This window comes from Saccharopolyspora sp. NPDC050389 (assembly GCF_040655595.1).
In the GTDB taxonomy this organism is placed as follows: domain Bacteria; phylum Actinomycetota; class Actinomycetes; order Mycobacteriales; family Pseudonocardiaceae; genus Saccharopolyspora.
The window spans coordinates 5,957-55,948 of record NZ_JBFAKG010000070.1 but is presented as its reverse complement, the minus strand read 5'-3'; the positions used below and the strand labels follow the sequence as shown (position 1 = coordinate 55,948).

Annotated in this window: 44 protein-coding genes and 2 tRNA genes; 19 read left to right on the top strand and 27 right to left on the bottom strand. The window is 70.3% G+C overall.

Annotated elements, in window-relative coordinates; translation table 11 throughout:
• Positions 1–89: 89 nt before the first annotated feature.
• The 9 genes from AB0I53_RS34900 to AB0I53_RS34860 all read right to left on the bottom strand — a co-directional run bounded on the left by AB0I53_RS34900 (position 90) and on the right by AB0I53_RS34860 (position 10,694).
• Positions 90–998 carry a hypothetical protein gene (locus AB0I53_RS34900; protein ID WP_358612746.1) on the bottom strand — a complete coding sequence of 303 codons (909 nt, stop codon included), beginning with the start codon at positions 996–998 and terminating at the stop codon, positions 90–92.
• 65 nt (positions 999–1,063) lie between these two features.
• Positions 1,064–4,078: a translation initiation factor IF-2 N-terminal domain-containing protein gene (locus AB0I53_RS34895; protein ID WP_358612744.1), complete on the bottom strand. Its 3,015-nt coding sequence runs from the start codon at positions 4,076–4,078 to the stop codon at positions 1,064–1,066.
• A gap of 166 nt (positions 4,079–4,244) precedes the next feature.
• On the bottom strand, positions 4,245–5,039 hold the full coding sequence (locus AB0I53_RS34890; RefSeq protein ID WP_358612742.1) for a TIGR03936 family radical SAM-associated protein: 795 nt from the start codon (positions 5,037–5,039) through the stop codon (positions 4,245–4,247).
• A 276-nt stretch (positions 5,040–5,315) separates the two neighbouring features.
• Positions 5,316–7,280, bottom strand: a complete 1,965-nt coding sequence (locus tag AB0I53_RS34885) for a TIGR03960 family B12-binding radical SAM protein (protein WP_358612740.1) — start codon at positions 7,278–7,280, stop codon at positions 5,316–5,318.
• Positions 7,281–7,378: 98 nt separating this feature from the next.
• Positions 7,379–7,924, bottom strand: a complete 546-nt coding sequence (locus AB0I53_RS34880; RefSeq protein ID WP_358612738.1) for a GNAT family N-acetyltransferase — start codon at positions 7,922–7,924, stop codon at positions 7,379–7,381.
• Positions 7,925–7,929: 5 nt separating this feature from the next.
• On the bottom strand, positions 7,930–8,340 hold the full coding sequence (gene ndk, locus AB0I53_RS34875) for a nucleoside-diphosphate kinase (protein ID WP_101376463.1): 411 nt from the start codon (positions 8,338–8,340) through the stop codon (positions 7,930–7,932).
• 106 nt (positions 8,341–8,446) lie between these two features.
• Entirely contained in the window at positions 8,447–8,875 is a 429-nt protein-coding gene (locus tag AB0I53_RS34870) for a type II toxin-antitoxin system VapC family toxin (protein WP_358612736.1), read from the bottom strand.
• Entirely contained in the window at positions 8,865–9,095 is a 231-nt protein-coding gene (locus tag AB0I53_RS34865) for an AbrB/MazE/SpoVT family DNA-binding domain-containing protein (protein WP_358612734.1), read from the bottom strand. Before AB0I53_RS34865 ends, AB0I53_RS34870 begins: the two co-directional genes overlap by 11 nt.
• Before the next feature lie 60 nt (positions 9,096–9,155).
• Entirely contained in the window at positions 9,156–10,694 is a 1,539-nt protein-coding gene (locus AB0I53_RS34860; protein WP_358612732.1) for an alkaline phosphatase D family protein, read from the bottom strand.
• Between the two features lie 209 nt (positions 10,695–10,903).
• Between AB0I53_RS34860 and AB0I53_RS34855 the strand changes: the two genes are divergently transcribed.
• On the top strand, positions 10,904–12,004 hold the full coding sequence (locus tag AB0I53_RS34855) for a zinc-binding dehydrogenase (RefSeq protein ID WP_358612730.1): 1,101 nt from the start codon (positions 10,904–10,906) through the stop codon (positions 12,002–12,004).
• Positions 12,005–12,078: 74 nt separating this feature from the next.
• Here AB0I53_RS34855 and AB0I53_RS34850 read toward each other — a convergent pair whose 3' ends face one another.
• The 3 genes from AB0I53_RS34850 to AB0I53_RS34840 are packed head-to-tail and all read right to left on the bottom strand — an operon-like array spanning position 12,079 to position 14,376.
• A complete protein-coding gene (locus AB0I53_RS34850) occupies positions 12,079–12,561 on the bottom strand; it encodes a DUF4233 domain-containing protein (RefSeq protein ID WP_358612728.1) in 483 nt (160 codons plus the stop codon).
• Entirely contained in the window at positions 12,558–13,925 is a 1,368-nt protein-coding gene (locus AB0I53_RS34845) for a folylpolyglutamate synthase/dihydrofolate synthase family protein (RefSeq protein ID WP_358612726.1), read from the bottom strand. The genes AB0I53_RS34850 and AB0I53_RS34845 overlap by 4 nt, the downstream gene beginning before the upstream one ends.
• Positions 13,926–13,965: 40 nt before the next feature.
• Entirely contained in the window at positions 13,966–14,376 is a 411-nt protein-coding gene (locus AB0I53_RS34840; RefSeq protein ID WP_358612724.1) for a MerR family transcriptional regulator, read from the bottom strand.
• Positions 14,377–14,404: 28 nt separating this feature from the next.
• On the opposite strand from AB0I53_RS34840, the gene AB0I53_RS34835 reads away from it, so the two are divergent.
• Positions 14,405–15,139, top strand: a complete 735-nt coding sequence (locus tag AB0I53_RS34835; protein ID WP_358612722.1) for a methyltransferase domain-containing protein — start codon at positions 14,405–14,407, stop codon at positions 15,137–15,139.
• 81 nt (positions 15,140–15,220) lie between these two features.
• Positions 15,221–16,045, top strand: coding sequence for a siderophore-interacting protein (locus AB0I53_RS34830; protein ID WP_358612720.1), 825 nt, complete (start codon positions 15,221–15,223; stop codon positions 16,043–16,045).
• Positions 16,046–16,089: 44 nt separating this feature from the next.
• On the opposite strand, the gene AB0I53_RS34825 is transcribed toward AB0I53_RS34830, so the two are convergent.
• Positions 16,090–18,717: a valine--tRNA ligase gene (locus tag AB0I53_RS34825; RefSeq protein ID WP_358612718.1), complete on the bottom strand. Its 2,628-nt coding sequence runs from the start codon at positions 18,715–18,717 to the stop codon at positions 16,090–16,092.
• A 124-nt stretch (positions 18,718–18,841) separates the two neighbouring features.
• Here AB0I53_RS34825 and AB0I53_RS34820 point away from each other — a divergent pair, with 124 nt between their 5' ends.
• Complete coding sequence (locus tag AB0I53_RS34820) at positions 18,842–21,139, top strand: FdhF/YdeP family oxidoreductase (RefSeq protein ID WP_358612716.1); 2,298 nt, start codon at positions 18,842–18,844, stop codon at positions 21,137–21,139.
• A 52-nt stretch (positions 21,140–21,191) separates the two neighbouring features.
• Here AB0I53_RS34820 and AB0I53_RS34815 read toward each other — a convergent pair whose 3' ends face one another.
• From AB0I53_RS34815 to AB0I53_RS34805, 3 genes are all read right to left on the bottom strand, one after another.
• Positions 21,192–21,797 (bottom strand): hypothetical protein, encoded by a 606-nt coding sequence (locus AB0I53_RS34815; RefSeq protein ID WP_358612714.1) that lies wholly within the window; start codon positions 21,795–21,797, stop codon positions 21,192–21,194.
• Between the two features lie 104 nt (positions 21,798–21,901).
• The gene (locus tag AB0I53_RS34810; protein WP_358612712.1) at positions 21,902–22,687 is read right to left on the bottom strand and encodes an SDR family oxidoreductase; all 786 of its coding nucleotides are present in this window, start codon (positions 22,685–22,687) and stop codon (positions 21,902–21,904) included.
• 9 nt (positions 22,688–22,696) lie between these two features.
• Positions 22,697–23,755 (bottom strand): SDR family oxidoreductase, encoded by a 1,059-nt coding sequence (locus AB0I53_RS34805; protein ID WP_358612710.1) that lies wholly within the window; start codon positions 23,753–23,755, stop codon positions 22,697–22,699.
• Between the two features lie 71 nt (positions 23,756–23,826).
• On the opposite strand from AB0I53_RS34805, the gene AB0I53_RS34800 reads away from it, so the two are divergent.
• On the top strand, positions 23,827–24,753 hold the full coding sequence (locus tag AB0I53_RS34800; protein ID WP_358612708.1) for a LysR family transcriptional regulator: 927 nt from the start codon (positions 23,827–23,829) through the stop codon (positions 24,751–24,753).
• 26 nt (positions 24,754–24,779) lie between these two features.
• On the top strand, positions 24,780–25,631 hold the full coding sequence (locus AB0I53_RS34795) for an LLM class flavin-dependent oxidoreductase (protein ID WP_358612706.1): 852 nt from the start codon (positions 24,780–24,782) through the stop codon (positions 25,629–25,631).
• A gap of 100 nt (positions 25,632–25,731) precedes the next feature.
• Here AB0I53_RS34795 and AB0I53_RS34790 read toward each other — a convergent pair whose 3' ends face one another.
• The gene (locus AB0I53_RS34790) at positions 25,732–27,069 is read right to left on the bottom strand and encodes an OFA family MFS transporter (RefSeq protein WP_358612704.1); all 1,338 of its coding nucleotides are present in this window, start codon (positions 27,067–27,069) and stop codon (positions 25,732–25,734) included.
• A gap of 105 nt (positions 27,070–27,174) precedes the next feature.
• Here AB0I53_RS34790 and fdhD point away from each other — a divergent pair, with 105 nt between their 5' ends.
• Both fdhD and AB0I53_RS34780 read left to right on the top strand, forming a co-directional pair.
• A complete protein-coding gene (gene fdhD, locus AB0I53_RS34785) occupies positions 27,175–28,011 on the top strand; it encodes a formate dehydrogenase accessory sulfurtransferase FdhD (RefSeq protein WP_358612703.1) in 837 nt (278 codons plus the stop codon).
• A 74-nt stretch (positions 28,012–28,085) separates the two neighbouring features.
• A complete protein-coding gene (locus AB0I53_RS34780) occupies positions 28,086–28,961 on the top strand; it encodes an alpha/beta hydrolase-fold protein (RefSeq protein WP_358612701.1) in 876 nt (291 codons plus the stop codon).
• Between the two features lie 7 nt (positions 28,962–28,968).
• Here AB0I53_RS34780 and AB0I53_RS34775 read toward each other — a convergent pair whose 3' ends face one another.
• From AB0I53_RS34775 to tig, 5 genes are all read right to left on the bottom strand, one after another.
• Positions 28,969–29,607 carry an alpha/beta fold hydrolase gene (locus AB0I53_RS34775; RefSeq protein ID WP_358612699.1) on the bottom strand — a complete coding sequence of 213 codons (639 nt, stop codon included), beginning with the start codon at positions 29,605–29,607 and terminating at the stop codon, positions 28,969–28,971.
• 161 nt (positions 29,608–29,768) lie between these two features.
• Positions 29,769–31,049: an ATP-dependent Clp protease ATP-binding subunit ClpX gene (gene clpX, locus AB0I53_RS34770; protein WP_358612697.1), complete on the bottom strand. Its 1,281-nt coding sequence runs from the start codon at positions 31,047–31,049 to the stop codon at positions 29,769–29,771.
• A 339-nt stretch (positions 31,050–31,388) separates the two neighbouring features.
• Positions 31,389–32,021, bottom strand: coding sequence for an ATP-dependent Clp protease proteolytic subunit (locus tag AB0I53_RS34765; RefSeq protein WP_358612695.1), 633 nt, complete (start codon positions 32,019–32,021; stop codon positions 31,389–31,391).
• A gap of 38 nt (positions 32,022–32,059) precedes the next feature.
• Positions 32,060–32,686 carry an ATP-dependent Clp protease proteolytic subunit gene (locus tag AB0I53_RS34760; RefSeq protein WP_358612693.1) on the bottom strand — a complete coding sequence of 209 codons (627 nt, stop codon included), beginning with the start codon at positions 32,684–32,686 and terminating at the stop codon, positions 32,060–32,062.
• Positions 32,687–33,139: 453 nt separating this feature from the next.
• Positions 33,140–34,504, bottom strand: coding sequence for a trigger factor (gene tig / locus AB0I53_RS34755; RefSeq protein ID WP_358612691.1), 1,365 nt, complete (start codon positions 34,502–34,504; stop codon positions 33,140–33,142).
• A 191-nt stretch (positions 34,505–34,695) separates the two neighbouring features.
• On the opposite strand from tig, the gene AB0I53_RS34750 reads away from it, so the two are divergent.
• Positions 34,696–35,652, top strand: a complete 957-nt coding sequence (locus tag AB0I53_RS34750; protein ID WP_358612689.1) for a sucrase ferredoxin — start codon at positions 34,696–34,698, stop codon at positions 35,650–35,652.
• A 287-nt stretch (positions 35,653–35,939) separates the two neighbouring features.
• Here the strand turns inward: AB0I53_RS34750 and AB0I53_RS34745 are convergent.
• A tRNA-Pro gene (locus AB0I53_RS34745) sits at positions 35,940–36,013 on the bottom strand.
• Positions 36,014–36,126: 113 nt separating this feature from the next.
• Between AB0I53_RS34745 and AB0I53_RS34740 the strand changes: the two genes are divergently transcribed.
• From AB0I53_RS34740 to AB0I53_RS34720, 5 genes are all read left to right on the top strand, one after another.
• Positions 36,127–36,197 (top strand) — tRNA-Gly (locus AB0I53_RS34740).
• Between the two features lie 522 nt (positions 36,198–36,719).
• Positions 36,720–38,165 carry a DHA2 family efflux MFS transporter permease subunit gene (locus AB0I53_RS34735; protein WP_358612687.1) on the top strand — a complete coding sequence of 482 codons (1,446 nt, stop codon included), beginning with the start codon at positions 36,720–36,722 and terminating at the stop codon, positions 38,163–38,165.
• 55 nt (positions 38,166–38,220) lie between these two features.
• Positions 38,221–38,847 carry a 2'-5' RNA ligase family protein gene (locus tag AB0I53_RS34730; RefSeq protein ID WP_358612748.1) on the top strand — a complete coding sequence of 209 codons (627 nt, stop codon included), beginning with the start codon at positions 38,221–38,223 and terminating at the stop codon, positions 38,845–38,847.
• 48 nt (positions 38,848–38,895) lie between these two features.
• Complete coding sequence (locus AB0I53_RS34725) at positions 38,896–40,110, top strand: GNAT family N-acetyltransferase (RefSeq protein WP_358612685.1); 1,215 nt, start codon at positions 38,896–38,898, stop codon at positions 40,108–40,110.
• 69 nt (positions 40,111–40,179) lie between these two features.
• On the top strand, positions 40,180–40,926 hold the full coding sequence (locus AB0I53_RS34720; protein WP_358612683.1) for a hypothetical protein: 747 nt from the start codon (positions 40,180–40,182) through the stop codon (positions 40,924–40,926).
• 143 nt (positions 40,927–41,069) lie between these two features.
• Here the strand turns inward: AB0I53_RS34720 and AB0I53_RS34715 are convergent, their stop codons facing one another.
• From AB0I53_RS34715 to AB0I53_RS34705, 3 genes are read right to left on the bottom strand one after another with little or no spacing between them, the layout of a single operon-like run.
• Entirely contained in the window at positions 41,070–41,879 is an 810-nt protein-coding gene (locus AB0I53_RS34715) for a DNA-formamidopyrimidine glycosylase family protein (protein WP_358612681.1), read from the bottom strand.
• 18 nt (positions 41,880–41,897) lie between these two features.
• On the bottom strand, positions 41,898–42,218 hold the full coding sequence (locus AB0I53_RS34710) for a hypothetical protein (RefSeq protein ID WP_358612679.1): 321 nt from the start codon (positions 42,216–42,218) through the stop codon (positions 41,898–41,900).
• Positions 42,219–42,222: 4 nt separating this feature from the next.
• Positions 42,223–42,693 (bottom strand): ribose-5-phosphate isomerase, encoded by a 471-nt coding sequence (locus AB0I53_RS34705; protein WP_358612677.1) that lies wholly within the window; start codon positions 42,691–42,693, stop codon positions 42,223–42,225.
• A 57-nt stretch (positions 42,694–42,750) separates the two neighbouring features.
• On the opposite strand from AB0I53_RS34705, the gene AB0I53_RS34700 reads away from it, so the two are divergent.
• From AB0I53_RS34700 to AB0I53_RS34680, 5 genes are all read left to right on the top strand, one after another.
• The gene (locus AB0I53_RS34700) at positions 42,751–43,434 is read left to right on the top strand and encodes a 2-phosphosulfolactate phosphatase (protein WP_358612675.1); all 684 of its coding nucleotides are present in this window, start codon (positions 42,751–42,753) and stop codon (positions 43,432–43,434) included.
• Between the two features lie 219 nt (positions 43,435–43,653).
• Complete coding sequence (locus AB0I53_RS34695) at positions 43,654–44,235, top strand: YbaB/EbfC family nucleoid-associated protein (RefSeq protein ID WP_358612673.1); 582 nt, start codon at positions 43,654–43,656, stop codon at positions 44,233–44,235.
• Positions 44,236–44,259: 24 nt separating this feature from the next.
• A complete protein-coding gene (locus tag AB0I53_RS34690) occupies positions 44,260–44,565 on the top strand; it encodes an ESX-1 secretion-associated protein (protein ID WP_358612671.1) in 306 nt (101 codons plus the stop codon).
• The gene (locus AB0I53_RS34685; RefSeq protein WP_358612669.1) at positions 44,565–48,578 is read left to right on the top strand and encodes a GH-E family nuclease; all 4,014 of its coding nucleotides are present in this window, start codon (positions 44,565–44,567) and stop codon (positions 48,576–48,578) included. Before AB0I53_RS34690 ends, AB0I53_RS34685 begins: the two co-directional genes overlap by 1 nt.
• Before the next feature lie 62 nt (positions 48,579–48,640).
• Positions 48,641–49,204: a suppressor of fused domain protein gene (locus AB0I53_RS34680; RefSeq protein WP_358612667.1), complete on the top strand. Its 564-nt coding sequence runs from the start codon at positions 48,641–48,643 to the stop codon at positions 49,202–49,204.
• 37 nt (positions 49,205–49,241) lie between these two features.
• On the opposite strand, the gene AB0I53_RS34675 is transcribed toward AB0I53_RS34680, so the two are convergent.
• Positions 49,242–49,904 (bottom strand): endonuclease V, encoded by a 663-nt coding sequence (locus tag AB0I53_RS34675; protein WP_358612663.1) that lies wholly within the window; start codon positions 49,902–49,904, stop codon positions 49,242–49,244.
• Between the last annotated feature and the right edge of the window lie 88 nt (positions 49,905–49,992).

Sequence of the window (49,992 nt, the reverse complement as noted above, 5' to 3'; positions counted from 1 at the left end):
AGGCACCTGAGGTTCCGCCACCCGCACCGCCAAGCAGATCGAGTTTGGAAACAGCCTCTATAGCAGCCCAAAAGACTCACGGCCCCGGATCAGGCCTGGTCGTAGGCGCGGAGGGTGCGCAGGGCATCGATCGCCACCCGCGGTCGCCACTCCAGGTGGGTGCCGGGCGCCCACGCGCGCCAGCGGATCGGCCAGCCGCCGTCGTCCTCCTGCAGGCCTGCGAGGTGGTCGAGCCCTCGGGCCATCTCGTCGTCGGAGAACCACGAGCGCGCCAGGCTCGCCGGCTCCGGCGCGTAGTCCCAGACGCAGTGCAGCTCGCCGGGGGCGTAGCCGGGAGGCACCTGAGCCCGTTCGGGATGCTGCGGATCAAGCAGCACGAACCCCTTCCCCCGCACGAACTCGCCCAGTTTCTCGGCCGCGGCACGTGCCCGATCGCGATCGGGCACGTGGTCGAGGAACGACACCGCCGCCTGCACCTCGTAGGGGTGGCTCTCGGTCAGCTCGTCGATCCGCCGCCAGCAGAATTCGGTGGCCCCAGCCAGCCACGGGTGCTCGACCCGGTTCCTGTGCAGCACGCCCGCAAGCAGGCCGCTAGTGAGCAGGCTCCCCTCGGGCTCCTCGACGATCGGCATCCACGGCGCGTGCGGATAGTCCCGCAACCGCGTGTCACCTGCGGGCACACCGCCGTCCGGGCGCGTGATCGACATCAGGTAGTCGCAGATCCGCGCCACCGCGGCCCCGTCGCACGCCCCGACCTCGTCGAGGACCAGCAGTGCCGTGAAGGTCTGCAGCGGCTGGCTGATCGGGCCGCGCGAGTCGGGCTCCAAGGCGTAGCCGTAGCCGCCGTCCGCGCAGCGGTAGGCGTCGAGCGCGGCCAGCACCCCGTCGGCGCTGCCTTCGGCGAACAAGAACTCGAACCGGCGTTGTTCCAGCACGCGCGCGGTAAGCCAGACGAACTGCTCGACGGCGGCCACGCGCTCGGCGGTGCATCGAATCATGCGCCGACGATAAAGACGAATGGCCGACCCGTTCTTGAACGAATCGGCCATTCCGTCGAATGTGCTCAGCCTTCGGTGACAGCCCCGGTCGGCGCGTCCTCCACCGGCGGCCCCGCCGGACGCGACGCGGCCCGGCGAACCCGCCGCACCGGCGCGGCCGGAGCGACGCTCGGCAGGCCGTTCTCAACGGCCTGCTGCGCCTCGGCCGGCTTGCTGACCACCAGCGGCGCCACCGCCCCGCCGACGCTGCCGGCGGCCCGCGTCGCCTTGCGCCGCGGCCGACCGTTCGCCGCGGCCGGCGACGTCGCCTCCGGCTCCGCCTTCACCGGCTCTGCCGCGGGCTCGACCGCCTTCGGCTCGACGACCGGCTTCGCAGGCTCCGCCGTCACGGCCTTCGGCTCGACGACGGGCTCCGGCTTCGGAGCCTCCGGCTCGGCCTTCGGCTCAACCGCCGCCGGCTTCGGCTCGGCCTTCACGGCCTCGACGACCGCAGGCTTGACGGGCTCCGCCTTGGGCTTCTCCGCCTTGGGCTCCTCGGCCTTGGGCTCCGCCACCTTGGCGGCCTCGACCTTGGGTGCCTCGGACTTGGGTGCCTCGACCTTGGCCGGCTCCGCCTTGACGGGCTCCGCCTTGGCCTCGCTGCGCGTCTCCTGCTGGGCGGGCTGTTCGGGCTCGTGCTGCTTGCCGCGCTGCCGGTTCCGGCGGGCACCGTTGCCGGCCGCGGCCTGCCCGTTCGGCTGCGCGACCGGGTCGGTCGAGACGAGCAGCCCGCGGCCGCGGCAGTGCTCGCAGGTGCTGCTGTAGGCCTCCAGCAGGCCGGTGCCGACCCGCTTGCGGGTCATCTGCACCAGGCCCAGCGAGGTCACCTCGGCGACCTGGTGGCGGGTGCGGTCCCGGCCCAGGCACTCGGTGAGGCGGCGCAGCACCAGGTCGCGGTTGGACTCGAGCACCATGTCGATGAAGTCGATGACGATGATGCCGCCGATGTCGCGCAACCGGAGCTGCCGGACGATCTCCTCGGCCGCCTCCAGGTTGTTGCGGGTGACCGTCTCCTCCAGGTTGCCCCCGGAGCCGGTGAACTTGCCGGTGTTGACGTCGATCACCGTCATGGCTTCGGTGCGGTCGATCACCAGGTAGCCGCCGGAGGGCAGCCAGACCTTGCGGTCCAGGGCCTTGGCGATCTGCTCGTTGATCCGCTGCTCGGTGAACACGTCGTTCTTGCCGACGTGCTTCGACAGCCGCTGCGCCAGGTCCGGCGCGACGTGCTTGACGTAGGCGTCGATGGTGTCCCAGGCGTCGGTGCCCTGGACCGTCATGGCCGAGAAGTCCTCGGTGAACAGGTCGCGGACGACCTTGATCAGCAGGTCCGGCTCCTCGTAGAGCAGCTGCGGGGCCTGCGCGCCCGGCGTCTCGGCCTTCTCCTTGATGACCTCCCACTGCGCCTGCAGGCGCCGCACGTCGCGGTCCAGCGCCTCTTCGCTGGTGCCCTCGGACGCGGTGCGGATGATCACCCCGGCGTTGTCCGGCACGATCCGCTTGAGGATCTCCTTGAGCCGCTTGCGCTCGGTGTCCGGCAGCTTGCGGCTGATGCCGGTCGCGCCGCCGCCCGGCACGTACACCAGGAATCGGCCGGGCAGGCTGATCTGGGTGGTCAGGCGGGCGCCCTTGTGGCCGACCGGGTCCTTGGTGACCTGCACCAGGACGCTGTCGCCGGTCTGCAGGGCCTGCTCGATGCGGCGGGCCTTGCCGGCCAGCCCGGCGGCGTCCCAGTCCACCTCGCCGGCGTAGAGCACCGCGTTGCGGCCCCGGCCGATGTCGACGAACGCCGCCTCCATGCTGGGCAGCACGTTCTGCACGCGCCCGAGGTAGACGTTGCCGACCAGCGAGCCGGAGCCCGACGAGGTCACGAAGTTCTCGACGAGGACGTTGTCCTCGAGCACCGCGATCTGGGTCTGGTCGCCGTTCTGCCGGACGACCATCTTGCGGTCCACCGACTCGCGACGCGCCAGGAACTCGGCTTCGGAGAGCACCGGCGCCCGGCGGCGGCCGGCCTCGCGGCCGTCCCGGCGGCGCTGCCGCTTGGCTTCCAGCCGGGTCGAGCCCTTGACCGCGCGAACCTCGTCGTCGCTGCTGTCCTGGCGGGTCTCCGCGGCCGGTTCGCGCACGTGCACGACGGTGTTCGGCGGATCGTCCTCGCGGGCGCTGCTCTCGTCGTCCGAGGAGCCCTTGCGGCGACGACGACGGCGACGACGGCGGTTGGAGTCGCCCGCGCCCTCGGAGTCGGCCGACTGCTCCTCGGCGGTTTCCTCCGCGGCCGGTTCGGCGGCTTCGGCGCCGGTCTCCTCCGCGGTTTCGGACTCTTCCTCGCCCGACTCGGACTCGGCACCACGACCCCGGCCCCGGCCGCGACGGCCACGCCGACGGCGGCGGCGACCGGCCGGCTCGCTCTCGTCATCGGCTTCGGCGGAGGTCGATGCGGGCTCTTCGGCCTCGGTCGCCTCGACGGCCTCGGCCTCGGGCTCCGGCTTCGCCTCCGCCGGTTCCGGCTCGGCCTTCGGCGCCTGCCGTGCCTCGGCCTGCTGGGGCGCGAGGAACATCGCCTCCGGCGCGGCGAACAGGGGCGTCAGCCCCGGCGCGGACGCGCTGGCGACCGGCTCGACCCCGGCGGGCGCGAAGTCGGCCGCCGGCACCGCGGGCTCCGGCTCAACCGCGGGCTCCGGCTCGGCCTTGGTTTCGACCTCTGCCGGGGCCGCAGCCGCTGCCTGGGGTTCCGGCTCGGCCTGGGTTTCGGGCTCGCTCTGCTCCGGCTCGGCCGCGCTCTCCGACTCGGCCACCATTTCGGGGTGCAGGGCCTGCACCACCTGCAGAGCGACGTCTCGGGTGATGTTCGACTGGGCGCTGCGAACCGATTCGCCGATCGATTCCAGCGTCGTGATGATCTCCCGGCTGCTGGCGCCCAGCAGCTTGGCCAGTGCGTGCACCCGGAGCTTGGCGGGCAGCTCGATCGTGCCCTGCTCGTCGCGGGTGGGTGTGGGCGATTGCCCGCTGGCGCTTCCAGCGGGCGTATCCATGTTCAACATCCAGCTCCTCCGCCCCCGGGCGCGTCCGGGTGGACGCGGCCGCACAGAGGCATGTGCGATCTTCGGTCTCCGCCGCCCGCAGGCGACGGCAATTCTGGTGTTCCCTCCGCCCCGGGCCTTCAGGCCGGGAAGTGACACGGCGGGTCGACGACGTCCGCGCCGCCCGTCACCCCGCCGCGGGCTCTCCCGCCGGAATCCGGCCGCCGCCTGAGGCCCGGGCCAACGGGTCGACAATCCCTCCCCCGTCGTCGAGCCGACCCTGCTCCAGCCGGGTCGCACTCGCGGCGGCCGACGGTGCCAGACCGGCGACGACACGCAGGGCGCTCAGTACGTCGTCGGGTCGTACGACCGGTGTTGTCTGCCGCACGACCGTTACAAGTATCCCATACGGTTCGGATGCCTTCGGCCAATCGTCCACCTGGGCGGTCGACGCGGAATTTTGATCACTCTCCGCGACCGCCCGTCGGCCGTCCTGCACCTCCGCGCTGACCAGCGCGGCCCGCGCGTCGATGGTGCGGCGACCGTCCTTGGTCATCCGCTCCACCAGCGCGGTGTCGGCCGCCATCAGCGCCGTCGCGGCGTCGCGCAGCTCGGCGACGTCCGTGCCGGGAAGGTCGATCCGCCACCGGCTCACCTGCAGCCGGTCGGCGAGCGGACCCGGCTCGGCCTCGACCGCGTCGAGCACGTCTATCCCGTCCGGCAGCGCGCCGTTGAGCTCGGCGCACAGCATCGCCGGGTCGAGCCGCTCGACGAGCTGGAGCTCGACGTATTCGGCCACGCTGGACACGCCGGTGGGCACCGCGCCCGCCCAGGACACCTTCGGGTGCGGGCTGAAGCCCTGGGAATACGCCATCGGTACCCCAGCCCTCCGCAGCGCGCGCTCGAAGGTGCGCGCCACGTCGCGGTGCGAGGTGAACCGCAGCCGTCCCCGTTTGGCGTAACGCAGGCGCAGCTTCTGCACCGGTGGCGCCGAGGGATTCGGGTGATCTCGCCGACTCAGGATGCCCTCCCCGACCAATGATCGTCATCGGCGGTCGTCGTCGACCGCTCCTATGTCGATGCTTGCGTGCTCAACCGCAGTGTGACAACACCTGCGGGTCATGTTTCGAAGGACCGTACCCCGGCCACCACCCCGGTACCGAGCGCTCCGCCGGGGCGCCTGCGGCTTCGGACGAAACCGCAGGCGCCCCGAACGGGAGGCCCTTGACCAGGGAAAATCCAGTGATTGCGGCGGTGGTCAGCCGCCGTTGAGGGCCGGGTTGCGAACCGGGGAGCCCTGTCCGACCGGAGAAATCGGCAGCAACTTCCGCCCGGTCGGGCCGACCTCGATGTCGGTGCCCATCGTCGGGCACACGCCGCAGTCGAAGCACGGCGTCCACCGGCAGTCGTCTTGCTCGCGGGCGTCCAGCGCGTCCTGCCAGTCGGCCCACAACCACTCCTTGTCCAGCCCGGAGTCGAGGTGGTCCCACGGCAGCACCTCGGTCTCGCCGCGCTCGCGGGTGGTGAACCAGTGCACGTCCACGCCCAGCGGTTCGAGCTCGGCGGCGGCGCAGGACATCCAGCGCTCGAACGAGAAGTACTCGTTCCAGCCGTCGAACCGGCCGCCCTCGCGCCACACCCGCTCGATGACCCGGCCGATCCGGCGGTCACCGCGCGACAGCAAGCCCTCGACCATCGTCGGCTTGCCGTCGTGGTAGCGCATGCCGATGTTGCGGCCCAGGCTGCGGTCGGTGTTGATCTCCTGGCGCAGCTTGCGCAGCCGGTCGTCGATGGTGTCCGGATCGCTCTGCGACGCCCACTGGAACGGGGTGTGCGGCTTCGGCACGAAGCCGCCGATCGAGATCGTGCAGCGGATGTCCTTGCGGCCCGAAACCTCGCGCCCGGCCCGGATGACCTGCTTGGCCATCTCGGCGATCTGCAGCACGTCCTCGTCGGTCTCGGTCGGCAGCCCGCACATGAAGTACAGCTTGACCTGCCGCCAGCCGTTGGCGAACGCGGCGGAGACGGTGCGGATCAGGTCCTCTTCCGACACCATCTTGTTGATCACCCGCCGGATCCGCTCGCTGCCGCCCTCCGGCGCGAAGGTCAGGCCCGAGCGGCGGCCGTTGCGGGACAGCTCGTTGGCGAGGTCGATGTTGAAGGCGTCCACCCGGGTCGACGGCAGCGACAGCCCGGTGTTCGTGCCCTCGTAGCGGTCCGCCAGCCCCTTCGTGATCTCGGCGATCTCGGAGTGGTCGGCCGAGCTCAACGACAGCAGGCCGACCTCTTCGAAACCGGTGGCCTCCAGCCCGCGCTGCACCATGTCGCCGATGCCTTCGATGGACCGCTCCCGCACCGGCCGGGTGATCATCCCGGCCTGGCAGAACCGGCAGCCGCGGGTGCAGCCGCGGAAGATCTCCACGCTCATCCGCTCGTGCACGCTCTCGGCCAGCGGCACCAGCGGCTTCTTCGGGTACGGCCAGTCGTCGAGCTCCATGGTCGTCCGCTTGAAGACGCGGTACGGCACCCGGTCGTGGTTCGGCACGACCTCCGCGATCGCGCCGTCGGGGCCGTAGGTGACGTCGTAGAACTTCGGCACGTACACGCCGCCGGACTCGGCCAGCCGGAGCAGCAGCTCGTCCCGCCCGCCCGGCTGCCCCTCGGCCTTCCAGCGCCGGATGGCCTCGGTGATCTCCAGGACCGCTTCCTCGCCGTCGCCGAGCACCGCGGCGTCCAGGAAGTCGGCGATCGGCTCCGGGTTGAACGCCGCATGCCCGCCGGCCAGCACGATCGGATGATCATCGGTGCGATCCACCGCGTGCAGCGGGATGCCCGCGAGGTCGAGCGCGCCGAGCATGTTGGTGTAGCCGAGTTCGGTGGCGAAGCTGAGGCCCAGCACGTCGAACGCGCCGACCGGCCGATGGCTGTCCACGGTGAACTGCGGGATGTCGTGCTCCCGCATCAGCGCTTCGAGATCCGGCCACACCGCGTAGGTGCGTTCGGCGAGCACATCCGGCTGCTCGTTGAGGATCTCGTAGAGGATCTGCACGCCCTGGTTGGGCAGGCCGACCTCGTAGGCGTCGGGGTACATCAGGCACCACCGGATGGCGGCGTCGTCCCACGCCTTCGCCGTCGCGTTGAGCTCCCCACCCACGTACTGCACGGGTTTGGAGACGCGCGGCAGCAGCGGTTCCAACCTGTCGAAAACGGACTCCACACGCACGCGACCAGGGTAGAGGTCCGCCCCGGATCGGGAGACCGGGGGCGATTCCAATGGAAACCGGACATCCGATTTCCATTGAAATCGCGCAACACCGGTGCTCAGACGTCGCGGGTGAACCAGATCTCGTCCCGGTCGTCACCAGCGGCGACCCGCACCGCGCCCGGCCAGCGGCCGCGCTCGACCCAGCCGTGGGCCTCGTAGAAGCGCTCCAGGTCGTGCCCGCTGCGGGTGACCAGGTCCAGCTTCTCCAGGCCGATCGCCTGCGCCTGCACCAGCACGGCGTCGAGTAGCCGCTTGCCCCAGCCCTTGCGCTGCAGCGCGGGGTCGACGGCGAGCCAGGCGAGCTCACCGGTGTGCGTGCGCACCGGCAGCTGGCGCTGCCGCAGCACCGCGAGCCCGACCAGCACGTGCTGCTGGCCGATGGTGATCAGGTGCGCCTTCTCGGCCCGGACGTCCTCGACGAGCGCGGCGGCAGCCGCGCGCAGCCGGTCGACCGGGTCGGTGGGGCTGAAGCCGACCGCGCCGCCGGCGGCGGTGACCCGGCCCCACAGGTCGGCGAGCCCGTCCACCAGGCCCGGGTGCGAGGTGTCGACCCGGTGCGGCCCGGTTACGGAGCCGTCGGCGTCGACACCGGTTTCGACCACGGTGCTCAGATCTCCGGGAACCACAGCTTGAGCTCGCGCTCGGCGGACTCGACCGAGTCGGAACCGTGCACGAGGTTGTACTGGACCTCCAGGCCGAAGTCGCCGCGGATGCTGCCCGGCGCTGCCTTGTCGACCGGGTCGGTGCCGCCGGCCAGCTGGCGGAACGCCGAGATCGCGCGCGGGCCCTCGACGCACGCGGCCACGACCGGGCCCGAGGTGATGAACTCGATCAGGCTGCCGAAGAACGGCTTCCCGTCGTGCTCTGCGTAGTGCTGCTCGGCGAGCTGGCGGTCGACGTTCTTCAGCTCCAGCGCGACCAGCTTCAGGCCCTTGCGCTCGATGCGGCTGATCACCTCGCCGACCAGGCCGCGCTCGACGCCGTCGGGCTTGACCAGGACCAGGGTGCGCTCGCTCACGGTTGTTTCTCCTTCATTTCCGGTGGCGCCAGGTGCGAACACGCACCGCGCCCGATTTGCCCGCCAGGGTATCGATGCAGGTGACACCCCGAGCGGCGGCCCTGCCTCAGTCCGGCGCGATGACCTCGACCGTCGGGAAGTAGGTCCGGTACCGGCACGCATCGCGGGTCAGCAAGCGGAATCGGCTCACCGCCGCGTGCGCACCGATGTAGAAATCGGGCAGCGGCGACCGTTTCTCCCCGCCTCGCCTTCGGTAGTCCTGGAAACACTTTCCCGCGAGGAACGCCGCCGACCACGGCAGCGGTGTGCGGATGAAGAAGTCGTTCGGGAACGCTTCCTCGACTTCCTCGATCGTCGGGAAGCGCACCGACACCTCGGCGAAGATCAACGGGTTGATCACCAGGGGGCCCTCTTCCGCCACCTTCTCAAGCGCGTCCGAGGACCAATCGACCCATTCGCCTTCCTCGATGACCAGATCCAGCAGGACGTTGGAGTCGACCAGCGTGGCCGGCGCGCCGGCGGATTCACTCTCCACGGGTCAACGCCATGATCTCGTCGGTGGAAAGCCCGTCCCCGCCGGCACGTCCGCGGAGGTGTTCCACGATGCGCCGCCCACGGCTGGGCACCGAATGCGCGCGCGTCAGGACCAACGCTTCTCCCTCCAATCTGATCTCGATCTGATCACCCGGCCGAAGCCCCAGTTCTCGGCGCAGATCGACCGGGATGGTCACCTGTCCCTTCTCCGTCAGCTTCATGGAAGTAAGAATACGACTTTTCCTACTTCCACTTCCACGGAATAACTCGATCGTGGCTGGTCAGCGCTGCGGGTCGAGGGTCTTGGCCCAGAGGGAGCGGCCGGACTGGTCACGGAGGTCCACGGTCAGCTGCCCGGTGCGGCCGTCGATGTTGACCTCGCCGAAGTGCTGGAAGCCCTCCAGCGGGGAGGCGCCCTGGCGGGTCGGGGCGTTGACGAACACCTGCTCCGGGCCGAAGGTCGGGTCGAGCTTGTTCGGCCCGAACGCGCCGGCGTGCAGCGGGCCGGAGACGAACTCCCAGAACGGGTCGAACCCGGCGAAGGCCGCGCGCTCCGGCGCGTAGTGGATCGCCGCCGTGTAGTGCACGTCGGCGGTCAGCCAGACGGTGTTGCGCACCGATCGGCGGCTGATCTCCTGCAACACCCAGGCCAGCTCCGCCTCGCGCCCGTTGGGCGCGCCCGGCAGGCCGTTGGCCACGGCCTCGATCTTGTCGCCGTCCGGCACGATGATGCCGATCGGCATGTCCGAGGCGATCACCTTCCAGGTCGCGCGCGACCGGCCGAGCTCGTCGACGAGCCAACGCGCCTGGCGGTCGCCGAGGATCCGCTCCGGCGTGGTGCCCGCCGAGTTCGGGTCGCGGTAGCTGCGCATGTCGAGCACGAACACGTCCAGCAGCGGGCCGTGCGAGACCTTCCGGTACACCCGGCCGTCCACCGCGTCCTGGCGGCGGATGGGCTGCCACTCGTGGAAGGCCTGGAAGGCGCGCTCGGCGAGCACGTCGACGTGCTTCTCGGTGTACTGGTCGAGATCCAGGATCTCGCCCGGGTACCAGTTGTTGGTGACCTCGTGGTCGTCCCACTGCACGAGCTGCGGGACCTGCGCGGCGAAGCGGCGCACGTTCTCGTCGAGCAGGTTGTAGGCGAACTGCCCGCGGTATTCGGCCAGCGTCTCGGCGACCTTGGACTTCTCCGGGGTCACGACGTTGCGCCACACCCGGCCGTCGGGCAGCGTGACGGACTCCTTCAACGGCCCGTCGGAGTACACCGTGTCGCCGCTGTGCAGGAAGAAGTCCGGGTTGCGGGCGGCCATCGCGCGGTAGATCGTCATGCCGCCGACGTCCGGGTTGATGCCCCAGCCCTGCCCCACGACGTCGCCGGACCACAGGAAGCGCACGTCCCGCCGGTTGCGCGGCGCGGTGCGGAAGGTGCCGGTCAGCGCCTCGCTCTCGACGCGGCCGTCCAGGTCCTCGGCGATCACGCGGTAGTACGCCTGCTGCCCCGGCGGCAGCCCGTGCAGCCGGACCTCGCCGGTGCCGTCGGTCGCCGGGGCCAGGACCGGGCCGGGGATCCGCCGCGCGCCGCGGAAGTCGGCGTGCCTGGAGACCTCCACGAACATCCGCGACGGCCGGTCGGCTCGGGTCCACACCACGGCCCCGTCCAGGCGCGGGTCGCCGAGCTGCACGCCGTGGGTCGGCACCGGGCGACCGCCGCGCGCGAACGCGGGTGCGCCGGACAGGAACAGGCCGGTGGCGGCCAGACCGGTGGCAGCGGCGCCGCGGAGCAGTGCGCGCCGGTTCAGGTGGGAGGGTTCGGGAGTCATGCCGCCGGTTCTATCCGCGGCAGGAAGCTGGTGGTTCACCGCTGGTCGACGCGCAGGTGAAGAGTTCGTGCCGGGCGACCGCGAGCGCACGGGCGGTACCGGAACGATCACTGGTGGTGCAGGTTTCCCGCGGTCGCGCCTGGTGCCCGGCGGATCGGCGCGATAGCTTCACGGGCAAACCGACTGGCCGGTCTGACTAGGAGGTCCCAATGCGCGCCGCCGTGCACACCGCCGCGAACCAGCCGATGAGGATCGAGGAACTCGCCGATCCCCGGCCGAAGGCCGGCGAGGTCGCCATCGACGTGCGATCCTGCGGCGCCTGCCACACGGATCTGCACGTGCTCAAAGGCGAACTGCCGTTCCCGACGCCGACGGTGCTCGGGCACGAGGTGGCCGGCGTGATCGCCGAGATCGGGCCGGACGTCACCGGGTTCGAGATTGGCGACCGGGTGGTGACCAGCTTCATCATGCCGTGCGGCCAGTGCGAGCAGTGCGCGCGCGGCAACGAGGAGATCTGCCAGAAGTTCTTCGAGTTCAACCGCGGCAAGGGGCGGCTCTACGACGACGAGACGCGGCTGTTCCGGCCGGACGGCGAGCCGGTCTGGATGTACTCGATGGGCGGCCTGGCGGAACGCTGCGTCACGCCCGCGACCTCGGTCTACCGCGTGCCGGACGGCGTGGAGCTCAGCGACGTCGCTTCGGTGGGCTGCTCGACGATGACCGCGTACGGCGCGCTGCGCCACGCGGCGAACGTGCAGGTGGGCGACACCGTCGCGGTGGTCGCGGCGGGCGGCGTCGGTTCGGCGCTGATCCAGCTGGCGGCGGTGTTCGGGGCGTCCATGATCATCGCGGTGGACATCAGCGAGGAGAAGCTGGCAGGGGCGCGGAAGCTGGGCGCGACGCACGTGGTCAACTCCGCCGAGGCGGACGCGCCCGCGGCGATCCGCGAGCTGACCGGCGGGCGCGGCGTGGACGTCGCCTTCGAGGCGCTGGGCGCGGTGCCGACCTTCGACATCGCCCGCGACTCGGTCGTCGAAGGCGGCCAGGTCGTGGTGGTCGGCATCGCCGCCAGGGGCACCACCGCCGAGTTCGACCTGGCCACCATCGCCCGGCGGAAACTGCAGATCAAGGGCTCCTACGGCGCGAAACCGCGGCGCGACATGCCGGTCCTGCTCGACCTGGTGGCCCGCGGCCTGCTCCGCCCGCAGGACACGATCAGCCGCCACTACCCGTTCGAGCAGGTCCAGGACGCCTACGACGCCCTGAAGCGCGGCGAAACCATCGGCCGGGCCGTTATCGACATCGGCTGACGGCCGGTCGCCGAAAGCGCGAGTGCGCGTCGATTTCCGCGAAATCGGCGCGCACCCCTCGACCGCGTGAAACGTCAGTCGGCCTGCTCCGGCGGGTAACCGGGCGGGTGGCCGAGCTGGTCGTAGAGCTGGCCTTCACGCATGCGCCGGGCGACGTCGTGGCGCAGGTACAGCATGTAGCCCCAGACCGCGGCGAAGACCGCGCCCATGATCCCGACCGCCGGGTGCACGAAGAAGCAGAGCACCATCGCGGCCTGCAGCGCGAGCGCGACGCCGAGGCCCCACGGGCGGCGCTGCACGAACGCCGCCACCAGCATCAGCACCGACAGCACCGTCACGATGGTGAAGCCGATGCTGGAGACGCCGCTGCCGAGCTTCCAGACCACCGGGAGCGCGAGCATGAACGCGATGAACTCCAGCACCAGCGTGCCCGCCATGATCCCGCGCAGGCCCTTCCACGGGTCGCGCACGCCGGGCGGCGCCGCTGGCAGGCCCTTGTCCGGTTCGGGTTTCGGCTGATCGGTCACGACGGCTCCAGTGTCTTGCGGTTCGCTCACGCCGGCTCCTTGCCGAACAGGGCGCGCGCCTCGCCCGCGGTCACCACGGACCCGGTGATCACCACGCCGCCGCCGGAAACCGATTCGCCGGGCTCGTCGGTCTCCTCGGCCAGCTGGATCGCGGTCTCGACCGCGTTGTCCAGCCGGGGCTCGACCACGATCCGGTCCGGGCCGAAGATGTCCTTGGCCACGCCGGCCAGCTCGTCGGGATCCATCGCCCGCGGCGAGGAGTTCTTGGTCAGCACGATCTCCTCGACCACCGGTTCCAGCTCGGCGAGGATGCCGCGCGCGTCCTTGTCGCCGAGCACGCCGACCACCGCGACCAGCCGGCGGAAGGAGAACTCGGAGCTGAGCGCGTCGGCGAGGGCGCGTGCGCCGTGCGGGTTGTGGGCCGCGTCGACCAGCACCGTCGGCGCCGCGCGGACCCGTTCCAGGCGCCCGGGCGTCACGACGCTCGCGAAGGCTTCGCGGACCCGCTCGACGTCGAGCTGCCGGTCGGCACCGGCACCGAAGAACGCTTCGACCGCAGCCAGCGCCAACGCGGCGTTGCGCGCCTGGTGTTCGCCGTGCAGCGGCAGGAAGATCTCGTCGTACACGCCGCCCAGGCCCTGCAGCCGGAGCAGCTGGCCGCCGACGGCGACGGTCCGGGACAGCACGCCGAACTCCTGGCCTTCGCGGGCTACCGTGGCATCCACCTCGGTGACCCGCTCCATGATCACCTTCTGCACCTCGGCGGGCTGTGCCGCGACCACCGCGATGGAACCGGGCTTGATGATCCCGGCCTTCTCGCGGGCGATCGAGGCCAGGTCGGTGCCGAGGTAATCGGCGTGATCCAGCGCGACCGGGCAGACGACCGCGATCTTCGCGTCGGCGACGTTGGTGGCGTCCCAGCTGCCGCCGAGGCCGACCTCGATCACCGCCGCCTCCACCGGGGCGTCGGCGAAGGCCGCGAACGCCATCCCGGTGAGCACCTCGAACTTGCTCATCCGGATGTCGCTGCGCGAGTCCACGATGGACACGTACGGCGCGACGTCGCGGTACGCCTCGACGTATCCCTCCGGGCTGATCGGCGCGCCGTCGATGCTGATGCGCTCGGTGGCCAGCTGCAGGTGCGGGCTGGTGTAGCGGCCGGTGCGCAGCCCGAGGCCGCTCAGCAGCGCGTCCGTGATGCGCGACGTCGACGACTTGCCGTTGGTGCCGGAGATGTGCACGACCGGATAGCTTTGCTGCGGGTCGGCGAGCATCTCGGTGAGCGCCCGGATCCGGTCGAGCGACGGCTCGATCTTGGTTTCCGGCCAGCGTTCGTTGAGCTCGGCCTCCACCACGCGCAGTTCCTGCAGCGCGGCGGGATCGGTGCCGGACAAGTGCTCACTCCCCTGCGAACGGCGAAACGACGAGGTCAGTCTACGTCTCGGCGGTCGGCCGACCGGCGAAGACCCGCTCGGCCAGCACCGCCTGGAAGTGCGGGCAGGTCGCGATGTCGGCGTGGTCGCAGTCCAGCGCGCACTCGATGAGCTCCAGCGACGTTCGCAGTTCGGCGATGCGGAGGCGGAGCTCGTCCCGGTGGCGCCGCATGACCTGGCGCCGCGCGTGCGGCTCGTCGGTGGTCGACAGCTCGCGGATCGCTTCGAGGCTCAGCCCGGCCTGCTTGCAACGCATGATGATCGCGACCCGGTAGAGGTCGTCGGGGCCGTAGCGGCGACGGCCCGAGACCCGGCGCGGTTCGAGCAGGCCCATCGACTCCCAGTGCCGGAGCACGTGGGTGGCCAGCCCGAAGCGCGCCGCCAGGTCGCCGATGCCGAGTGTTGACTTCATGCCGACATGAAGTCGCAGGCTTCCGGCCATGTCAACAGCGAATCTGATCCAGGCCCTCGACCGCTTCGACGCGCTCCCGGAAGCGGTTCGGCTCCGCGAACGCTCCTACGCCCTGCTCGCCGCGTCCGGGGCGGTGGTCGACGTGGGCTGCGGCGCCGGGACGGCCGTCGCCGAGCTGCGGGAACGCGGTGTCCGAGCGATCGGCCTGGACGTCGACGAGGGGATGATCGCAGCCGCTGCCGAGCGGTATCCGGCGGCCGACTTCCGGGTCGGCGATGCCTGCGAGCTGCCCTTCGCGGACGGCGAGCTGGCGGGGTATCGGGCGGAGAAGGTCTTCCACTCCGTGCCCGATCCCGACCTGGCGCTGGCCGAGGCCCGCCGGGTGCTCGCGCCCGGCGGTCGCGTCGTGCTGCTCGGCCAGGACTGGGAGGCGATCATCGTCGACGCCGACGACATGGCGATCACCCGCACCATGATCCAGTCCCGCCTCGCCGCGGTGCCCAGCCCGCACTCCGCCCGCAGGTACCGAAACCTGTTGCTGGACCGCGGCTTCCGGGACATCACGATGGAGGTCCACACCGGGCTCCTCGCCGGCGACCTCGCACTGCCGCTCCTGACCGGCCTCGCCGAAGCGGCCCGCGCCACCGGCTCGATCACCGCCGCCCGAGCCCAGGCCTGGATCGCGGAACAACGGCGCCGCGCGGAAACCGACCGCCTGTTCTGCGCCGTACCGATCTTTTTGGCGGCCACCACCAACCCGTGACTCAGCAGCCCGGAATTAGCGATCACGCCCGACCGAGTTTGAAGTAAGGTTAGGCATAGCTAAGTCACGAAGGAGTTGAGCATGGCCCGAACCAACCTGGCCACGAGAAGGATCAAGCCGGAGCACAGCGAGCTGCTCACGCTGCGGGTTGTCCGCCGGGAGCGGATCTCACCGCACTTCGCGCGCGTCACGCTCGGGCGCGGCGACGTCGAACGGTTCCGCTACATGGGCTTCGACCAGTGGTTCCGGTTGTTCATCCCGGTCGCCGAGGACTCGCTGTCCCGGCTGCCGAACAGGCTCAACGCGGTCTCCTACGCCAAGTTCCTGACCATCGCCAAGACCTCCCGGCCGGTGCTGCGCAACTACTCGGTGCGGGCCTACCGGCCGATCGGCTCCGACGGCCCGGAACTGGACGTGGACTTCGTGCTGCACGGCTCCGCCGCGGACGGCACCGCCGGTCCCGCCGCCACGTGGGCGCAGACCTGCGAACCAGGTGACGCCGTGGCGATCCTGGACGAGGGCATCGGGTTCAACCCGCCGCCGGACGCGGAGCACGTGCTGATGGTGGCGGACGAGACGGGGCTGCCGGCGGTCGCGGGCGTGCTGGCCTCCCTGGCACCGGAAACCCGCGGCCAGGCGCTGATCGAGATTCCGTCCACAGCGGACCAGCAACGGCTGGAGGCACCCGCCGGGATGACGGTGCGCTGGGTGGTGCGGGACAACCCGGGCAACACGCCGGGGCGAGCGGCACTGGCCGCGGCCGAAGCGCTACCGACGCCCACCGAGAACACCTACGGCTGGGTGGTCGGCGAGTCCGACCTGGCCGCGTCGCTGCGCCGGCACTGGGTCCGATCGGGCCTGCCGAAGAACAACATCATGTTCTGCGGCTACTGGCGAATGCCGTGAGCGCGCAACCCGATCGGAACCGGGTTGCGCGCTCAGGACGGTGATCAGCCCTCGGGCAGGGCCGCGAGGCGGGCGTTGATGCGGGCGATGTCGGCCTGCGCCGTCTCGCGGCGGGCCTTGATCTTGTCCACCACGTCGGCCGGGGCCTTGTCCAGGAACGCCGGGTTGTTCAGCTTCTTGTCGGTGCCCGCGAGTTCCTTCTCCGCCGCGGCCAGGTCCTTCGCCAGCCGCTTGCGCTCGGCGGCCACGTCGACCGCGCCGGAGAGGTCCAGCTCCACCGACACGTTGCCGCCGGCCAACCCGACCTCGATCGACGCCGACGAGGTGAACCCGTCGGCCGGCTCGGTGACCCGGGCCAGCGCCTGCACCGCCGGCACGTGGTCGGCCAGCCCAAGCTTCGCGACGCCGCCGAGCTTGGCCGCGACCCGCTGCCCCGGCTTGAGGCCCTGGTCGGACCGGAACCGCCGGATCTCGGTGATCAGCTTCTGCGCCGCCGTGATCCGCTCCGCGGCGGCGGGGTCAGCGACCGCTCCGGACGCCTTCGGCCAGTCCGCGATCACCACGGACTCGCGGCCGGTCAACGCGGTCCACAGGGTCTCGGTGATGAACGGGATCGTCGGGTGCAGCAGCCGCAGCAGCACGTCGAGCACGTAGCCGAGCACCTCGCGGGTGCGCTCCGCCCGCTCGCCGTCCAGCTGGACCTTGGACAGCTCCAGGTACCAGTCGCAGAACTCGTCCCAGGTGAAGTGGTAGAGCGCCTCGGTGGCCTTGGCGAACTGGAAGTCCTCCAGCAGTTCGTCCACATCGGACACCAGCTGGTCGACGCGGTCCAGGATCCACCGGTCGGCGTCGGTGAGCTCGCCGCGGTCGGCCAGCCGCTCCGGCACCCGCGCGCCGTTCATCATCGCGAACTTGGTGGCGTTGAACAGCTTCGTGCAGAAGCTGCGGGACGCCGCCACCCACTCCTCGCTGATCGGCGAGTCGGTGCCGGGGTTCGCGCCGCGCGCCAGGGTGAACCGCAGCGCGTCGGTGCCGTAGGTGTCCATCCACACCAGCGGGTCGACGGTGTTGCCCGCGGACTTCGACATCTTCTTGCCGTGCGCGTCGCGGACCATGCCGTGCAGCGCGATGACCTTGAAGGGTTCCACGCCGTCCATCGCGTAGAGGCCGAACATCATCATCCGGGCGACCCAGAAGAACAAGATGTCGTAGCCGGTGACCAGGACGCTGGTCGGGTAGAACTTCCGCAGGTCCGCGGTGTCCGCAGGCCAACCCATCGTGGAGAACGGCCACAGGCCCGAGGAGAACCAGGTGTCCAGCACGTCCTCGTCCTGGTGCCAGCCCTCGCCCGCCGGCGGCTCCTCGTCGGGTCCGACGCAGACGACCTCGCCGTTCGGCCCGTACCAGATCGGGATGCGGTGACCCCACCACAGCTGCCGCGAGATGGCCCAGTCGTGCAAGTTGTCGACCCAGTCGAAGTAGCGCTTGGTCATCTCCGGCGGGTGCACCGCGACCCGGCCGTCGCGCACCGCGTCGCCGGCGGCCTTGGCCAGCGGGCCGACCTTGACGAACCACTGCAGCGACAGCCGCGGCTCGATCGGCTCCTTCGACCGCGAGCTGTGCCCGACGCTGTGCAGGTACGGGCGCTTCTCCGCGACGATGCGGCCCTGCTCGTGCAGCGCCTCGCGGACGGCGACGCGGGCCTCGAAGCGGTCCATGCCGTCGAACTGCGTGCCGGTGTGGGCGATCCGGCCCTGCTCGTCCATGATCGTCAGCATCGGCAGGTCGTGCCGCTTGCCGATCTCGAAGTCGTTCGGGTCGTGCGCCGGGGTGACCTTGACGGCGCCGGTGCCGAACTCCGGGTCCACGTGCTCGTCGGCAACGATCGGGATCTTGCGGCCGGTCAGCGGCAGCTCGATCTCGGTGCCGATCAGGTGCTTGTAGCGCTCGTCGTCGGGATGGACCGCGACGGCGGTGTCGCCGAGCATCGTCTCGATCCGGGTAGTCGCGACTACGATCGCGTCGTCGCCGTCGCCGTAGCGCATGGAGACGAGCTCGCCCTCGACCTCCTTGTGCTCCACCTCGATGTCGGAGATCGCCGAGCGCATCTGCGGCGACCAGTTGACCAGGCGCTCGGCCCGGTAGATCAGCCCGTCGTCGTAGAGCTTCTTGAAGATCGTCTGCACCGCGCGGGACAGCCCGGCATCCATGGTGAAGCGCTCGCGGGACCAGTCGACGCTGTCGCCGAGGCGGCGCATCTGGGACAGGATCGCCCCACCGTGCTTCTCCTTCCACTGCCACACGCGCTCCAGGAACGCCTCGCGGCCCAGCTCGCGGTGGTCGACGCCCTCATCGCGGAGCTGCCGCTCGACCAGCGCCTGCACCGCGATGCTCGCGTGGTCCATGCCCGGCAGCCACAGCGCCTCGTAGCCCTGCATCCGGCGGCGCCGGGTGAGGATGTCCATCAGGGTGTGCTCGAAGGCGTGCCCGATGTGCAGGCTGCCGGTGACGTTCGGCGGCGGGATGACGATCGAGAACGGCGGCTTGTCGCTGTTCGCGTCGGCGGTGAAGTACTCGGCGGCTACCCAGCGCTCGTACAGCTCGGCCTCTACGTCGGCCGGGTTCCAGGTCGACGGAAGTTCACGTTGCTGAGCGGCATGGGTCTGTGTCACGCCCCGGATTCTACGAGTGCCTGTTCAGCGCGTTTTCCGGGCATGGGCTGCGCGGCGACCAGCGCTGTTGTGACTCCTGCCACCCGGCCGTGCTCGGCTGCGCGCGGTGTCGCACGCTAGGCGCATGTCGCGTGGAGCGCCCGAACAGGACATCGACGAGAACGGCCTCCGAGTCGGTCCGCCCGGCCACGCCGCGGCGGGGGTGAAGGGCGTGCTGGTCTCGCTGCACCGCAGCTGGGAGCAGATGGGCCTGACCCGGACCGCGCGGACGTTGCCGCTGCTGAACCAGCGCGCGGGCTTCGACTGCCCCGGGTGCGCGTGGCCGGATCCGCGCGAGGCCGAAGGCGACAAGCGCAAGCTCGCCGAGTTCTGCGAGAACGGGGCGAAGGCGGTCGCCGAGGAGGCCACGACGCGGCGGGTCGGGCCGGAGTTCTTCGCCCGCCACCCGGTCGCCGAGCTCGCCGGCAAGACCGACTACTGGCTCGGTCAGCAGGGCCGGCTGACCGAGCCGATGATCCTGCGCGACGGCGACAGCCACTACCGGCCGATCGACTGGGCCGAGGCGTTCGAGGCGATCGCGACCAGCCTGCGCGGGCTGGCCTCGCCCGACGAGGCCGCGTTCTACACCTCCGGCCGCACCAGCAACGAGGCCGCGTTCCTCTACCAGCTGCTGGTGCGCAGCTTCGGCACGAACAACCTGCCCGACTGCTCGAACATGTGCCACGAGTCGTCCGGGTCGGCGCTGACCGAGACCATCGGCATCGGCAAGGGCTCGGTGTCGCTGTCCGATGTGGAGCACGCGGACCTGGTGCTGGTGGTGGGCCAGAACCCGGGCACGAACCACCCGCGGATGCTGTCGTCGCTGGAGAAGGTCAAGCAGCGCGGCGGGCGGATCATCGCCGTCAACCCGCTGCCGGAGACCGGGCTGATGCGGTTCAAGAACCCGCAGAACGTGCGCGGCGTGGTCGGCGACGGCACCCAGCTGGCCGACGAGTTCGCGCAGATCCGCATCGGCGGCGACCTGGCGCTGTTCAAGGCCCTCAACGCGCTGGTGCTCAAGGCTGGCGCGGTGGACCAGGACTTCATCGACGCGCACGCGCACGGCTTCGACGAGTTCACCGCCCAGGCCCGGGATGTCGACTGGGAGGCCACCGCCGAGGCCACCGGGCTGGCCCGCGAGCAGATCGAGCGGATCGCCGAGATGCTGATCTCCTCGCAGCGCACGGTGGCGTGCTGGGCGATGGGGCTGACCCAGCAGAAGCAGGGCGTCGCCACCATCCGCGAGGTGGTCAACCTGCTGCTGCTGCGCGGGATGATCGGCAAGCCCGGCGCCGGGGTGTGCCCGGTGCGCGGCCACTCCAACGTGCAAGGCGACCGGACGATGGGCATCTGGGAGAAGATGCCGGAGAAGTTCCTGGCCGCCCTGGAGCGCGAGTTCGGGGTGCCGGTGCCACGCGAGCACGGACTGGACACAGTGGACACCATCCGGGCCATGCAGGCCGGCCGGGTCAGGGCGTTCGTGGGGATGGGCGGGAACTTCGTCTCCGCGACGCCGGACACCGACGCGACCATCCGGGCGCTGCGCGGCTGCGAGCTGACGGTGCAGGTGTCCACGAAGCTCAACCGCTCGCACGCCGTCCCGGGCCGCACCGCGCTGATCCTGCCCGCGCTCGGCCGCACCGAACGCGACGTGCAGGACGCCGGCGAGCAGTTCGTGACCGTCGAGGACTCGATGTCGGTGGTGCACGCCTCGCGCGGGCGGCTCGCTCCGGCGTCCGGGCACCTGCTCTCCGAGGTCGCAATCATCTCCCGGCTGGCGCGCGAACTGCTCGGCCCGGACCACCCGGTGCGCTGGGAATCCTTCGAGCGCGACTACGACGTGGTCCGGGACCACATCGCGCAGGTGGTGCCCGGCTGCGAGGACTACAACCGGCGGGTCCGCGAACCGGACGGCTTCGTGCTGCCGCACCCGCCGCGCGACAGCCGCACCTTCCCGACGGCGACGGGCAAGGCGAACTTCACGGTGAACGTCCCGGAGCCGATCCGGGTGCCCGCGGGGCGGCTGCTGCTGCAGACGTTGCGCAGCCACGACCAGTACAACACCACGATCTACGGGCTCTCGGACCGCTACCGCGGCATCGAGGACGGCCGCCGCGTGGTGCTGGTCAACGGCGAGGACATCGCGGAACTCGGCTTCGCGGCGGGAGATCTGGTGAACGTGATCTCCGAGTGGACGGCGGCGGACGGCTCGCTCGAAGAGCGCCGCGCGGAGCGCTTCCGGATCGTCGCCTACCCGACCGCCCGGGGCTGCGCGGCGGCCTACTACCCGGAGGCCAACCCGCTGGTGCCGCTGAACTCGGTGGCGGAGAAGTCCAACACGCCGGTCTCCAAGGCGGTCATCATCCGCCTGGAACGCGCCTGACGCGCTCGTGAGTGAATCTTCCGGCAAGAACCGGAAGATTCACTCACGAGAATTAGCCGCACTGCCAGAGGAAGCGGCCCTGGCCGGTCTTCTCGTCGATGAAGGCGTAGGCGACGCCCGCGTCGCCGAGGTTCATGCCGAACGGTTCGTCCGCGCTGTCCAGCTGCGTCACGAACCGCCAGGTGCCCGGTTCGTCCGGCCACTCCTCGCCCTGCAGCCAGACCGGCTCGCCCCACAGGCGGCTGCGCAGGTCGTCGTCCTGGTCGTCCACGGCGGCCGGGTCGTGCGGGCTCAGCTCCGCGTGGTGGTCGGGGCCGAACGTCGGGCCTCGGCGGATGCTGGCCACCTGGTAGAACGCCGCCGGTTCGCCGGGCTGCGCGAAGAAGGCGTTCTCGCCGCCTGCCGGGTCGAAGGTGCTATCGACGAACTCGTCGGGGTCGTCCTCGGTCATGAACAGGTAGCCGAGCCGGATTTCCTCGCCCGGCAAGCGGACCTGGCCGATGAACCGCATCGGGCGGCCGGTGTCGGCGGACAGCGGCCAGGTCGGGTCGGCCAGCCACACCGGCTGGCCGCCGAACTTCGTGATCGGTTCGGTGATCGGTTCCGACGCCTCCACGAAGCGCAGGTTCTGCCGATCGGGCGGGATACTGGTGGCCATCGCGTTCCTCACATGTCCGGGGTGCGTGGCCGACGGTAGCGCCACCGGCCGTCAGCGCGGGGCCGATCGACCTGAAACGGTCCAGCCCCGCACGCCGCCGCGGCCTACACCTGTCGCAGGGCGCCGCCGTCGACCGCCCACTCCGCCCCGGTGACCTGCGCCGCCAGCGGGGACAGCAGGTACGCGATCACCCGTGCCACGTCGTCCGGGGTGCCCAGGCGACCGGTCGGCAGGCGGCGGACGTCGCGGACGAAGTGCTCGACCGCCTCCTCCACCGGCAGGCCGAACTGGTCCGCCAGCTGCGCCGCGAAGCCGCCCGGCGCGTCCCACAGCCAGGTCCGGGTCGGGCCGGGCGCGACGACGTTGGAACGCACGCCCTTCGGCCCGAACTCGATCGCCAGCGCCTTGGACACCGACAGCATCGCGGTCTTCGAGGCCGCGTAGTCGATCAGCGGCACATCCGTCAGGCGCGCCGCCTCGCTGGTCACGTGCACCACGCTGCCCGCGCCCTGCTCCAGCATCGCGGGCAGCGCCGACCGGGTCATGCGGATCGCCGAGTGGAAGTTCAGCTCGAAGGTCCGCTTCCACTCCTCGTCGTCGACGTCCAGGAAGCCGGTGCGCGACTGCAGCCCGCCCACGTTGTTCACCAGCCCGTCCAGCCGGCCGCGCCGCTTCAGCGCGGTCGCCACGACCTGCTCGGCGGCGTCCGGGTCGGTGATGTCCGCCGCCACCGCGCTGATCCCGCTGCCGAGTTCGCAGATGCCGTGCGGTTTCCGCGCCACTCCAACGACTTTCGCGCCCTCCGCCGCCAGCAGGCGGACGGTCGCCTCACCGATTCCGGCGGAGGCACCGGTCACCACGAAGACCTTGTCGGCCAGTTGCAGATCCATCAGGACTCCTCAGGGAATGACCCGGCGCGCGCGCAGGTCGTCGAAGATCTCCAGGAACATCGCCTCGGTGTCGACGAACTCGTGGAACCCGAACCGGCGGGCCTTCGAGCCGTCGGCGAACATGTCGTAGTCCCAGGAGAAGACGAAGTCTCCGAACCCCCAGGACGAAACCTCCTGGTACGTGTGCGTTTCCAGGTCGTGCTCCGCGACCATCCGCTGCCACAGCTCGGCCTTGTCCGCCATCACGTCGCTCAGCGACATCGGCAGCGGGTCGGCGACCTCCAGGCCGAAGTGCGCGGCGATCTTCGGCCACAGCTCGCGCCAGCGGAACAGGTCGCCGTTGTTGATGTTGAACGCCTGGTTCTCGGCCTGCTCCGAGGTGGCGGCCCAGACCGTCGCCTTGGCCAGCAGGCCGGCGTCGGTCATCTCCAGCAGCGAGTCGTAGGCGCCGGGCTTGCCCGGAAACCGCAGCGGCAGGCCGAGTTCCTTCGAGATCGCCGCGTAGACCGCGATCACCATCGCCAGGTTCATCGGGTTGCCGAGCGCGAATCCGGCCACCACCGAAGGGCGCAGCGCCGTCCAGGTCCAGGCCTTGCCCCGTTGGCGCTGTTCCAGGAACTGCTGCTGGGAGGCCATGAACTCGGGCGGCATCGGCCGGGCGTCGGTCTCGCGGGCCGGCGTCTTGAACGGCCCGAGGTGCGCGCCGTAGACCTTGTAGCCCTGCATGAGGCTGATGTGCCGCAGGCCGGGCGCGGCGGCTTCGACCGCGTCGACGACGTTGGTCAGCATCGCCATGTTCGGCGGGACCAGTTCGGCCCAGGTCGGGCGGTCTTGGTAGGCCGCGTAGAAGACGTGCGTAACGCCGGTGAGCTCGCGCAGCTTCGCCCGGGTGTCCTGCGGGTCGAGCAGGTCGACGGCCACGTACCGGACCCGATCGGTGTTCTCGCCGCCGCGCCGCGACAGCCCGATCACCTCCCAGTCGGGCAGCGTGGCCAGGTGCTCGACGAGGTTGCGGCCGATGACCCCGTTGGCCCCCACGACCAGGGCGACCTTGGTGTTGTGCTCCATGCCGACAACACTCGTCGCCGTCGAACCATAAGTCCAAGTCTTGTTCTTTCTGGTAGTGATAAGTTCTGTTCATGCCAACTCTGCGGCAGTTCGAGTACCTGGTCACGGTGGTGGCGGAGGGTTCGTTCACCCGCGCCGCGGAGCTCCTGCACGTCACCCAGCCCGCGCTGTCGCACCAGGTGCGCGCGCTGGAGCGGGAGGTCGGCGGCCCACTGCTGGAGCGCCTGCCGCGCGCGGTGCGGCTGACGCCGATGGGCCGCGCGATGCTGCCGCACGCCCGCGCGGCGCTCGCCGACGCCGAACGGGCCAGGCTGGCCGCCCGACGGGCGTCGGGGCTGGAGAGCGGCGAACTGCAACTCGCGACGGTGTACTCGATCAGCCTCGGCGTGCTGCCGCCGGTGCTGCGCGCCTGGCGCCGCGAGCACGCCGGTGTCCACATCAGACTGTTCGAGCACCGGCACACCGACGAACTCAGAGCCGCGATGACGGCCGGGCAGGCCGATCTCGCGGTGGGACCGCCACCATCCGATTGGGATGGTCCGGTGCACACCCTGGGCGTGGAGGAGTTCGTCGTCGTGCTGCCGCCGGACGATCCGGCCGTCGGCGAGGGCGCGACGCGCATCGAGCTCGCGGCGCTCGCCGACCGGGGCTGGGTGCACTACAGCCCGGAGAACGGGCTCTCCGACGTGCTCGAGCAGGCCTGCGCCGGCGCCGGATTCCAGGCGAAAGCCGCGATCCGCACCGAGCAGACCGCGGCGGCCCCGATGCTCGCCGCCGCCGGGCTGGGCCCCGCGCTGGTTCCGGCGAACATCATCCCGCGCCGCTTCGACGGCACGCTGCTGCGCCCCGACCCGCCCGTGCACCGGACCCTGACCGCCTACACGCGCAGCGGCCCGGACCCGCTCACGTCGGCCTTCGTCGACACCCTCGCCCGCAAGGCCGCGGTCCTCCCCGACCACGTCCGCCGCCGCCTCGCATCCGCGAATGCCGGCGCCTGACCAGGTGAAGCACCTATCAGCTCCGCGTGCGGCTAGACGGCGCTGCCGCCCTTCCGGATCCTCGCCACGTTCCCCATCAAGGACGGCCGCGGTGCGCTACGCCCTGTATCCCGCCCTTCGGCGAACTCGCCGACCCCGGCGTCCTCGCCGAGCTCGCGGCCAAGGCCGAAACCGCGGGGTTCGACGGCGTTTTCCTCTGGGACCACGTGGTGCGGCCGCTGCGGCCCGGCCTCGCCGTCTGCGATCCGTGGATCGCGCTGGCGGCCATCGCCGCGCGCACCGAGCGAATCCGGATCGGCACCAGGATCACCCCGCTGTCGCGCCGCAGGCCGCACGACGTGGCCCGGCAGGCCGTGGCCATCGACCAGCTCAGCTCGGGTCGGCTCATCCTGGGCGTCGGGCTCGGGGCGGACAACGGCGGCGAGCTCTCCAAGCTGGGCGAGGTCGACGACGCGCGCAGCCGCGCCGAGATGCTCGACGAGGCCCTGGATGTCATCTGCCGCCTGTGGATCGGCGAACCGGTCACCTACCAGGGCAACCACTACCGCGTCGAAGGGCTGCAATTCCTCCCGCGTCCCGTGCAGCGCCCTCGGATCCCGATCTGGGTCGCCGCCCAGTCGGTCCGGCAACGACCCCTGCGTCGGGCCGCGCGCTTCGACGGCGTGTGTCCGGAGACCACCCCCGATGGCCTGCGCGAGATGCTCCGCAGCATCGAGCGGCGCAGAGGAGGGCTGCGGGACTACGACGTCGCCGTCGGCGGCGCCCCGGGCGACGATCCCACCCCCTTCCGGGAGGCCGGCGCCACCTGGTGGCTCGTCCAGTTCCCCGAGCTCACCGCGGTCCGCGAGGTGACCGCGGCCATCGAGCGGTCGCGCTAGCCGGTGAAGAGCTGGGTGACCTTCTGGACGAGTTCGTAGACGCCGTAGGCGAACGGCAGGCCGACCCACGCCCACGCGAAGACGAGCAGTCCTCGGCGGTTCATCGCGCACCTCCGGTGGCCGGTTCGTGGAACCTGGGATGGACCGGCCGCACCAGCTCGTTGGCGACGAACCCGACGACCAGCAGGCCGATCATGATGTACAGCGACGTCGTGTACAGGTCCGGCCCGGTGGCGCCGGCCGCCTTGCGGACGTCGGCGATCGCGTTGACGATCAGCGGCCCCAACACGCCCGCCACCGACCACGCGGTGAGCAGCCGACCGTGGATGGCGCCCACCTGGAGGCCGCCGAACAGGTCCTTCAGGTAGGCCGGCACCGTCGCGAAACCGCCGCCGTAGAACGACAGGATCAGCATCGCGCACAGCACGAACACCGGCACCCCGGTCGCCCCGAACAGCACGATGCCCAGGTACAGCAGCACCCCGCCGCCCAGGTAGAGCCGGTAGATGTTCTTGCGCCCGACGATGTCCGATGTGGACGACCAGACGAACCGCCCGGCCATGTTGGTCAGCGACAGCAGCGCGACGAACCCGGCCGCCGCACCCGTGGCGACGGGCGTCGAGCTACCCGCGAAGAAGCCGACGATCATCGGCGACGCCTTCTCCAGGATGCCGATCCCCGCGGTGACGTTGCAGCACAGGACCACCCACAGCAGCCAGAACTGCGGCGTGCGCATCGCGTTGCGGGCCGTCACGTTCGCCGTGGTGATCATCGGGCGCGCCGCCTGCTCCGGCATCGCGGCCGGCTGCCAGTCCGGCGGCGGCACCCGGACCAGCAGCACGCCCAGCGACATGAACACCGCGTAGGCCAACCCGTGCACGAGGAACGTCAGCGCGATCCCGGATCTGCCGGTGCCGAAGGACTCCAGCATCTGCGTCGACCACGGTGAGGCGATCAGCGCGCCGCCGCCGAAGCCCATGATGGCGATGCCGGTCGCCATGCCCGGCCGGTCCGGGAACCACTTGATCAGCGTCGACACCGGCGAGATGTAGCCGATGCCGAGCCCGATCCCGCCGACGAACCCGTAGCCGAGCACCACCAGCCAGTACTGGCCGATCGACACCCCGAGCGAGGAGAGCAGGAATCCCGTCGAGAAGCAGGTGGCGGACACCGCCATCGCCCACCGCGGGCCGCGTCGCTCCACCAGCGTCCCGCCCAGCGCCGCGGACAGCCCGAGCATCACGATGCCCAGCTGGAACGGCAGCGCGCTGAGCGTCCCGGACAGGCCGAGGGTGTCCTCCAGCGGCGGTTTGAAGACGCTCCACGCGTAGACCTGCCCGATCGACAGGTGCACCGCGAGCGCAGCGGGCGGAACCAGCCACCTGTTCCATTCGCGAGGTGCGACGATTCTGGTGGGAGCGAGCAGGTCTGCGACCATGGGACCTCCCCGATGCGGCGTTGATCACAGCGCGGCTGAGCATACGGTGTACAAGGCATTCGGACGAGGACGATTTCGCCGATGCGGCCAGTTAGGGAGGGCCCGATGGGACGCGTCACCGTGCGACGACCGGTGCTGAAGATCGCCGCCGACGGCAGCCGGAGCCGGCCGGACACGCTGGCCGCCGAGGAGCCGCTGGAGATCCGGGTCAACGGCGGGCCGCTCTCGGTCACCATGCGCACGCCCGGTCACGACATCGAACTCGCGCACGGGTTCCTGCTGACCGAAGGCGTCATCCACGACAAGACCCAGCTGTCCACGGCCCGCTACTGCGACAGCCCCGGCCCGGACGGCCGCAACACCTACAACGTGCTGGACATCCTGCTCGCGCCCGGCGTCCAGCCGCCGGACGCCTCGGTGACGCGCAACTTCTACACCACCTCGTCCTGCGGGGTGTGCGGCAAGGCCGCGCTGGACTCCGTCCGGCTCAGCACCCGGCACTCCCCCGCCGGCGACCCGCTGACGCTGGACACCGACACCCTCATCGGCCTCCCGGACCGGCTGCGGGCCGCGCAGCGCGTCTTCGACACCACCGGCGGGCTCCACGCGGCCGGCCTGTTCGACGCCGACGGCGAACTGCTCGTGGTGCGCGAGGACGTCGGCCGGCACAACGCGGTCGACAAGGTCCTCGGCTGGGCCGTGCTGGCCGACCGGGTGCCGCTGACCGGGTGCGTGCTGATGGTGTCCGGCCGGGCGTCGTTCGAACTCGTGCAGAAGGCCGCGATGGCCGGGGTGCCCGCGCTCGCCGCGGTGTCCGCGCCGTCGTCGCTGGCCGTGGACCTCGCGGCCGAGCAGGGCATGACGTTGATCGGGTTCCTCCGCGGCCGCTCCATGAACGTCTACACCGGAACCGAACGCATCGTGACGAAGGACATCGCCTGATTACGTCCCACTCGGTTGGTGCCGGGGCACCCCGTTGGCACGATTGAAAGCCGGACGGCGAAACGGGAGGACGCATGGGCGACGGTGAACCGCGCGGCCGCATGCTCGGCCGGCGCAGCGTCCTCGCCTCCGGCGTCGCCGGGCTCGCCGCGCTGAGCGTCGGGCTGACCGCCGACCTCGACACGCGCCCGGCGGCGCAGCTGGTCGACGAGTCGAACGTGTTCGTGGAGCAGGTGCACTCGCAGGCCCGCAACTGCCCCGTCCACCTGGTCACGATGTTCCCGAAAGGCGTTGCTCGCGAAGGGCTTCCGGTCTGCCTGATGCTGCACGGCCGGTTCGGCGACGCGCGCAAGTCCGCGGGCGGGCTGCCGACCTGGCTGTCCGACTCGGTCGCCGCGGGCCGCATCCCGCCGTTCGCGTTCCTCGCGGTGGACGGCGGCGGGAACAGCTACTGGCACCGGTGGCCGGGCGACGATCCGATGTCGATGCTGCTCGACGAGGTGCCGCGCTGGCTGGCCGAACGCCGCCTCGGCGGCCCGGGCGGCCAGCCGTTCGCGGCGGCCGGCATCTCGATGGGCGGATTCGGCGCGCTGCTCTACGCCCGCCGCCGGCGGGAACAGGGCAATCCGCTGTCGGCCGCCGCCGTCGTCTCCCCGGCGCTGATCACCAGCTGGCGGGAGATGAGCAAGCGGCGGGCCTTCGCCGGCGAGGCCGAGTGGGCGGCGATGGACCCGCTCCGCCACATCGACGAGCTCGGCGACGTGCCGCTGGGCGTGTGGTGCGGCACCGAGGACCGGTTCATCGAGGGCACCCGTCGCTTCATCCGCGCGGCCAAGCCCGAGTACGCCTCGACCACGCCGGGCGGCCACAACAGCCGCTACTACCGGAAGGCCCTGCCGGAGGTCGTCGACTTCGTGGGCGGCCAACTCGCCCGGTCTCGCAAGAAGTGAGGCCCGGTCACACCAGCCGGAGGCGGTCCTGGGACGGGCTCGCCGTGTAGGTGTCGGTGTCGAAGCGGTCGTTGAGCGGCACCGAGCCGTACAGGGCCCAGCGCAGCACCGACGGCCAGGGGCCGTAGCCGGCGTCGGTGTTGAGGTGCTCGCCGTCGAGGATCACGTCCATCTCGACCTGCAGGTCCTCGGCCAGCGCGTGCGCCCGGTACATCGACAGGTACGGGTCGCCGGTGCCCACCACGAGCCGGGTGATCCCGGCGGCGCGGCGCAGTGCCGCGGCGTCCGTGGGATAGGGCGTGATGTCCTGGGCGTCCGGGTGCTGCCAGTCCAGGGCGGGCGGAGCCACCAGCAGGACCCGATCCGCGCGCCGGGCCCGCCCGGCGATCGTCGCGGCGTGGTGCAGCCACAGCGCCACCCCGCAGGAATGGGCCGCCACGACGAGCTCGGCTTCCCGCGGCACGGCCTCCAGCCGCTCCCGCAGCACGGGCAGCCACCGATCGAGCGCCGGCCGGTCGGGATCGGGCAGGTTCGGCAGATCCACCCGGACACCCTCCTCGCGGAGCTGCCCGGCGAGCCACTGCTGCCAGTGCCAGGGGCCGGAACCGGTCATCCCGTGAATCAGCAGGACATGCATCTCGCTCATGGCACCGTTCCCGGAATCGTTCGTCTGGTCGCAACCAATGATCATCTAACCGCGCCGGATCCGCAGCGAGCGACCACGGGTGGCGGATCAGCGTAGAACGATCCGGGAAGCGGGCGGCCTCCAGCGCCCGGCAGAGTTGCTCAACACCAGCCGATCAGGGCTCAGGCGGACTTCTCGCGGCGCTCGCGGCGAGTGGCCTGGCGCGCGACGATCGTCGGGTTGACGTTCTCGCGAACCGTCTGCTCCGTGATCACGACCTTGGCGACGTCCGAACGGCTCGGGATGTCGTACATCACCGGCAGCAGGACCTCCTCCAGAATCGCGCGCAGCCCGCGCGCGCCCGTGCCCCGCAGGATCGCCTGGTCGGCGATGGCCTCCAACGCGGTCTTGGTGAACTCCAGCTCCACGTTGTCCATCTCGAACAACCGCTTGTACTGCTTCACCAGCGCGTTGCGCGGCTCGGTGAGGATCTGCACCAGCGACGGCTTGTCCAGGTTCGTCACGCTGGCCACCGTGGGGAGCCGGCCGATGAACTCCGGGATCAGCCCGAACTTGATCAGGTCCTCGGGCATCACGTCGGCGAAGTGGTCGGTGGTGTCGATCTTGGCCTTCGAACGCAGCTCCGCGCCGAACCCGACGCTGTGCTTGCCGACCCGGTCCTCGACGATCTTCTCCAGCCCGGCGAACGCGCCGGCCACGATGAACAGCACGTTCGTCGTGTCGATCTGGATGAACTCCTGGTGCGGGTGCTTGCGACCGCCCTGCGGCGGCACGCTCGCGGTGGTGCCCTCCAGGATCTTCAACAGCGCCTGCTGCACGCCCTCGCCGGACACGTCTCGGGTGATCGACGGATTCTCGCTCTTGCGGGCGATCTTGTCGACCTCGTCGATGTAGATGATCCCGGTCTCGGCGCGCTTCACGTCGTAGTCGGCCGCCTGGATCAGCTTGAGCAGGATGTTCTCGACGTCCTCGCCCACGTAACCGGCCTCGGTCAGCGCGGTTGCGTCGGCGATCGCGAACGGGACGTTGAGCATCTTGGCCAGCGTCTGCGCCAGATAGGTCTTGCCGCAGCCTGTGGGGCCGAGCATCAGGATGTTCGACTTGGCCAGCTCGACGGCCTCTTCACCGCGGCTCTCCCGGCGCTCACCAGCCTGGATGCGCTTGTAGTGGTTGTAGACCGCGACCGACAGGTTGCGCTTCGCCGGGTTCTGCCCGATGACGTACTGGTCGAGGAACTCGTGGATCTCGGCCGGCTTCGGCAGCTCGTCGAGCTTGACCTCGCCCGCCTCGGCCAGTTCCTCTTCGATGATCTCGTTGCAGAGATCGATGCACTCATCGCAGATGTACACGCCGGGGCCGGCGATGAGTTTCTTCACCTGCTTCTGGCTCTTCCCGCAGAAGGAGCACTTCAGCAGGTCGCCGCCGTCACCGATACGTGCCATGACCGCTGACCCCGTCCCCTCCGGCGCGCCGTCCGGTAGCGCGCCTGACCGTATGTGCCTTCGACGGTACCTGGCGTTCCCCGGGTTCGGGGAGACTCACAGTGTCCGCCATCGCCGAGCGTGGTGTGACCAGCGCCGCGTTCGGCGTGTCGTGCATGACGGCCGGGCGTGGCGCAAACACCACGCCCGGCCGTCCGCCCACTTCTACCAGGTGCGCAATCGCACACTCTGAAATCAGCCGCTTGGCCCATCTTCTCGACCGGCGCCGCCGCGGGTTCCCGGAAGGCTCCCGAGGTTCCGCCGCCCGCACCGGTGCGCAAGACGAGCCGTGCATTCTGCCTACGGCTTCTGCGTCGAGAGCTTGCGGTAGGGCACGACCTCGTCGATCAGGCCGTACTCGGCGGCCTGGTCGGCGGTGAGGATCTTGTCCCGGTCGATGTCCTCGCGGATCTGGTCCTGGGACCGGTTGGTGTGCCGGGCCAACGTGGTCTCCAGCAACTCCCGCATCCGCTGCACCTCGGCGGCCTGGATCTCCAGGTCGGAAACCTGGCCGTAGATGCCCTCCACCGACGGCTGGTGGATCAGCACGCGCGAGTTCGGCAGCGCCTGGCGCTTGCCCTTGGTGCCGGCGGCCAACAGCACTGCCGCGGCCGAGGCCGCCTGCCCGAGGCAGATGGTGCGAACGTCCGGCCGGACGTACTGGATGGTGTCGTAGATGGCCATCAGCGCCGTGAACGAACCACCGGGCGAGTTGATGTAGATCTGGATCTCGCGGTCCGGATCATCGGACTCCAGGAACAGCAGCTGCGCCATCACGTCGTTGGCGGACGCGTCGTCGACCTGGACGCCGAGGAAGATGATGCGTTCCTCGAACAGCTTGTTGTACGGGTTCGACTCCTTGACCCCGTACGCGGTGCGCTCGACGAACGAGGGCAGCACGTACCGGGACTGCAAAGACTGATAAGGGTTCACGACAGGTGACTCCTCGTTGCTAGGTCCGGGCGGGATGATCAGCTGCTCGGCAGGTTCGCGGCGCTCGCCACGTAGTCCACGAACCCGTAGTCGCGGGCCTCGTCCGCGCTGAACCACCGGTCCCGGTCGGAGTCGGCGGTGATCTTCTCCACCGTCTGGCCGGTCTGCTCGGCGATCAGCTCGGCCATCTCCTTCTTGTGCCTGATGAACATGTCCGCCTGGATCTTGATGTCGGACGCCGTACCGCCGAGACCGGCAGACGGCTGGTGCATCATGATCCGCGCGTGCGGCAGCGCGAAGCGCTTGCCCTTGGCGCCCGCGGACAGCAGGAACTGCCCCATCGAAGCGGCCATGCCCATCGCCACGGTGGCCACGTCCGGCTTGATCAGCTGCATGGTGTCGTAGATCGCCATGCCGGCCGTCACCGAACCACCCGGCGAGTTGATGTAGAGCGAAATGTCCCGGTCCGGGTCCTCCGCCGCCAGCAGCAGCAGCTGCGAGCAGATCTGGTTCGAGATCGAGTCCTCGACCTGGGAGCCGAGGACGATGATGCGCTCCCGCAGCAGCCGCTCGTAAACCGAGTCGTTGAGCGAGAGCCCGGTCGTCCCCGTCCGCATGGACGGCGACTGCGCGTCGGACGTCGGAACAGTCAGGTGCTGCGTCACGTCTCCCTGCCTTCTCCCACAATGGGCCGTTGTCCACCGGGGGCCACATCGGCCACTCCGCCCACTTCCACAGTGGACCGGCGCGGCCGGCACGTCGGGTGCGGCCCCAGGTGATGTCCTGCTTCCCTCTCGGGTGATCCGCTACAACCGACCCTAACGAACGTGGGCGGCACCAGCTTCCCAGTACCGCCCACGTTCGCTTAGAGCATGCGTAGAGATTGCTCGGACTGGCCTGCTTGGCGGCGCGAGTAGCGGAACCTCGGAGGCCTTCTCGGCTGCGGGATCCCCGACACACGTATGTCCGGCTGTCCTCGCGAGAAAGACCTTCGAGAACCCGCGGCGGTGCAAGCTGCGAAGGTGGCAGGACGCGGCTGACGCCGCTTGCCTGACGCACATCTGCGGATCACACCCAATCCGGCGAGCTCTATATCCAGTTGTTGCGCGAGAGGCTGGTCACTCCGCCTTCGCGGTCTCCGCCGCCTCGTCCGACTCGGACTCCTGCGGGCCGAACAGCTCATCCAGGTCCAGCTCGTTGCCGGCCGCGTCGGTGACGGTGGCCTGGCGCACGACCGAGAACAGCGCCTTGCTGCGGCGCACGTCGGCGTACAGCGAGCCGAGCTGGCCCGACTGCTGCGCCTGCTGCACGAACTGGTCCGGGCTCATCCCGAAGCGCTGGGCTTGGTAGATGATCCGCTGGGTGAGCTCGTCGTCGGAGACCGAAACGTCCTCGGCGTCGGCGATGGTGTCCAGCACCAGCTGGGTCTTGACCGCCTTCTCCGCGCCGGTGCGGGTCTCCGCGTCGAACTCCTCGCGGGTCTTCTCCTGCTGCTCGAGCCACTCCGCGAAGCGCGCCTCGTCGTGGTCGAACTGGTGCACGGCGTCGTGCTCGCGCACCTCGATCTCGGACTCGACGACCTTCTCCGGCAGCGGCACCTCGACGGTCTCGAGCAGCGCGTCCAGGACCTTGTCCCGGGCCTGCATGCCCTGCTCCATCTTCTTGACGCGCCCCAGCCGCTCCCGCAGGTCGGCGATGAGCTCCTCGACGGTGTCGAACTCGCTGGCCATCTGGGCGAACTCGTCGTCGGCGTCGGGGAGCTGGCGCTCCTTGACCGAGTTGAGCGTGACCGAAACCTCGGCGTCCTTGCCCGTGAGCTCGCCGGCCGCCAGCTTCGTGGTGAACGTCTTGGTGTCACCCTCGCTCGCGCCGATCAACGCGTCGTCGATGCCGTCGATGAGCTGGCCGGAGCCGATCTCGTAGGACAGCCCGCTGGTCTTGGCGTCCTCGACTTCCTCGCCGTCGACGGTGGCCGACAGGTCGATGCTGACGAAGTCGCCTTCCTGCGCGGGGCGCTCAACCCCGGCCAGGGTGCCGAAGCGGGCGCGCAGCGAGTCGAGCTGCTCGGTCACGTCTTCCTCGGCGACCTCGACGTCGTCCACGCTCACCGACAGCTCGCCGAACGCGGGTACGGTGATCTCCGGGCGGACGTCGACCTCGGCGGTGAATGCGATCTCGGCGCCGTCCTCGATCTTGGTCACCTCGATGTCCGGGCGACCGAGGGTGCGCACCTCGCTGCTGTTGACCGCCTCCAGGTACTTGGCCGGGACCGCTTCGTTGACGACCTCGTCGAGCACGGGGCCCCGACCGATGCGGCTCTCCAGCACCCGCGCCGGGACCTTGCCCGGCCGGAAGCCGGGGATGCGGACCTGCTGGGCGAGTGCCTTGTACGCGCGGTCGAAGTTCGGCTTGAGCTCGTCGAACGGCACCTCGACGTTGATCCGGACGCGCGTCGGGCTCAGGTGCTCGACGGTGCTCTTCACGTGGTCTCCTAGTGCGAACGTGCTTGATTCCCGGCGCTGCCAACGGGCGCGGCATACCACCACGTCCAACGATGCCGGGCTGACCTCCGAGTCTATTGCTTCCCGCCGGGGCACACGGCCCGGGGTTGCAACAACCCGCATTGGCCAGCCTCACCTAACCACCAGGCGGCCATCCGTGCTTGAGTGGAAACGTGCACCACACCGCAGCCGACGCGGCCACCTGCGCCGCCCTGTCCGAGACGTTCGCCGAGCCGCTGCCCGGCACCGCCGCGGTGGCAGGCAGCTGGTTGTGCCTGGAACAACGCGGCCCCTGGGGCCACAACGCGCTGGTCCAAAGCCACCTGGACCCCGAGCTGGGGCGGGCGCTGTCCGCGCGAGCCGACGAGCACGGCGTGCGGATCCAGCTCATCCGGCAGCCCGGCCGGCACGCGGACACCGCCGACGACCAACCGCGCCGGGTGTTCCTCGCGCACACCGCGCCCGGCACCGGCTGGCTGCGGACCGCGACCACGACCAACCCGGCCGACCTGCTCGAACTCGACTTCGCCCGGATCGCCGACGGCCACCACGACGGCTGGGGCCGGCACCTCGCCGACCCGCTGCTGCTGGTGTGCACCAACGGCCGCCGCGACCGCTGCTGCGCGCTGCTCGGCCGCGAACTGATCACCAAACTCGCCGGCCGCCACGACGGCTCGATCTGGGAATCCACGCACACCGGCGGACACCGCTTCGCGCCCGCCGCGGTCGTGCTGCCCAGCGGCTACACCTACGGACGGCTCACCGCGCACGCCGCCGAAGCGGTGCTGTCCTCCGCCGCGGCCGGGAAGGTCGTGCTCGACCACTGCCGCGGCCGGTCGTCGTGGACCCGCGCCGGACAAGCCGCCGAACTCGCCATCCGGGAACACATCGGCGAATACCTCGCCGACGCCCTGCGCGTCACCGGCGAAGAAACCGGCCAGGTGACGATCGCCCACCAAGACGGCCGCAGCTGGCAGGTCACGGTCCGCGAACACGAACTCGACCCACCACGCCCCAACAGCTGCGGGAAGAAAGCGGTCCGCCCCACCACCTGCACCGCCGAAGCCATCAATGGCGGGCCAACGCACCCGCCGCAGAACCCAGCCGAGTGGGCGTCACCGCGGTCATGATGCCGTCCGGCGGCACCGACGCAGGCGAAACCGGCGGCCCCGGGACGCACAACGACACGACGACCAAGAAAGCCACGACGGCGCCCAGCACCACGCACACCGCCACAGCCGGCGGCTGAACGCGGAACCCGACCACACTCCAATCGCGCACGACGAAGGAATCGGCCACCCGCGACAGAGCGTTACCAACCGCAGCCACCCGCTGCGACGCACATCACCACGCCGAACCCGCCGACGGGCAAAAGAAAACCGGCCACCCGCCTACAGGCGAGCGGCCGGCCGCGACGTCGGGGTGGCGGGATTTGAACCCACGACCCCTCGCACCCAAAGCGAGTGCGCTACCAAACTGCGCCACACCCCGTCCGACGTGCGGCACACCCGGAAAACCCGGGTGCGTTGCGGAGAGCCTATCGCGACCCGCTAAGCTGTGACACGCAAGGTCGCCCAACCCGCAAGGGTCAGGCGAAACCGCACGCGGGCGTAGCTCAATGGTAGAGCCCCAGTCTTCCAAACTGGCTACGCGGGTTCGATTCCCGTCGCCCGCTCCGAGTTGGGTGTTTTGTGTCTGGGTTGGGCCCAGACCTTCACTCTTCGCCTTCGCTGTGGGGGGCCGAGCCCCCCACACCCCCCACGGTGCGGGGTCATCTTCTCTTTGCTCCTTGCTTTCGGGGCGTTCCCGGCCTGGGTTTTGACCAGCCGTGCCGCTTCGCGGCCAAGACAAAGCCTCTTCGCAGCCGAACCTCTACGCAGCCGAGCCAGTGAATCTTGCCGCTTCGCGGCTGAAGTTGAAGTCGTGCCGCTTCGCGGCTGAACCGGGTGCGTGCCGCTTCGCGGCTGCGCTTGGGTGCCGGTTCGTGGCTGGGCTTGCTGAGGTGGTCTGCGGGGTTGGGATTGTTTGTGTTGGTTTGGCTTGGGTTTGGTGGGGATTGGGGTTGTTGGGAATAAAAAGGCTTTGGGTTTTGTCAGGGGGTTGCGCGACGCTTGTAGTTGGCTTGAGGGCGGGTTGCGCCCTCGTGGGCGTTTCTTGATCTCTTGGGGGTTTTGTGCGGCGGCTTGAGTACAAGTGGTTGGTTGGCATCACCTTTGTGCTGGCGCTGATCATGCAGATCCTCGACGTCACCATCCTGAACGTCGCTTTGGCCACGTTGGGACGGGAGTTCCGGGTCGATGCCGCTGCCCTGCAGTGGGTTCTCACCGGTTACATGATCAGCCTCGCCGTCTTCATCCCCTCCTCCGGTTGGATCGCCGATCGGTTCGGCAGCAGGCGGACCTTCCAGGCCGCCGTGGTGATCTTCACCCTCGCTTCCGTGCTGTGCGGGGTTTCCACCGAGATGTGGCAGCTGATCGCCGCCCGGGTGCTGCAGGGCGTCGGCGGCGGCATGCTGGTGCCCGTCGGTCAGGCGATGTTGTTCCGCGCCTTCCCGCCCAACGAGCGCGCCAAGGCCGGCGCCGTGCTCTCCATTCCCATCACCGTCGCCCCAATGCTCGGGCCCGTGCTCGGTGGCCTCCTCGTCGAATACGCGAGCTGGCGCTGGATCTTCTTCATCAACGTTCCCGTCGGGGCGCTGGCACTGCTGTTCACCGTTCTCTTCCTGAAGGAGGAGGCGCGCCGCGATCCCGGCCGGTTCGACCTGCCCGGGTTCGTGCTCGCCGGGGCCGGGCTCGCCACCCTGCTCTACGGCCTCGACCAGGGCGCGCAGCTCGGCTGGGGCGAGCCCCAGGTCTGGTTGAGCCTCGCCGCCGCGGTGCTGCTCATCGGCGGGTTGATCTGGCGGGAGCTGACCGTTCGCGCCCCGATGCTCGACCTGCGACTGCTCACCGACCGGTTGTTCCGCACCGGCAACCTGCTGCTGCTGTGCCAGACCGGCGCGATGTTCGGGGTGCTCTTCCTCATCCCGCTGTACCTGCAGAACCTGCGCGGGGTGTCGCCCATGCACGCCGGGCTCGTGCTGATGCCGCAGGCCATCGTCATGCTGCTGACCACCCAGGTGATCAGCCGGATCTACGGCCGGGTCGGGCCGAAGCGGCTGATCCTGGCCGGGTTCGCCGTGCAGGTCGTGATCGGGCTCGGGCTGCAGCTGCAGGGCGTCGACACCTCGCTGTGGTTCCTCGTCGCGTTGCTCGCGGTGCAGGGCGTGGCGATGGGGCTGCTGATGACCCCGGTGCAGACCGCGACCTTCGCCCGGATCTCCGGCCCGGCCATGGGCCAGGCCAGCTCGATGTTCAACGTCAGCAGGCAGGTCGCCACCGCGCTGGGCACCGCGATCGTGGCGACGGTGCTGGTGGTGCTGACCGAACGCGGCATGTCCACAGTGGATCCCGCCGCGGCCGCCCAGGTCGCCGCGGTGCACCTGGGCGCCTACCACGGCGCGTTCCTGGTCTCGGTGATCTTCGCCGGGCTGGGCCTGCTGCTGGGCCTGCGCGTGCGCGACTCCGACGCGGCGGCCAGCCTGGACGCCCCGGCCCCGAAGGCACGGCAGGGTGAACGCGAGCCCTCGGAAACCGTGAGATAGCTCAAGCTCGCCCCACGCCCGGACCGGCCCGGGCAGTATGTGAGGGGTGACCGACATGCCACACGCCGATCAGGTCCGCAATCACGCCCGCTGGCGCCCGGGCTGGCACGCCGGGCGCACCGGCTACGCATGGCTGCTGCCGCTGGCCGACCAACCCGGCCTGCGCAAGCTGGTGAACGACTACCAGTACGCCCTGCGCGACCTGCCAGGCTTCGACCTCGTCCCGCTGGAATGGATGCACATCCTGGTGCAGGAGGTCGGTTTCACCGACAAGATCGACGAAGACCGCATCGAGGCACTGCTGACCGCCGCCCGGCCGCGGCTGGCGTCGGTGCTGCCCCTGACCCTGGCGTTCCACCACGCCGTGGTGCTGCCGGAGTCGCTGTCGCTGCCCGCCGAGCCGCAATCGACGGTGCTCGAACTCCGCGCCGCGGTGCGGGAAGCGACCGCCGAGGCCCTCGGCGAATCGGCGCTCCCGGCGGAGCCCGAGGACGTCGACAAGCACGTCAGCCTCGCCCACTCCACCACCGACGGCCCGGCGATCTTCGCCATCGCCACGCTCAGCGCGACCGCGGTGGAACCGATCACGGCCAAGGTGCCGGCGCTGTCGCTGGTCAAGCTCAACCGCGACCACTCGTGCTCCGAGTGGGAGACCATCGCCGAGGTTCCGCTCGGCGCCTGACCGAAAAAACGGGTCGCACGACCGGCTCTTCGACGGTAGGAACGCCATATGGCGGACCTCACCACGAGAAATCTTGCGGCCGACGACTACGAAAGCTTCTTCGCGGTGTTCACCGCGGCCTTCCTCGACGACACCCGGGATCCCGCGATGGAGCGCTACCGCGAGGTCTTCGACCCGTCGCTGGCGCACGGAACCTTCGACGGCGACGAGCTGATCGGCGTCGCCGGGCGGTTCGCGCTGGACATCACCGTGCCCGGCCGGGTGCAGCACCCGGTCGCGGCCGTCACCGCGGTCGGAGTCAAGCCGGGTCACCGGCGGCGCGGCGTGCTGACCTCGCTGATGCGCGCCCAGCTCGACGAGCTGCACGGCACCGGCACCGGGCTCGCCGCGCTGTACGCCTCGGAAGGCTCCATCTACGGCCGGTTCGGCTACGGCCTGGCCAGCTACGAAACTCGCCTGAGCCTGCCTCGCGGCGCCACATTTCTGTCCACTGTAGACGTCGATGAGCGGCGAGTCCGGGAGGTCGACCGGGAAACCGCGCTGGAGTTCGCGCACCGGCGCTACCCGGAGGTGGCCGCGAACCGGACCGGCTGGCTTTCCCGCAGCGACGGTTCCTGGGAAGTCCGGATGATCGACGATCGCGCCGAGCGCGGTGACCTGGGCAAGGTCAGGTTCGCGCTGCACCCCGACGGCTACGTCATCTACCGCCCCAAGCGCGACTGGACCACCCGCGGCCCCGCCTACCAGCTGCGGGTGCTGGAGCTCGTCGCGGCGACCCCGCAGGCCTACGCCGCGCTCTGGCGGTACCTGCTCGACATCGACCTGGTCGGCGAGGTGCACTGGTTGAAGGCCGCGCTCGACGAGCCGGTGGTGAGCATGCTCGCCGACCCGCGCGCGGCGAGCCGGCAGGTCCTCGACGGGCTGTGGGTCCGGCTGGTCGAGCTCGACCGGGCGCTGACGGCGCGCCGGTATTCGGCCCCGGTGGACGTCGTGCTCGACGTCGCCGACCGGTTCTGCCCGTGGAACGCGGGCCGGTGGCGGTTGACGGCCGGCTCCGACGGCGTCGGGCAGGTCGCCCGCACCGACGATCCCGGCCAGCTCGAATTGGACGTCGCCGACCTGGCCGCGGCGTACCTGGGCGGCAACACGCTGGCCGGTTTGGCCCGCGCCGGACGGGTCGCCGAGCTCGCCCCGGGCGCGCTGCTCGAAGCCTCCCGCGCGTTCGCCACCGACGACGCCCCGCACTGCCAGGAGAGCTTCTGACCCGACCGCATTCCTGCTCCGGCGGCGTACTGTCGAAATCAGCGCGTTCCGCCGGATCAGGAGGCACGGGTGACCGCAACCATCATCATCGTGATCGCCCTCGTGGTGATCGTCGCCGCGGTCTGGTGGTCCCGGCAGAAGGCCGTGGCGCACCAGCGGAAGCAGCTCGAGGACGCCAAGGCCGAAGCACGGCGCTGGGTGGAGCGGCTGGGCGGTCAGGTGCTCAACCTGATCGGCACCAACGAGGCGGCCAAGCAGGCGCTCGCCGACGCGGCGGAGCGGCACGGTGCGGCGATCTCCCAGCTCGACCAGGCGAGCACGGCCACGCAGGCGCGCCTGACCACGGAGTCCGCGATGGAAGGCCTGTACTACGTGCGGGCGGCGCGGATCGCGATGGACATGGACCCGGGCCCGGAACTGCCCGACCTGTCCGGCCAGCACGGCGCGGGCAAGGTCACCGAGTACCGCGAGGTCGAGGTGGAGGGGCGGCAACAGGTGGCGTCGCCGAACCCGACCGAGCAGACGCCGCACTACTACCCGGGCGGCACCGTCGCCGGGCGGCCGGTGCCGCAGGGCTGGTACAGCGAGCCGTGGTGGAAGCCGGCGCTGGTCGCGGGCGCCTGGGGTGTGGGCTCGTTCGTGCTGATGAGCGCCCTGTTCGGCGGCATGGCCGGGGTCCCGGCGGAGGCCGCCAACGCGGAGGGCTTCCAGGACGGCGCGGGAGCCGACGGTGACCAGGGCTTCGACGGCGGAGACCAGGGCGACGCCGGCGGCTTCGACGCGGGCGACTTCGACATGGGCGGCTTCGACATCTAGCCGTGCGCCGGCCGGCACTCGCAGTGTTGCGGCAGGCGCACCGGTTTCCGCTGGTCACGGGCCGTGCACGGTTTGTGCTGCTATAGCGACACAAAACACGCACGGGTCCGGGCCTGCAGAAACGCCGGCGCAGGGAGCGGTGTCTAGTCCGCTTGGCAGGCAGGACACCAGTAGAGCTTGCGGGCCGACAGGTCGGCCATTGCCACCGGCGTGCCGCAGATCAGGCAAGGCATCCCCGCGCGCCGGTAGACGTAGACCTCGCCGCCGTGCCGGTCCTGCCTCGGCGCTCGGCCGGTGGCCTCGGGCAGGTGCTCCGGGCGCACCGTGTCGATGCGCCCCACCCGCACCCCGTCGGCCATCAGCTCGACGAGGTCGGCCCAGATCGCCTCCCACTGCTCGCGCCCGAGCGAGCGGCCCGGCGTGTAGGGCGGAATCCCGTGCCGGAACAGCACTTCCGCCCGGTAGACGTTGCCGACGCCGGCCAGCACCTTCTGATCCATCAGCAGTGCGGCGATGCTGGTGCGGGAACGCGAGATCCGCTGCCAGGCCTGCTCGGGATCGGCGTCCCGGCGCAGCGGGTCCGGCCCCAGCCGCCCGCGCAGCGCGGCGACCTCCTCGCCGGTCAGCAGCTCGCACGCGGTGGGCCCGCGCAGGTCCGTCCAATGCGTGCGGCCGATGATGCGCATCCGAACCTGGCCGCGGGGCTCGGTCAGCGGGAGCTCGAACTCGGTGAACGTGCCGTACAACCCGAGGTGCACGTGGACGACTTGCTCCGAGCCGTAGAAGTGGAACAGGTGCTTGCCGTGCGCCTCGGCCCGCTCGAACACCGAACCGGTCAGCAGCGAGGCGCTGGTGGCGAACCGCCCCTGCGGGCTGCGCACCTGGACCTCCGTGCCGGCGAACAGGTCGCCGTGCAGCCCGGCGAGCCGGTGCAGCGTGTGGCCTTCAGGCATGTCAACAGTCCGTCCGCGTCAAGCGAGGATCCACAGCACGACCGATTCCACGAGGTACGCCGCCACGCACCACAACGCGACGAACAGGCCGCGCGGAACCGGCCGGTCGGGGTGCCGGAACACCGCCCCGGCCAACAGCGAAACGCAAATCGCGAGGATGCCGCCCACGATCAGCCACAAGCCCACCCCGAGCACGCAGTCTGGTTCCGCGCAAGCCGCATCGACGAGGACGGGCGAGAGAGTGCGCTGCCCGAAGAAAAGCACCAGCACGCCGACCGCGGTACCCGCCGCCGCCACCAGAGGTGTCAGCAGCGCCGCGGTCGGACGCGCCGGTGCCATGAGATCAGTTGCCCGGCAGGGCCGGGGGCTCGCCGTTCTTCTCGTAGTCGGTGAGCAGGTCGATCCGGCGCTGGTGCCGGCCACCCTCGAATTCGGTGGTCAGGAAGGCCTCGACGATCCGCTCGGCTTCGTCGACGGTGTGCATCCGCGCACCGACGCCGGCCAGCAGCGCGTTGTTGTGCTGCCGGGCGAGCTTCGCGGTCTCGACGCTCCAGGCCAGCGCGGCGCGGGCGCCGGGGACCTTGTTCGCGGCGATCTGCTCGCCGTTGCCGGATCCGCCGAGGACCAGCCCGAGGCTGCCCTCGTCGGCGACGACGCGGCGGGCGGTTTCGACGCAGAACGGCGGGTAGTCGTCCTGGGCGTCGTATTCCGCCGGGCCGATGTCGGTCACGTCGTGACCCTTGTCGGTCAGCCACTTGACGAGGTGGTTCTTGAGTTCGTAGCCGGCATGGTCGGAGCCGATGTAGACGCGCACGCGGGCAGTCTGCCAAACGGCTCACCACCCCCGCACACCCCGGTTACGCTACCCGCCGTGACCAGCATCGATGTGCACACCGACTGGGCCATGCCCGGCCTGCACGCCATGGCGGACCACCCGGTGCTCGTGGTGGTCGACGTGCTGTCCTTCTCAACGGCGGTCGACGTCGCGACGAACACCGGCGCCCGGGTCATGCCGCTGCGCTGGCAGGACGACTCGGTGCCCGAGGATGTCGTGCTGGCGCAGCCCCGCAGTCTCGACAGGTGGTCGCTGAGCCCGTCGTCGCTGCGCACCCTGACACCGGACGTGCTGTTCGGGCTGCCGTCGCCGAATGGCGCGACGCTGTGCGCCGAGGCGGCCACCACCGGGGCCACGGTGTTCGCGGGCTGCCTGCGCAACGCGGAGGCCGTGGCCAGCGCGGCTGCGCAGGTAGGTGGCCCGATCGGAATCATCGCCGCCGGGGAGCGCCGGGACGACGAACTGCGGCCCGCCATCGAAGATCTCCTCGGGGCGGGCGCGATCATCTCCGCGCTGCCCGGGCGCCGCTCTCCCGATGCCGAGCTGGCCGCTGCCGCGTTCCAAGCCGTGTCGGGTGAGATCGGCGCGATGCTCGCCGACTGCGAATCCGGCCGCGAGCTCGCGGAGCTGGGATTCGCGCACGACGTCACGCTGGCCGCCGAGGTCAACAGCAGCCGGCGGGCGCCCGTGCTGCGGGACGGGATCCTGGCGGCTCGGTGAGGGCGGTTGCCGTTCTCGAAGTTCGGCACCTCCGGAACACCGGCCGTCCACACTGGATGCGCCGCCGCGACTCCGCTGAGCTGCATTTCCCGCGCGCGAATTAGATCATTCGGATTAATGAACTGATCTGTTCGGCCGATTTGTGTCGCCTGGTGGATCCGAACAGTTTCCCAACACGTCATTCTTTGCGGAACAGGGGGGTTCTGCCGGGGAGGACGCGTGGTTGAAGACATCGGTGCTGCCGAGCGCATGGTCCAGCAGTGGCAGGAACGCGCCGCGGAGAAGGCCGAGAAGTTCGGCCGGATGCAGCAGGAGATCGAGCAGATCTCGGTGACCGAATCGTCCCGCGACGGAGCGATCCAGGTGACCATCGGCTCGAACGGCATCCTGCAGAACCTGCAGCTCTCCGAGAACGCCAGCAACCGCCCGATGGCGAAGCTGGCCGCCGAGATCATGCGCTCCGTGCAGACCGCGCAGGCGAAGATCCCCGACCTGATGCAGCGAGCGGTCGCCGACACGGTCGGACTGGAGGACTCCGCCGCCCAGCACGTGCTCGGCGAGGCGCGCAAGAACTTCCCGGAACCGCCCGCGGATGAGAACGGGCCGCAGCAGCGCGACGCCAGCCTGCCGGAGATGCAGTTCGGGGTGGAAGACGACTACGAGGAACCGCCGCAGCGGCAACAACCCCCGCAACGCCCCGCCGCGCCGCCCTCTCCCCCGCCTCCGCAACAGCGGCCATCGCGCCGCCGCCCGGACGACTTCGATGACGACGACTTCAGCGGGGGCTCGTTCCTGCGCTGAGTTCCGCACTGAGGGGAGCAGACGATGGCCGACGAGATGAACGTCGTCATCGAGAACCTGCGAACGCATGCGTCCAAAGTGGATGGTGTTGTCGATCAGCTGACCACCGCCGTGGACGCGTCGCAGCAGGTGACGATGAACAACGACGCCTACGGGATCCTGTGCCAGCCGTTCGCGCTGATGCTGCAGCCCGTCGAGCAGTACGGCGTCGAGACGCTGCAGAAGGCCGTGGAGGCGATGCAGGACACCGCCGAGAACGTGCGCGGCGCCGCCGAGGACTACCAGTCCACCGATGACGACAACAGCTCGATGTTCCGCGGGATGCAGTGATGGCCGACAATCCGCTCGTCGTAACCGAGGACACGCTTCCCAAAGACCCGAACGAAACGCCCGACGCCTTCAAGGGCGTCGGCATCCTGGAGTCCTACCACGACGTCACCAGCCTCAACGACGAATCCAGCTGGGTGGAAGCGGGGCTGGCCTACGGCGGGGCCGCGATGGAAGTGGCCAGCATGGTCATGGACCCCATCGGCACGCTGGCCTCCTACGGCGTCTCGTTCCTGATCGAACACGTGCAGCCGCTCAAGGAAGCGCTGGACTGGTTCGCCGGCGATCCGGACGGCGTCAAGGCGTACGGCGCGACCTGGCAGAAGGTCTCCGAAGCCGTCAAGCAAGCCGCGGAGGAGTACAACAGCGCCGTCCAGGGCGACACCGCGCAGTGGACCGGCTCCGCCGGCGACGCGTACCGCAAGCACGCCGAGGAGAAGGCCAGCGCGCTGAGCGACGCCAGCGAGCTCGCCGGCACCCTGAGCACCGTCGTGACGGTGATGGGCGAGGTCGTCTCGTTCGTCCGCGAATTCGTCCGCGACCTGGTCGCCGACTGTGTCTCGCGGCTGATCACCTACGCGCTGGAAGCGCTGTGCACCTTCGGGCTCGGCACCCCGGTGATCGTCGCCCAGGCGACCGCGTTCATCTCCAAGACCGTGTCGAAGATCAGCGAAGTCGTCCAGAAGCTGGTCAAGACGATCAAGAACGTGGCGCCGAAGATCGCCAAGATGGTCGAGGTCCTGGGCAAGATCCTCAAGAAGCTCGGCAAGGGCATCAAGAAGGTCGTCGACGCTCCCGGCAAGCTCGCCGACAACTTCGCCGAGGGCTCCTGGAAGAAGTTCGACGACGCCTTCGGCACCAACGTCGTCGGCAAGCACAACACCAAAACGGGCGGCGGCCCGAACATCAGCGGCGACGGCGGCTCCGACGGCGGCTCGGGCTCGGGTAGCGACGGCGGCTCGGGTTCGGGCAGCGACGGCGGCTCCGGATCGGGCAGCGACGGCGGCTCCGGCAGCAACGGTTCCGGCAACGGCTCGGGCTCCGGGTCCGGCGGCAACGGTTCCGGCAACGGGTCGGGCTCCGGGTCCGGTGGCGACGGATCGGGGTCGGGCTCCGGTTCCGGTGGCGACTCCGGTTCCGGCAGCAGCTCGGGCTCCGGTAGCGACGGATCGAGCTCCTCCAGCTCCAGCGGAACCTCCAACTCCGACCCCAGCGGTTCGGGATCCAGCTCGGACGGCTCGGGCTCCGGCGGCGACGGCCGGTCGAGCGGCGGCGATTCCGGCGGTTCGCACTCCGATTCGTCGGCCAGCGGTTCGTCGAGCTCCAGCAGCACGGACTCGGGCGGTACGCACTCGTCGAGCTCGTCGCCGGACAGCAGCAGGCCGACCTCCTCGCCCGACGGCTCCGCGCCGCACTCGGGCGGTTCGAGCAGCCACTCCAGCAGCAGCTCGCCGGACGGCCCAGGTTCGAGCAGCCACTCCAGCAGCTCCTCGCCCGACACCTCCGGCCCCAGCAGCCACTCCAGCAGCAGCTCCTCACCAGATGGCCCGGGTTCCAGCAGCCACTCCGGGGGCGGGTCCTCCGGATCGCCCAGCGGAGGGCAGGCGCCGGACAGCCGCAACACCGCTTTCTCCGGCGACCTTTCCGGCAGTCCCAGCGGCGGCTCCAGCCCGCACGGCGGAGGCTCCAGCCCCGACGCGGGTGGCTCGCCGAGCGGCGGCTCCAGCCCGCACGGCGGCGGATCGTCCGGCGGCGGCATGCCCGGTGGCGGCGGGACGCACAGCGGTGGCTCCGGTGGCGGCGGCAGCCACTCGCCGTCGTCCTTCGACCGGCCGAGCAACCCATCCGGCACGAGCTCGTCCAGTGTGGACGCTCCAGCAGCTCCGCAAACCGCACCATCGCCCAACGCTCCCCGCACCGATCAGCCGAACGCCGGAGCCCCGGCGGGCGGCGCGATGGGCGGTGGCATGCACGGCGGTGGCGCCGGCGGCGGTGGCGCCAGCCCGAGCGGCGGCGGAAGCCGTCCGGGTTCCGGAGGCGGCTGGACCGGCACGCCGGGCAGCCCCGGCGCGGCCGGACGCCCACCGTCCACTCCGGACGCTCCGCCGCGCCCGCGCGGCCCCGAGGGCAGCGGTACCCGCCCGCCGGAACGTCCCACCGCGGCGCCCCGCGGATCGGCGGGACCGGACGCACCGCCCCGCCCGAACGGCGGACCGACCGGCTCTCCCCGACCGACAGGCCCCGACAGCCGCGGGCCGGGAGGCCCCGGCGCGCCGCGCACCGACGCGCCCGGATCCCGCCCGGACGCGCCGAACCAGCGCCCCGACGCAGGCGGGCCCGGCTCGAAGCCGGACACCACGAAGGCACCGGACACCACAAAGACACCGGACTCGTCCAAGAGCCCGGACCCGACGAAGTCCCCGGACGGCACCAAGTCGCCGGACACGTCCAACCAGCCGGACTCGAAGGGCCCGGACACGGACAAGCCGAAGGACGGTGCGGACTCCCAACGCGAGCCCGACACGACGGACAAGCCGAAGGACGGCACCGACTCCCAGTCCGAACCGGACGGGCCGGACAAGCCGAAGGACGACGCGGACAAGCCGCACGAGCCGGACGCCGACAAGCCGGAGCCGGGCACGCCCGAGTACGACCAGAAGATCAACGACGGCGCCGACACCCTCGACAACAACCGCACCGATGCGGGGACTTCCGGCCACACCGACCCGAACATGCAGGACCTGGCGCACCGGGTTCCGGACGACGGCAAGCACTTCACCGTCGACGCGCACATGGGTCCGGACGGCCGGATCGACATCGGCGGGCGCAGCTACTCGCCGGACGAATTCGCCGACGTGCTGCGCCGCTCCGGCTGGGACGGCCAGAGCCCGATCCGCCTGGTCAGCTGCAACTCCGGCGACTTCGCCGGTGACCTGGCGAAGAAGCTCGGCGTGGACGTCACGGCCCCGCGCGGCATGGCCTGGACGGACACCAACGGCAACGTCTTCGCCGGCAGCCGAGCCTCGGACGGCGGGCCCACCTGGCCGCCGGACGGCGGCTGGGACACCCACCACCCGGACGGCACGAACTCCCCGGCCAGCGACGACGCCTTCCACCCGTCCCGCGACGGCGAAGACATCGGCGACCGCCCCGACGACGCCGAAGCGCGCGGGAACCAGGAGAAGCTCAGCGAAGAGGAGATCAAAAACCGCAAGGAGGCGCTGAGCAAGTCGCCGCACGACAACAAGTACTACCTTTACGGCGGTGGGCACGAAGCGCGTCTGCGCGATGGCCAGAGCGGCCCACCGCTGCGGTGGGACGAGAACAGCAACGGGTGGGTCCAGCGCGAAGGCACGCTCGAACCGACGCCCGACACTCCAGATCACCTCAGGGACGACCACACGTACATGCGCTGGACCTACGAGGGTGACCGTCCGGCCATCTCGGAGGCCACCAAGCACAGCGTCTACCAGAACACCGAGATGAACCCCGATGGTTCGTACAAGTGCGCGGCCTCCGGCAAGCCCATCCCGGTGGGCGTGGACGACGCCGGGAAGCCGCAGTTCTACGAACGCGTCGGCACACCGCCGAACCAGCAGCTCAGGGAAACGGAACCGCCGGACTGGTACACGCGCGGGGAGGAGCCCCCGGCACCGCCGCACGACAAGTTCACCGTCCCGAAGCAGGAAGAGGTGGACGGCAAGCACCGGAGCGTGGCGGACATGGGCCACATGCCGGACTACGAGTACTGGCGCCAGCGGGAGTTCGCGATCCACCACGAGGTGACGCGCGACCAGTACAAGGCGATGTACGACCACCCCGACCACTACCGCCTGGAACTCAAGTCGGAGAACCAGAAGCACAGCCACGAATCGACGGCGCCGGGCTTCGGCAAGTACCCGCAACTGTTCGAGAAGCACTTCCAGGGCCAGCAGCTGCAACCGATCTCCACCACCCCCGTCGATCCGCAAACGATCGTCAAGGGAGGACCGAAGCTCGGAGACCCCCGCCGCTGATACGGTCCTGGAACGCTCGCCGGGACAGCCGCATACTTCCAGGAAGAACGATCGGAGTACCTGTGACGAACGCCCAGCAGCCCCCCGAGCTGCTCGACCACCTCGAGCAGCGACTCGGGCCGGTTCAACGGATCGAGTCGGCGCAGTCAGACCGCGGCAACCGCGGCTACGACCTGACCTTCTACCAGAACGAGGAGCCGCCGGTCACCACCGTGGTCACCAACGGCCTGCGGTTCCAGAAGATCACCTCGATGCTCCCCGAGGAGCTGGTCTGCTCGCTGCGTTCCGACCAGCAGCACATCGCGCACTACCTCACCGACTCGATCGCCTCGTTGATCATCAAGAACGAGCGGGGCATGGAGTACGGATCGGTTTTCGACAACGACCAGCCGATCATCGAGGGCACCGAGATCGTCGGGCTCATCGCGCACACCAGCCCGATGTTCGACGAGGCGTTCAACCTCTACCCGGACCAGACCAAGCCCCAGCTGCAGATCCTCACCTTGGTTCCGATCACCAAGCCCGAGATCAACTTCGTGGGCCGGGAGGGCGCCGACATGCTCTTCGAGGTCTTCCACCTGAACGGGACGAACATCCTGGACGTACGCCGCGAATCCGCCGTCTAGCCACGGCCGACGAGATCGACCAGGCCGACCGTCCGGGCTACGCCGTCCTGCCCAGGTGGTCGGCCGTTCGGGTGGTTTCCGGCAGGCGGTACTTCGGCGCCAGGCGGAGCACCAGGTCGCAGGCTCCGTCGAGGGTGTAGCGGTGGCCGACGGAGACGAACACCGGCTTGACGCCCCGCTGCGTCCGCAGCGCCCGGCCGACGACTTCGTCGTTCATCCGCAGCGGCGACCAAGCTCCGCGCGCCTCGCCCGGCGGCTCGTAGCGGCCCATCGCCGTCTTGCCCACGCCGATGCTCGGGAGGTCAGTCAGCACGCCCAGGTGGCATGCCAGGCCGAAGCGGCGCGGGTGGGCCAAGCCCTGCCCGTCGCAGACCAGGACGTCCGGCACCACCGACAGCTCGGACAACGCCCGGAGCAACGACGGCGCTTCGCGAAACGCGAACAGTCCCGGCATGTAAGGAAAATCGGTCTCGCCACGCACGACAACACTGTCCACAACGGACAGGGTCGCCACGTCGAGGACCGTTACCGCCGCGACCAGCTGATCCGAGTCGTCGCGGTAGGCGACGTCCAGGCCCGCCGCCGTGCGCACTTCCGCGGGCTCGCCGTCGAAGCGCACGAGCGGGCGCAGTTGTTCCTGGATCGCAACGGCTTCGGCCTCCGTCGAAGGCCACGGGTGCGGTTCGCGTGCGCGGATCACGCCGCCGATCGTATGCCAGGCCGGGAACGGGGCCGGGGGGGGGTTGGGTGGGGGGGGGGGGGCGCAAGAGAAACGGCCCCCCCCCGCG

Coding starts and splice junctions, on each gene's coding strand:
- AB0I53_RS34830 (WP_358612720.1), top strand. CDS start 15,221: ATGGCCCGAACCAACCTGGCCACGAGAAGGATCAAGCCGGAGCACAGC.
- AB0I53_RS34840 (WP_358612724.1), bottom strand. CDS start 14,376: ATGAAGTCAACACTCGGCATCGGCGACCTGGCGGCGCGCTTCGGGCTG.
- AB0I53_RS34730 (WP_358612748.1), top strand. CDS start 38,221: ATGCCACACGCCGATCAGGTCCGCAATCACGCCCGCTGGCGCCCGGGC.
- AB0I53_RS34780 (WP_358612701.1), top strand. CDS start 28,086: ATGGGCGACGGTGAACCGCGCGGCCGCATGCTCGGCCGGCGCAGCGTC.
- AB0I53_RS34835 (WP_358612722.1), top strand. CDS start 14,405: ATGTCAACAGCGAATCTGATCCAGGCCCTCGACCGCTTCGACGCGCTC.
- fdhD (WP_358612703.1), top strand. CDS start 27,175: ATGGGACGCGTCACCGTGCGACGACCGGTGCTGAAGATCGCCGCCGAC.
- AB0I53_RS34710 (WP_358612679.1), bottom strand. CDS start 42,218: ATGGCACCGGCGCGTCCGACCGCGGCGCTGCTGACACCTCTGGTGGCG.
- AB0I53_RS34715 (WP_358612681.1), bottom strand. CDS start 41,879: ATGCCTGAAGGCCACACGCTGCACCGGCTCGCCGGGCTGCACGGCGAC.
- AB0I53_RS34860 (WP_358612732.1), bottom strand. CDS start 10,694: ATGACTCCCGAACCCTCCCACCTGAACCGGCGCGCACTGCTCCGCGGC.
- clpX (WP_358612697.1), bottom strand. CDS start 31,049: ATGGCACGTATCGGTGACGGCGGCGACCTGCTGAAGTGCTCCTTCTGC.
- AB0I53_RS34900 (WP_358612746.1), bottom strand. CDS start 998: ATGATTCGATGCACCGCCGAGCGCGTGGCCGCCGTCGAGCAGTTCGTC.
- AB0I53_RS34775 (WP_358612699.1), bottom strand. CDS start 29,607: ATGAGCGAGATGCATGTCCTGCTGATTCACGGGATGACCGGTTCCGGC.
- AB0I53_RS34790 (WP_358612704.1), bottom strand. CDS start 27,069: ATGGTCGCAGACCTGCTCGCTCCCACCAGAATCGTCGCACCTCGCGAA.
- AB0I53_RS34815 (WP_358612714.1), bottom strand. CDS start 21,797: ATGGCCACCAGTATCCCGCCCGATCGGCAGAACCTGCGCTTCGTGGAG.
- AB0I53_RS34895 (WP_358612744.1), bottom strand. CDS start 4,078: ATGTTGAACATGGATACGCCCGCTGGAAGCGCCAGCGGGCAATCGCCC.
- AB0I53_RS34810 (WP_358612712.1), bottom strand. CDS start 22,687: ATGGATCTGCAACTGGCCGACAAGGTCTTCGTGGTGACCGGTGCCTCC.
- AB0I53_RS34685 (WP_358612669.1), top strand. CDS start 44,565: ATGGCCGACAATCCGCTCGTCGTAACCGAGGACACGCTTCCCAAAGAC.
- AB0I53_RS34805 (WP_358612710.1), bottom strand. CDS start 23,755: ATGGAGCACAACACCAAGGTCGCCCTGGTCGTGGGGGCCAACGGGGTC.
- AB0I53_RS34865 (WP_358612734.1), bottom strand. CDS start 9,095: ATGAAGCTGACGGAGAAGGGACAGGTGACCATCCCGGTCGATCTGCGC.
- AB0I53_RS34725 (WP_358612685.1), top strand. CDS start 38,896: ATGGCGGACCTCACCACGAGAAATCTTGCGGCCGACGACTACGAAAGC.
- AB0I53_RS34820 (WP_358612716.1), top strand. CDS start 18,842: ATGTCGCGTGGAGCGCCCGAACAGGACATCGACGAGAACGGCCTCCGA.
- AB0I53_RS34855 (WP_358612730.1), top strand. CDS start 10,904: ATGCGCGCCGCCGTGCACACCGCCGCGAACCAGCCGATGAGGATCGAG.
- AB0I53_RS34690 (WP_358612671.1), top strand. CDS start 44,260: ATGGCCGACGAGATGAACGTCGTCATCGAGAACCTGCGAACGCATGCG.
- AB0I53_RS34800 (WP_358612708.1), top strand. CDS start 23,827: ATGCCAACTCTGCGGCAGTTCGAGTACCTGGTCACGGTGGTGGCGGAG.